General features: G+C 63.0%; 62 protein-coding genes (1 of these 62 only partly in view). 4 read left to right on the top strand and 58 right to left on the bottom strand.

The features are described from left to right. Positions 1-117: 117 nt before the first annotated feature. The 6 genes from SO180_RS02420 to SO180_RS02445 all read right to left on the bottom strand — a co-directional run bounded on the left by SO180_RS02420 (position 118) and on the right by SO180_RS02445 (position 5,224). Entirely contained in the window at positions 118-648 is a 531-nt protein-coding gene (locus SO180_RS02420) for a DUF3471 domain-containing protein (RefSeq protein WP_449377249.1), read from the bottom strand. Beyond that, complete coding sequence (locus SO180_RS02425; RefSeq protein ID WP_449377250.1) at positions 602-1,495, bottom strand: serine hydrolase domain-containing protein; 894 nt, start codon at positions 1,493-1,495, stop codon at positions 602-604. The genes SO180_RS02420 and SO180_RS02425 overlap by 47 nt, the downstream gene beginning before the upstream one ends. A 92-nt stretch (positions 1,496-1,587) precedes the next feature. Beyond that, positions 1,588-2,400 (bottom strand): class D beta-lactamase, encoded by an 813-nt coding sequence (gene blaOXA / locus SO180_RS02430; protein ID WP_449377251.1) that lies wholly within the window; start codon positions 2,398-2,400, stop codon positions 1,588-1,590. 79 nt (positions 2,401-2,479) lie between these two features. After that, positions 2,480-2,743 (bottom strand): EscU/YscU/HrcU family type III secretion system export apparatus switch protein, encoded by a 264-nt coding sequence (locus SO180_RS02435; protein WP_254113110.1) that lies wholly within the window; start codon positions 2,741-2,743, stop codon positions 2,480-2,482. Continuing rightward, positions 2,740-4,374, bottom strand: coding sequence for a flagellar hook-length control protein FliK (gene fliK / locus SO180_RS02440; protein WP_449377252.1), 1,635 nt, complete (start codon positions 4,372-4,374; stop codon positions 2,740-2,742). Before fliK ends, SO180_RS02435 begins: the two co-directional genes overlap by 4 nt. A gap of 55 nt (positions 4,375-4,429) precedes the next feature. Then, positions 4,430-5,224 (bottom strand): ATP12 family chaperone protein, encoded by a 795-nt coding sequence (locus SO180_RS02445; protein ID WP_449377253.1) that lies wholly within the window; start codon positions 5,222-5,224, stop codon positions 4,430-4,432. A 74-nt stretch (positions 5,225-5,298) separates the two neighbouring features. On the opposite strand from SO180_RS02445, the gene SO180_RS02450 reads away from it, so the two are divergent. Next, positions 5,299-5,745, top strand: coding sequence for a hypothetical protein (locus SO180_RS02450; RefSeq protein WP_449377254.1), 447 nt, complete (start codon positions 5,299-5,301; stop codon positions 5,743-5,745). Positions 5,746-5,912: 167 nt separating this feature from the next. Here SO180_RS02450 and SO180_RS02455 read toward each other — a convergent pair whose 3' ends face one another. Genes SO180_RS02455 through SO180_RS02470 form a run of 4 tightly spaced genes read right to left on the bottom strand, consistent with a single transcriptional unit; the run spans position 5,913 to position 10,251 of the window. After that, positions 5,913-6,227, bottom strand: a complete 315-nt coding sequence (locus tag SO180_RS02455; RefSeq protein WP_449377255.1) for a hypothetical protein — start codon at positions 6,225-6,227, stop codon at positions 5,913-5,915. 31 nt (positions 6,228-6,258) lie between these two features. Then, positions 6,259-7,458 carry an RluA family pseudouridine synthase gene (locus tag SO180_RS02460; RefSeq protein ID WP_449377256.1) on the bottom strand — a complete coding sequence of 400 codons (1,200 nt, stop codon included), beginning with the start codon at positions 7,456-7,458 and terminating at the stop codon, positions 6,259-6,261. Positions 7,459-7,510: 52 nt separating this feature from the next. Then, a complete protein-coding gene (locus SO180_RS02465) occupies positions 7,511-8,848 on the bottom strand; it encodes a replication-associated recombination protein A (RefSeq protein ID WP_449377257.1) in 1,338 nt (445 codons plus the stop codon). Continuing rightward, complete coding sequence (locus tag SO180_RS02470; protein WP_449377258.1) at positions 8,845-10,251, bottom strand: DegQ family serine endoprotease; 1,407 nt, start codon at positions 10,249-10,251, stop codon at positions 8,845-8,847. The genes SO180_RS02465 and SO180_RS02470 overlap by 4 nt, the downstream gene beginning before the upstream one ends. Before the next feature lie 317 nt (positions 10,252-10,568). Here SO180_RS02470 and SO180_RS02475 point away from each other — a divergent pair, with 317 nt between their 5' ends. After that, positions 10,569-12,158 (top strand): OprO/OprP family phosphate-selective porin, encoded by a 1,590-nt coding sequence (locus SO180_RS02475; RefSeq protein WP_449377259.1) that lies wholly within the window; start codon positions 10,569-10,571, stop codon positions 12,156-12,158. Positions 12,159-12,197: 39 nt separating this feature from the next. On the opposite strand, the gene SO180_RS02480 is transcribed toward SO180_RS02475, so the two are convergent. After that, the gene (locus SO180_RS02480) at positions 12,198-12,575 is read right to left on the bottom strand and encodes a winged helix-turn-helix transcriptional regulator (RefSeq protein WP_449377260.1); all 378 of its coding nucleotides are present in this window, start codon (positions 12,573-12,575) and stop codon (positions 12,198-12,200) included. 119 nt (positions 12,576-12,694) lie between these two features. On the opposite strand from SO180_RS02480, the gene SO180_RS02485 reads away from it, so the two are divergent. Then, positions 12,695-13,708: a zinc-binding alcohol dehydrogenase family protein gene (locus SO180_RS02485; RefSeq protein WP_449377261.1), complete on the top strand. Its 1,014-nt coding sequence runs from the start codon at positions 12,695-12,697 to the stop codon at positions 13,706-13,708. A 135-nt stretch (positions 13,709-13,843) separates the two neighbouring features. On the opposite strand, the gene SO180_RS02490 is transcribed toward SO180_RS02485, so the two are convergent. The 33 genes from SO180_RS02490 to rpsL all read right to left on the bottom strand — a co-directional run bounded on the left by SO180_RS02490 (position 13,844) and on the right by rpsL (position 34,316). After that, the gene (locus SO180_RS02490; protein ID WP_449377262.1) at positions 13,844-14,350 is read right to left on the bottom strand and encodes a hypothetical protein; all 507 of its coding nucleotides are present in this window, start codon (positions 14,348-14,350) and stop codon (positions 13,844-13,846) included. A gap of 62 nt (positions 14,351-14,412) precedes the next feature. Next, positions 14,413-14,709: a DUF1330 domain-containing protein gene (locus tag SO180_RS02495; RefSeq protein WP_449377263.1), complete on the bottom strand. Its 297-nt coding sequence runs from the start codon at positions 14,707-14,709 to the stop codon at positions 14,413-14,415. Positions 14,710-15,040: 331 nt separating this feature from the next. After that, positions 15,041-15,457 carry a 50S ribosomal protein L17 gene (gene rplQ, locus SO180_RS02500; protein ID WP_027520940.1) on the bottom strand — a complete coding sequence of 139 codons (417 nt, stop codon included), beginning with the start codon at positions 15,455-15,457 and terminating at the stop codon, positions 15,041-15,043. 121 nt (positions 15,458-15,578) lie between these two features. Further along, the gene (locus SO180_RS02505) at positions 15,579-16,610 is read right to left on the bottom strand and encodes a DNA-directed RNA polymerase subunit alpha (protein WP_449377264.1); all 1,032 of its coding nucleotides are present in this window, start codon (positions 16,608-16,610) and stop codon (positions 15,579-15,581) included. A 115-nt stretch (positions 16,611-16,725) separates the two neighbouring features. Next, on the bottom strand, positions 16,726-17,115 hold the full coding sequence (gene rpsK / locus SO180_RS02510) for a 30S ribosomal protein S11 (protein WP_007603045.1): 390 nt from the start codon (positions 17,113-17,115) through the stop codon (positions 16,726-16,728). A gap of 128 nt (positions 17,116-17,243) precedes the next feature. Next, a complete protein-coding gene (rpsM, locus tag SO180_RS02515; protein ID WP_283036034.1) occupies positions 17,244-17,612 on the bottom strand; it encodes a 30S ribosomal protein S13 in 369 nt (122 codons plus the stop codon). A gap of 187 nt (positions 17,613-17,799) precedes the next feature. Further along, a complete protein-coding gene (locus SO180_RS02520) occupies positions 17,800-18,693 on the bottom strand; it encodes an adenylate kinase (RefSeq protein ID WP_449377265.1) in 894 nt (297 codons plus the stop codon). 259 nt (positions 18,694-18,952) lie between these two features. After that, positions 18,953-20,287: a preprotein translocase subunit SecY gene (gene secY, locus SO180_RS02525; RefSeq protein ID WP_449377266.1), complete on the bottom strand. Its 1,335-nt coding sequence runs from the start codon at positions 20,285-20,287 to the stop codon at positions 18,953-18,955. Between the two features lie 149 nt (positions 20,288-20,436). After that, a complete protein-coding gene (gene rplO / locus SO180_RS02530; protein WP_283036038.1) occupies positions 20,437-20,922 on the bottom strand; it encodes a 50S ribosomal protein L15 in 486 nt (161 codons plus the stop codon). A gap of 76 nt (positions 20,923-20,998) precedes the next feature. Further along, positions 20,999-21,193: a 50S ribosomal protein L30 gene (rpmD, locus tag SO180_RS02535; RefSeq protein WP_027520947.1), complete on the bottom strand. Its 195-nt coding sequence runs from the start codon at positions 21,191-21,193 to the stop codon at positions 20,999-21,001. A gap of 25 nt (positions 21,194-21,218) precedes the next feature. Further along, the gene (gene rpsE, locus SO180_RS02540) at positions 21,219-21,794 is read right to left on the bottom strand and encodes a 30S ribosomal protein S5 (RefSeq protein WP_027520948.1); all 576 of its coding nucleotides are present in this window, start codon (positions 21,792-21,794) and stop codon (positions 21,219-21,221) included. A gap of 47 nt (positions 21,795-21,841) precedes the next feature. Continuing rightward, entirely contained in the window at positions 21,842-22,204 is a 363-nt protein-coding gene (rplR, locus tag SO180_RS02545) for a 50S ribosomal protein L18 (RefSeq protein ID WP_007603036.1), read from the bottom strand. Between the two features lie 11 nt (positions 22,205-22,215). After that, positions 22,216-22,749 (bottom strand): 50S ribosomal protein L6, encoded by a 534-nt coding sequence (gene rplF, locus SO180_RS02550; RefSeq protein WP_449377267.1) that lies wholly within the window; start codon positions 22,747-22,749, stop codon positions 22,216-22,218. Between the two features lie 16 nt (positions 22,750-22,765). Beyond that, positions 22,766-23,164 carry a 30S ribosomal protein S8 gene (rpsH, locus tag SO180_RS02555; RefSeq protein WP_027554158.1) on the bottom strand — a complete coding sequence of 133 codons (399 nt, stop codon included), beginning with the start codon at positions 23,162-23,164 and terminating at the stop codon, positions 22,766-22,768. Between the two features lie 14 nt (positions 23,165-23,178). After that, positions 23,179-23,484, bottom strand: coding sequence for a 30S ribosomal protein S14 (rpsN, locus tag SO180_RS02560; protein ID WP_027520952.1), 306 nt, complete (start codon positions 23,482-23,484; stop codon positions 23,179-23,181). A gap of 46 nt (positions 23,485-23,530) precedes the next feature. Further along, positions 23,531-24,088, bottom strand: coding sequence for a 50S ribosomal protein L5 (gene rplE, locus SO180_RS02565; RefSeq protein WP_449377268.1), 558 nt, complete (start codon positions 24,086-24,088; stop codon positions 23,531-23,533). Continuing rightward, entirely contained in the window at positions 24,081-24,395 is a 315-nt protein-coding gene (gene rplX / locus SO180_RS02570) for a 50S ribosomal protein L24 (RefSeq protein ID WP_449377269.1), read from the bottom strand. Before rplX ends, rplE begins: the two co-directional genes overlap by 8 nt. Continuing rightward, positions 24,395-24,763: a 50S ribosomal protein L14 gene (rplN, locus tag SO180_RS02575; protein WP_027520955.1), complete on the bottom strand. Its 369-nt coding sequence runs from the start codon at positions 24,761-24,763 to the stop codon at positions 24,395-24,397. Before rplN ends, rplX begins: the two co-directional genes overlap by 1 nt. 86 nt (positions 24,764-24,849) lie before the next feature. Then, the gene (gene rpsQ / locus SO180_RS02580) at positions 24,850-25,098 is read right to left on the bottom strand and encodes a 30S ribosomal protein S17 (RefSeq protein ID WP_027520956.1); all 249 of its coding nucleotides are present in this window, start codon (positions 25,096-25,098) and stop codon (positions 24,850-24,852) included. A gap of 13 nt (positions 25,099-25,111) precedes the next feature. Beyond that, complete coding sequence (gene rpmC / locus SO180_RS02585; protein ID WP_027520957.1) at positions 25,112-25,318, bottom strand: 50S ribosomal protein L29; 207 nt, start codon at positions 25,316-25,318, stop codon at positions 25,112-25,114. A gap of 5 nt (positions 25,319-25,323) precedes the next feature. Beyond that, complete coding sequence (rplP, locus tag SO180_RS02590) at positions 25,324-25,737, bottom strand: 50S ribosomal protein L16 (RefSeq protein ID WP_027520958.1); 414 nt, start codon at positions 25,735-25,737, stop codon at positions 25,324-25,326. 29 nt (positions 25,738-25,766) lie between these two features. Further along, positions 25,767-26,483 (bottom strand): 30S ribosomal protein S3, encoded by a 717-nt coding sequence (rpsC, locus tag SO180_RS02595; protein ID WP_027520959.1) that lies wholly within the window; start codon positions 26,481-26,483, stop codon positions 25,767-25,769. Between the two features lie 17 nt (positions 26,484-26,500). Next, a complete protein-coding gene (gene rplV, locus SO180_RS02600) occupies positions 26,501-26,887 on the bottom strand; it encodes a 50S ribosomal protein L22 (RefSeq protein WP_008549264.1) in 387 nt (128 codons plus the stop codon). Between the two features lie 10 nt (positions 26,888-26,897). Beyond that, positions 26,898-27,176, bottom strand: a complete 279-nt coding sequence (gene rpsS / locus SO180_RS02605; protein ID WP_008963465.1) for a 30S ribosomal protein S19 — start codon at positions 27,174-27,176, stop codon at positions 26,898-26,900. Positions 27,177-27,188: 12 nt separating this feature from the next. Then, complete coding sequence (rplB, locus tag SO180_RS02610) at positions 27,189-28,022, bottom strand: 50S ribosomal protein L2 (RefSeq protein WP_027520961.1); 834 nt, start codon at positions 28,020-28,022, stop codon at positions 27,189-27,191. Between the two features lie 12 nt (positions 28,023-28,034). Further along, on the bottom strand, positions 28,035-28,337 hold the full coding sequence (locus SO180_RS02615; protein ID WP_027520962.1) for a 50S ribosomal protein L23: 303 nt from the start codon (positions 28,335-28,337) through the stop codon (positions 28,035-28,037). After that, positions 28,334-28,954, bottom strand: a complete 621-nt coding sequence (gene rplD / locus SO180_RS02620; RefSeq protein WP_027520963.1) for a 50S ribosomal protein L4 — start codon at positions 28,952-28,954, stop codon at positions 28,334-28,336. Before rplD ends, SO180_RS02615 begins: the two co-directional genes overlap by 4 nt. 1 nt (position 28,955) lies before the next feature. Then, positions 28,956-29,672, bottom strand: a complete 717-nt coding sequence (gene rplC / locus SO180_RS02625; RefSeq protein WP_449377270.1) for a 50S ribosomal protein L3 — start codon at positions 29,670-29,672, stop codon at positions 28,956-28,958. 52 nt (positions 29,673-29,724) lie between these two features. Next, a complete protein-coding gene (gene rpsJ / locus SO180_RS02630; RefSeq protein ID WP_002712302.1) occupies positions 29,725-30,033 on the bottom strand; it encodes a 30S ribosomal protein S10 in 309 nt (102 codons plus the stop codon). An 87-nt stretch (positions 30,034-30,120) separates the two neighbouring features. Continuing rightward, positions 30,121-31,311, bottom strand: a complete 1,191-nt coding sequence (gene tuf / locus SO180_RS02635; RefSeq protein WP_449377271.1) for an elongation factor Tu — start codon at positions 31,309-31,311, stop codon at positions 30,121-30,123. Positions 31,312-31,351: 40 nt separating this feature from the next. Then, positions 31,352-33,424 (bottom strand): elongation factor G, encoded by a 2,073-nt coding sequence (fusA, locus tag SO180_RS02640; RefSeq protein ID WP_449377272.1) that lies wholly within the window; start codon positions 33,422-33,424, stop codon positions 31,352-31,354. 34 nt (positions 33,425-33,458) lie between these two features. Next, on the bottom strand, positions 33,459-33,929 hold the full coding sequence (rpsG, locus tag SO180_RS02645) for a 30S ribosomal protein S7 (RefSeq protein ID WP_063701818.1): 471 nt from the start codon (positions 33,927-33,929) through the stop codon (positions 33,459-33,461). A 15-nt stretch (positions 33,930-33,944) separates the two neighbouring features. Further along, entirely contained in the window at positions 33,945-34,316 is a 372-nt protein-coding gene (gene rpsL, locus SO180_RS02650; protein ID WP_007603006.1) for a 30S ribosomal protein S12, read from the bottom strand. Between the two features lie 641 nt (positions 34,317-34,957). Between rpsL and SO180_RS02655 the strand changes: the two genes are divergently transcribed. Next, positions 34,958-36,199, top strand: a complete 1,242-nt coding sequence (locus SO180_RS02655) for an FAD-dependent monooxygenase (protein WP_449377273.1) — start codon at positions 34,958-34,960, stop codon at positions 36,197-36,199. Here the strand turns inward: SO180_RS02655 and SO180_RS02660 are convergent. From SO180_RS02660 to rpoB, 14 genes are all read right to left on the bottom strand, one after another. After that, positions 36,124-38,148, bottom strand: a complete 2,025-nt coding sequence (locus SO180_RS02660; RefSeq protein WP_449377274.1) for an ABC transporter ATP-binding protein — start codon at positions 38,146-38,148, stop codon at positions 36,124-36,126. The two genes, SO180_RS02655 and SO180_RS02660, sit on opposite strands and share 76 nt — an antisense overlap. Positions 38,149-38,275: 127 nt before the next feature. Further along, the gene (locus tag SO180_RS02665; RefSeq protein ID WP_449377275.1) at positions 38,276-40,330 is read right to left on the bottom strand and encodes an FAD-dependent oxidoreductase; all 2,055 of its coding nucleotides are present in this window, start codon (positions 40,328-40,330) and stop codon (positions 38,276-38,278) included. Between the two features lie 266 nt (positions 40,331-40,596). Next, positions 40,597-41,727: a helix-turn-helix transcriptional regulator gene (locus SO180_RS02670; RefSeq protein WP_449377276.1), complete on the bottom strand. Its 1,131-nt coding sequence runs from the start codon at positions 41,725-41,727 to the stop codon at positions 40,597-40,599. 206 nt (positions 41,728-41,933) lie between these two features. Beyond that, complete coding sequence (locus SO180_RS02675) at positions 41,934-43,124, bottom strand: aminotransferase class I/II-fold pyridoxal phosphate-dependent enzyme (protein ID WP_449377277.1); 1,191 nt, start codon at positions 43,122-43,124, stop codon at positions 41,934-41,936. Between the two features lie 264 nt (positions 43,125-43,388). Continuing rightward, positions 43,389-43,988 carry a flavodoxin domain-containing protein gene (locus SO180_RS02680; protein ID WP_449377278.1) on the bottom strand — a complete coding sequence of 200 codons (600 nt, stop codon included), beginning with the start codon at positions 43,986-43,988 and terminating at the stop codon, positions 43,389-43,391. After that, positions 43,981-44,799: a hypothetical protein gene (locus SO180_RS02685; RefSeq protein ID WP_449377279.1), complete on the bottom strand. Its 819-nt coding sequence runs from the start codon at positions 44,797-44,799 to the stop codon at positions 43,981-43,983. Before SO180_RS02685 ends, SO180_RS02680 begins: the two co-directional genes overlap by 8 nt. Positions 44,800-44,849: 50 nt before the next feature. Beyond that, positions 44,850-45,578 carry an iron-containing redox enzyme family protein gene (locus SO180_RS02690; protein ID WP_449377280.1) on the bottom strand — a complete coding sequence of 243 codons (729 nt, stop codon included), beginning with the start codon at positions 45,576-45,578 and terminating at the stop codon, positions 44,850-44,852. After that, positions 45,575-46,249 carry an N-acyl amino acid synthase FeeM domain-containing protein gene (locus SO180_RS02695; protein WP_449377281.1) on the bottom strand — a complete coding sequence of 225 codons (675 nt, stop codon included), beginning with the start codon at positions 46,247-46,249 and terminating at the stop codon, positions 45,575-45,577. Before SO180_RS02695 ends, SO180_RS02690 begins: the two co-directional genes overlap by 4 nt. Positions 46,250-46,327: 78 nt before the next feature. Beyond that, positions 46,328-47,128, bottom strand: coding sequence for an iron-containing redox enzyme family protein (locus SO180_RS02700; RefSeq protein ID WP_449377282.1), 801 nt, complete (start codon positions 47,126-47,128; stop codon positions 46,328-46,330). Positions 47,129-47,237: 109 nt separating this feature from the next. Next, the gene (locus tag SO180_RS02705; RefSeq protein ID WP_449377283.1) at positions 47,238-47,906 is read right to left on the bottom strand and encodes a hypothetical protein; all 669 of its coding nucleotides are present in this window, start codon (positions 47,904-47,906) and stop codon (positions 47,238-47,240) included. After that, positions 47,907-48,641, bottom strand: coding sequence for an iron-containing redox enzyme family protein (locus SO180_RS02710; protein WP_449377284.1), 735 nt, complete (start codon positions 48,639-48,641; stop codon positions 47,907-47,909). Between the two features lie 170 nt (positions 48,642-48,811). Continuing rightward, the gene (locus SO180_RS02715) at positions 48,812-50,050 is read right to left on the bottom strand and encodes a helix-turn-helix transcriptional regulator (protein WP_449377285.1); all 1,239 of its coding nucleotides are present in this window, start codon (positions 50,048-50,050) and stop codon (positions 48,812-48,814) included. A gap of 28 nt (positions 50,051-50,078) precedes the next feature. After that, entirely contained in the window at positions 50,079-54,275 is a 4,197-nt protein-coding gene (rpoC, locus tag SO180_RS02720; RefSeq protein WP_449377286.1) for a DNA-directed RNA polymerase subunit beta', read from the bottom strand. A gap of 130 nt (positions 54,276-54,405) precedes the next feature. Beyond that, positions 54,406-55,974, bottom strand: partial view of a DNA-directed RNA polymerase subunit beta gene (gene rpoB / locus SO180_RS02725; RefSeq protein ID WP_449377287.1) — the 3' end only. 2,550 nt of this gene lie beyond the right edge of the window; only the last 1,569 of its 4,119 coding nucleotides appear in the window; its start codon lies beyond the right edge, outside the window; its stop codon occupies positions 54,406-54,408.

The following is a 55,974-nucleotide window of genomic DNA, read 5'->3' on the forward strand; positions in this document are numbered from 1 at the left end:
GCGCGAACCGTCGATGCGGTCTGCGCCGCAATCGGTCACGCACTCGATGCCTTCACCCCCGAGGAATGCGCCAACTACCTCAAAAATTCAGGCTATCGAACTTAATGCCATCACGCTTTAGGGCACCCGCCGCCCGCGCATGTCCTTGCCGTTCTGGTGCAGCGTCAGCATCGGCGCTGCGCCGTCCTCGGGCCTTGCGAAAGTGAGCTGAGCGTCGACGACGCGGTAGAAGAAATCCGTCTCGCTCTCGGCAAATACCTCATATTCGGCCTGCCCGGTCGCCTGCACGAACAGATGGCTGCCGTCGGCGCGCACCGTCAGCACGAAGGTCGCTGCGATCTGGTAGCGGCCCATATAGGCTGTGAGCAGCGCCGGATCGACGGGGACCTCGTGCCGGATCTTCGGTGGCGGATAGACCGGGTTGATCATGTTCAGTGCGAGCGAGGTGTTGGCGCCATAATCGTTCGCATTCGACAGCAGGATGGATGCCTTCCCGGTACTGGTCGAATAGCCGATGAAGGTCGCATAGCCGCCGGTGCCGCCGTCCTTCCAGATCACCTCGTCGTCGAAGCGCAAGCTGGTGAACCAGCCCATGGCAACGTCACGCTGCGGCTCTCGCGGACGCCGCAGCGACAGCGTCATCCTCATGGCGGCATCGAGCGGCGTGTCGCGCGTGCCCTGATAGGCCTCGACGAACTTGAAGAGGTCGTTCAAGGTCGAGGCGCAGCGCGCCGGCGCCTGCGAGCGCATCGAGGTCCCAATTCGCCACGGGTGCCAACGCTGTATTGTGGCCTGGCGCCAGGCGCTCGCGCAGCGCGGCGGAAAGCGTGATCCGCGTGTCGTCCATGCCGAGCGGCGCGCAGATGCGCGAAGTGACGAGCTCCTCGTAACTTTTGCCCGCGCGCAGTGCCAATACGTGCCCGAGCAGGCCGAAGCCGAGATTGGCGTATTCGTAGTGCTTGCCCGGCGTGTAGGCGAGCCTGTAGCTCGACAGGAAATCGTAGAGCCGATCGGCGGTGTAGTCGGCATACGGATTGGTGGGGTCCTTCGGCGCAAAATTGTTGGGCATGTTCGGCAGGCCGGAAGTGTAGGTCGCTAGATCCAGCAAGGTGATCGGGACGCCCTGATATTCCGGCATCCTGACCCGCTCGGGCAGGAACTTGGCCGCGGGATCATCCAGCGCCACCTCGCCTCGTCCGACCATCTCGGCCAGCAGCAAGGCGGTGAAGACCTTTGTGATCGAGCCGATCTCGAAGACGGTGTCGGCGTCGAGCGCGCGATTATTGGCGGCTCCCGAACGCCCATGGGTCGCGACGATGCGGCGACCGCCGTCGATGCGACCCGCCACGAGCCCCATGGTCTCGTGGCCGGTCTCGATGTGGTCCTCGAGCAAGGCCGCGAGCTCCTGCTCAGGCAGGGACTGAGCATGCAGCCGCGCGCCGCCAAGTAGAAGTGCGGAGCCTCCGAGGAGAACCGAGCGGCGATGCAGCATCATACAAGGTCTCGTATGCGGCGCTCGCGCCGAACGGCCGATTAGTAGCCGAGCAATGCTAGTCGAGCTGCGCGACAGACTCCAGAGCTGCTACGTTAAATTGCGCCGATATCGGCAAGGCAGGCTTGCGTCAGCGTCATGCGATCGGCGATGTGACGCGGCTCGCGGCAATCCATGTTGAGCGCGAACACGGTGCGCGCGTCGCCCTTCTCGGCCCAGCCGACCATCCAGCCGAGCGAGCCCTGCTCCTTACCCGTGAGGCCGGACTTGGCACGGATGATGGAGGTGCCGACTTTCGTCACCGGCAGGATATCGCAGACGAGATCCTGGCTGCGCCCGGAGATCGGCAGCGCGCGGCGCCGCAGCCGGTCGACGAAGTCGATCTGGTCCATGGGATCGATGCGCAGGTTTCCGGTCAGCCAGAACTGGTCGATGCCGCCGCCGATGTCGCGATTGCCATATTCGAAGAGGTCGACGTATTTTTGCATCCGCTCCTGGCCGATGCGGCGCGCGATCTCCTGATAGACCGGCACCGCGCTGACCGCGATGGCGCTGCGCAGCGTGTGATCCCTGTTCCAGGCCTCGATGTCGCGCTTCACGCCGTCCCAGGGGAAGACATCCTTGTCCACGTCCTGCACCACGCCGGTTTCCAGCCCGATCAGCGAGTTGGGAATCTTGAAGGTCGAGGCCGGCAGCCGCGGCTCGGCGGAGCGCTCCTTGTCGCTCAGGATAATCATGTAGTCGTCGACCTTGTAGCCGACGAAGGTGCCGGCCGTGCCGGCTTCCGTAAAACGCTTCGCGAGGCTGTCGCGAACTTCGCTAAGCGGCGGCGCAACATTGGCGAGCGCGCGCGATGGCAGGATGGCGCTGGCGGCGAGAAGGCCGAGAGTAGAGCGACGGGTCAGCAAGGGCGGTATCCGTTCAATGGTCGGTAGCGACAGTGCAGCCGGTTTCGTGGTGAAACGATGACAGCGTTTTGGCGCGGCTTTAGCGCACCCGGCCCGACAGCCGCAGCACGAACACCAAGACCTCGGCCACGGCCTTGTAGAGGTCCGGCGGGATTTCGTCGCCGAGCTCGACCTTGGACAACGCGCCCGCCAGCACCTCGTTCTCCTCGATCGGAATGTCGTGGGCCTTTGCCAGTTCCACGATCTTGGCGCCGATCGTGCCCTTGCCCTTGGCGACGACCCGCGGCGCACCGCTGCCCTTCTCGTAATGCAGGGCGATGGCGAGCTTGCTCTCCTCGCTCATGTCGCGCGATCCAGAAAGTGCCCGGCGCGCGCCGGTTGCGGCTGCGGCGGCGTGCCGTCGCGGATCACGATGTCGCCGGGCTTGAGATCGGCTTTGGCCAGCGCCTTGCTGAGCTCGCCGGCGCCGTCGCGCAATTGCTGCGCGGTGGCAGGACGTTCCGCCCACATCCGCACAAATGTCTTGTCGCCATTGAGCGTGATCAGGGCATGCACGGGGCCGGCCGGCTCGACGTTGAGCGAGAAGCGCGCGCGCCAGGCCTTTTTCGCCGGATCGGACTCGCTGCCACCACCGTCGCGCGTAATCTCGAACTGTGCCATCGCGGTGCCTTGGGGCGTGGCGAAGGGAATTTCGAACGCCCATTGCGGCACGGACGGATCGACGCGTTGGCCGCTGGCATCGACGCGATCCGGAAGTGATGCGACCTGCAACAAAGTCTGCCGCGCGATCGCGGCGTCGGTGTCGTCGAGCAGCCGGTGCACGGTCTGACTCAGCGGAGCATCTGATGCCAGCGAGGCCGCTGGGATCGCCTGCGGCGATGGCAGCGCACCGCGAAATGGCGGCGGCGCGGTCGCCGCACGCGGCATCGTGTCGAGGCTGTGCGCGTCCGGCGCCGCGGCTTTGGATGCCGCAAACGCGGCGCCCATGGCATGCGGCAGCTCTTGCACGGCTTCCTGGAGCAGGCTCAGCGCGACGCCGGGTGACACGGCGCGCGGCAGCGCGCCTTCGGTCATGGCCTCGGTGAGCGCGGCCGCGATATCGGCGCCGTGCGGCGCCTGCAGCGTCTGGCCTGGGCCAGCTTCAGGTGAGAGCGGCGGCGCCTGGAACGTTTCGCCAGCAATCTGCTCGAGCGAGGTCACGGCCCGCGCCACGGCCGCAGGCGCGGCGGGAAGCGCGTTTGCCGGTGCCGCCACTTGCGGCGCCAAAGTTTCAACCGCGCCCGACGTTGCAGCGAGCGTCTGGCGCAGCACGAGAAGCGCCGCCTTCAGATCAGGAACGGTGCCGCTTGCAGGCATCAGCCCTGACGCCAGCGAGGCCTCGAGGAAGATCCCGGATTTCTGGAACGCGGACTCGATGTCGCCACCGTCGAGCTGCGGACCGAGTGGTGTCTGCTGCGCCAGCACGTCCAGCACGGCCTGCTTCAGCCCGGCCGGCAGGTCACTGTTGGTGACGACCGAGGCGAGATTGGCAAACAGCGGCGCCTGGCTGCCCTGCTTGGTCACCGCCTCACTGGAGGCCACCGAAACGGCGATCTGCTCGAGCGGCGTCAGGAGATTGCGCCCAGCGGTCGCGGACGGCGCGAGCGTGGGCGCGTCGGTGAGCGCGACCGCACCTGGCGTCAGCGTGACCTGATCGGTCGCCGCCCCGTCCGTTCCGTTGACGATCGCAAGGCGTACGGTGCCATCGCTCTGCGACACCGCGAGCTGGAGGTTCTGCCCCGGCGACAGCGCCACCTCCGACATAACGTCAATCGAGAGGTTGGCGATCGCGATGCGTACGAGATTGTCGGCCATCACGCTGACGACCTTGGCGTCGACGACCGAGCCCGCCTGGAGCACGAGCTCCGGCGTTGCCGTATCGGCTACGGAGGTGGCGGCGCTGACTGATACAATCGAGCTTATCGGCGTCGGCATGTTTTCAGGACCCGCGGAACGCGAGCAACCCTAGCCATCCGTCGTAAACCTCCCGTTAAGGACCTTGCGTCGGGAGCCCGTTCACGGCCTCGAGGACCACCACCGCCGCGGCAAAATCCTTCAGCCGGGCGGCGCGGCGGCCGGCCGCCTCCTCATCCACGCCCCACTGATCGGCGTTCCAGTCCTCGTCGACATGGGCGGCGGCCCAGACCTGGTCGGCATCACGCGCCCGATGCGCCAGGGCGAGGGCCAGCAGCGCCGAGCCCGTCAGCGTCGTGATCACGTGCAAAGCTGCGACCGACCAGGGATCCCCGGGCAGGGCCGCCCGCGCGGCCGCGATCGCCTGCTCCGGCTGGGTGACATGCATGATGCCCTCGGACAGGATGAAATGCGCGCCAAGCGTCTCGGCCGCCCAGAACAGCACGGGGTCCCAATGCACGGCCTCGCGGGCCACCAGGCCCTCGGGATGGCCGGCGCGATAGAACAGCAGGTCGGACTGGAGGTATTTTGCGAGGTCATCGCTGACGAGATCGACGCGGCCGACCACGCCCTCGACCACGCTGTTGGCGAGCCGCGTCAGCGGCATGGTCATGGGGTCGATCGTCTCCGCCTGGCCCGCCCATTCCGCGGCGACCGCGTCGGCGAGCAGCTTCGCGGGGATGACAACCTGGCGGCCGGACGGCGTCTTGATCGGCTTGCCGTCGAGCGTGATGGCGAAGCCGCCCTCGGCCTCCGCAACGCCCGCCTGCGCATAGAAACGCTTGCGCAGGGGCGCCCGGGAGGCAGCCCGCGCGGCCTCCTGCGGATCGAGCCGGGACTGGCCCGCAACCTCGTCAAACAATTCACGCATTCGGTTTTCGACCCTAATCCCTGGATGCTAGGCTTCTAAAGTATGTCCGGCAGCCGATAAAGCGAGCGGCAGGCATGAAGGAAATCGCTGGCATTATGGCCCTGTTCGCCGGCTTCTGGTCGGTTGTCGCCGAGGCCGGTTTCCGCTCGCCGGAATCGCTGGTGCGCAACGTCTATGCCCATTACGGCCGGGGTGCACCGGAGTTCTCGAAAGGCCTGCCGCGAGATGCTCCGACCGCGCGCCAGTTCTTCGACCCCAGCCTGCGCAAGGTCTGGAGCAGCCAGCGGAGCGAGCCCTACGATTTCCTGGTGCAAAGCCAGACCTGGACACTCGGCCCGGTCGCGATCTCGGTGCTTCGCAAGCAATACGACAAGACCTATGTCGCGGCGCTGTTCGACAATAACGGCCGTCGGGTGACGCTGAACTTCATCCTGGTCGACGGGCCGGAAGGCTGGCTGATCACCGACGTCGAGAGCCCGCATGACAGCCTGCGGATGTTTCTGGAGCAGTTCAGGAACTAGCGGGCCCCTGTCACACTCGCCGCTGTCATGCCCCGCGCAGTGATCTGTCCGGTCTAAACAGCAGGCGGGGCATCCAGTACGCCGCGGCTTATCGATTCAATCACAGCCGTCTCGGAGTACTGGATCGCCCGGTCGAGCGATGACAACTGAGGATGTGGCGGGATGACCTACTGGTTCGCGCACATGCGTGAATACGTGCCGCGATCGGCTGGGCTAAGCCCCGCCCCGGCAGCGTCATCGAGGCATTTGCTGATGCGGTCGCTGAATGAGGATCGTGGCGCCGGTCTGTAATTGTTGCTCGGCCGCGCATCGAGCTGCGGGACTTTCGGTATCTCGATCTTTGGCGGTGGCGGCGGAGGAGGCGGTGGTGGCAGCAATAGCGGCGAGGTGCCCGGCACCAGCGTCTGCGCGAAACTGCCCTGCCCCGCCGCGAGCGCAGCTAGAACCACCAGGATGGAGAGCGTCGCCTTCATGGAGGACATGTCGTGCTCCTCCCGTGGTCGCGCAAGCGGATTACTCCTCCGGCGCGTTCTCGATCGGATCAAATCTTGTTGCGTCGAGGCCAAGCAGGTTCCACGACTGCTGCATGTGCGGCGGCAGCGGAGCGCTGGCGTCGATGACCCCACCGCGCGGATGCGGAATGACGATACGGCGCGCGAGCAGATGCAGCCGGTTTTGCAGGCCGCCCGGCAATTCCCAGTTCTCGATGTTGAAGTATTTGGGATCGCCGATGATGGGATGGCCGATATGGGCCATGTGGGCGCGAAGCTGGTGCGTGCGCCCGGTCACCGGCTTCAGCGACACCCAGGTGAGCTTGTTGCCGGCGGTCTCGACCACCGCATAGTAGGTCACCGCGTGGCTCGCGCCCTCGTCGCCATGTTGGGCGATGCGCATGATGGTGTCGTCCTCGCTCTCCTCTTTCGCGAGGAAGGTCGAGATGCGGCCCTGCTTCGGCTTCGGCAGACCCGGCACCAGCGCCCAATAGATCTTCCGTGCCGAACGCGAGCGGAAGGCACCGGTGAGATGGGTCGCGGCAAAGCGCGTCTTCGCGATCAACAGGCAGCCTGACGTGTCCTTGTCGATGCGATGCACCAGGCGTGGCTTCTGCCCCTTGGCGTCCCGCATCACTTCCAACATCTGGTCGATGTGCCGCGTGGTGCCGGAGCCCCCCTGCACCGCAAGCCCCGCCGGCTTGTTGAGCACGAGGACGTCGTCGTCCTCGTAGAGCGTCATCTCCTTGAGCGCTTGAAGCGTTTTTTGCGCGGCTTCGGAGAGCGCGCCGGGCAGCTTCGGCGTATCCAGCTTCAACGGCGGAATGCGGACGCTCTGCCCCTCCTCCAGCCGGTCCTTGCTGTCGACCCGCTTGCCGTCGACGCGCAGTTCGCCTTTGCGCACGACGCGCTGGATGTGGGAGAACGACAGCCCTGGGAAACGCGCCTCCAGAAACCGATCGACGCGCATGTTGTTCTCGTCGGCCGTCACGGTGACGGTCTGCACCTTGGTCGGCAGCAGCGCCTCGACGGGCTTTGCGCTCGCCGGCTCAGGCGCACGCCGCTCGGTGCGCTCGCTAGCGAAACGTGGCGGCTTCGAACCCGGCTTGCCGCCCGGCCGCGGCCCTGCCTTCTGCGCGCTACGCGCCTTGAACGGACGCGCTTCCTTGCGTTCATCACGCGAGCGGGGCTTTGGGTTGGTTCTCTTGATGCGGCGGCTCATGGTTGTCTGCCTAGCCTAAAAGCGGCTTCTCGTCACGACGAAATGGCCGATTTCAACGCGAGCCGCCCCGCTCCTTCCGCAGCTTCGCCCAGTAATCCAGCCGCTTCCTGATCTCCCGCTCAAACCCGCGCTCGGGCGGGTCGTAGAAGGTCTGGCGTCCAAGGGCCTCCGGGAAATAGTCCTGGCCGGAAAACGCGTCGGGCGCGTCGTGGTCGTATTCGTAGGCTGCGCCATAGCCCTCCGACTTCATCAGACCGGTGGGCGCGTTGAGGATGTGCTTCGGCGGCAGCAGGGAGCCGGCCTGCTTTGCGGTCTGCATCGCGGCGCCGAAGGCAGCGTAGACTGCGTTCGATTTCGGCGCGGTGGCGAGATAGACGACGGCCTGGGCGATCGCGAGCTCGCCTTCGGGATGACCCAGGAAGTCGAAGGCGTCCTTCGCCGCATTCGCGATGACGAGCGCCTGCGGATCGGCAAGGCCGATGTCCTCGACCGCCATGCGCACCACGCGCCGCGCCAGGAACAGCGGATCCTCGCCGGCGTCCAGCATGCGCGCAAGATAATAGAGCGCCGCGTCCGGATCTGAGCCGCGCACGGACTTATGCAGGGCCGAGATCAGGTTGTAGTGGCCGTCGGCGGACTTGTCGTAGATCGGCGCGCGGCGCTGCAAGATGTCCTGCAACTGCTCGGCCGTGAATATCTCGCCGGCGCGCGCGGAACGCCAGACTTCCTCGACCAGCGTCAGCGCAGCACGGCCGTCGCCGTCGGCCATGCGTGCGAGCGCGGCGCGCGCCTCCGCATCCAGCGGCAGCTTCTTGCCCTCGACGACTTCCGCATGCGCGAACAGTTTTTCGATTGCTGCGGCGTCGAGCGAATGGAACACCAGCACGCGGGCGCGCGAGAGCAACGCCGCGTTGAGCTCGAAGGACGGATTTTCGGTGGTGGCGCCGACCATCACCACCGTTCCGTCCTCCATCACCGGCAGAAAGGAATCCTGCTGCGCGCGGTTGAAGCGATGCACCTCGTCGACGAACAGCAGCGTGCCCTTGCCCATCTCGCGGCGGGCGCGCGCGGCGTCAAAGGCCTTTTTCAGGTCGGCGACGCCGGAGAATACCGCGGAGATCTGCTCGAAATGCAGGTCGGTGGCGTCAGCGAGCAGCCGCGCCACGGTGGTCTTGCCGGTGCCCGGCGGTCCCCAGAACACCAGCGAGCCGAGCGTACGCGTCGCCAGCATGCGTGTCAGCGCGCCGTCCGGGCCGAGGATGTGGTCCTGACCCACGACCTCCGACAGCGCGCGCGGGCGCAGGCGGTCCGGCAGCGGATGCGGGGCATCGTGATCGAGCCCAGCCGCGGCGAAGAGCGTTGGCGTCCCCTGTGGTCGCTTCGCGCTCATCCGCCGAGCGTGACGTTGATCTGCTGGCCGCCGCGCAGCAGCGCGATACGCCAGAGCCGCGCGGACACGCCCGCCGCCTTCTCCAGATCGCTGGTCTGGCCGATCTTCTGGTTGTTGACCGAAAGAATGATATCGCCCTTCTGGAAGCCGACGCCTGCGGCCGTGGTGTCGTCGCCGATTTCGGTGATCACGACGCCCTCGGTGTCGGCATCGAGATGCAATTCGTCGGCGACCGCCGGCGTGATGGCCGAGATCTTCGCACCCTGGAATGGCGAGCGCGCGGTGATGACGATCTCATTGCGACCGGTGTCAGGCGCGGTCTCGAGCTGCACGGTGAGCTTGATCGGTTTGCCGGCGCGCTGCACGTCGAGTTGCGCGGTACCGCCGAGCGGACGGGTGGCCAGGCGGTAGTCGAAGGCATTGAGATCGTCGACCGTCTGCCCGTCGATCGCGACGATCAGATCGGAGGCTTTCAAGCCGGCTTTCGCCGCAGGCCCGTTCGACACGACGCTCGCGACCAGCGCGCCCGTCGGCGAGCGCAGGCCCAGGCTCTCCGCGATGTCGGGCGTCACCCCCTGGAGCCGCGCGCCGAGCCACGGCCGCTTCACCGCCTTGCCGCCGCTCCTGGCGGAGGCAACGACGACGCGCACCATGTTGGCAGGAATCGCAAACCCGATGCCCTGCGAGCCGCCGGAGCGCGAATAGATCGCGGTGTTGATGCCGGCCAGCCTGCCGTTCATGTCGACCAGCGCACCGCCGGAATTGCCGGGATTGATCGCTGCATCGGTCTGGATGAAGAACTGATAGTCGGTGATGCCGACCTGCGTGCGCGCGAGTGCCGAGATGATGCCGTGGGTCACGGTCTGGCCGACGCCGAAGGGATTGCCGATCGCGAGCACGACGTCGCCGACCATCAACTCATCCGAGTTGGTGAAGTCGAGGGTGGGGAATTTCTCCTTGGCGTCCTTGAGGCGCAGCACCGCCAGATCGGTGCGGGAATCCTTCAGCAGAATCTCGGCCTCGAACTCCCGCTTGTCCGAGAGCGACACCTTGACCTGGTCGGCGCCCTCGATGACATGGACGTTGGTAACCACGAGACCCGAGGGATCGACGATGACGCCGGAGCCGAGCGAGCGCTGCATCTGCTCGGGCTGCTGGCCCGGCACGCCGAAGAAACGGCGGAAAATCGGGTCGTCCAGCAGCGGATTGCGGTTCTGCACCACCTTGGCGGCATAGACGTTGACCACCGCCGGCTGCACCCGCTGCACGATCGGCGCATAGGACAGCTTGAGCTCCGCCGGAGACGACGGGACCCGACGGTCCTGCGCGAGGGCGGGATCTAGACTGCCCAGAAGGGTCATGCAGCTTGCGGCAATAACAGTGGCGCGGATCAATCGAAACATTCCTACCTCTCGGAAAAGACGCCGGAATATAGGCATGTTCGACCGCCAATAGAAGGGCGGCTCCCGCCAATATTCGCCCCCTTTTCTCCCCGCTCCGGCATGCAAGTCCCGCACGAGGGGCTGCGATTTTGCCGGTCCCGCGGGATTGGCATGACGCCCATCATCCTCCAGAGTGGAAGTTAAGCACGATTCGGTTGATGCGAATTTGCATCAGCGGGAACCGGGCTCGTGCGTGATATTCGTCGCGGGGCGGTCATCTGCCGATCGTACGATTCTCCGTGATGATCGGGACGCTGATCAGTAAGGGAGTGGATGACGTGAATAGGAAAAGATTCACAACCGCGGCGCTCGGCCTCGCCGGCGCGCTCGCGGCTTCGCAAGGCCACGCACAGACGGCGAGCAACAGCGATCAGGAGATCGCATTGTTGAAGCAGCAATTGAAGCTGCTCGAGCAGAAGCTCGATAAACTGCAAAATCAGACCGCGGCGAACACGGCGGCCACGGCGAAGGCCAAGGCCGAAGCGAGAACCGAAGCGAAGGCCGCGGTTGCCAACGCGCAAGCCGCCATTCCGGTCAAGGGCCCGGTGGCTCCATCCGGTGTCGTCGTGACCATGCCGAACAACCGGCCGACCATCTGCACCGCGGACGAACAGAACTGCGTCGCGATCACGAGCCGCGTCCACTGGGACGTCGGCGGCTACGACTACCGTCCCAACACCGCGGCGACCGTGCCGCAGAAGCTCGACAGCGGCGAAAATCTCCGCCGCGCGCGGATCGGCGTCGTCGGCAAATTCTTCGGCGACTGGAACTACGCGCTGATCTATGACTTCGGCGGCTCGTCCGACGGCTTCGGCGGCACAGCTCCGGGCTCGCTGCCCGGCGGCGGCACGTCCGGCGTCGAAAACGCCTATCTGAGCTACACCGGCCTGAAACCGTTCGGCGGCAAGATGGCGGTCGAAGCCGGCATCATGGACCTGCCCTGGACGCTCGACGAATCGACCAGCTCCAACGACATCCTGTTCATGGAGCGTGCTTCGGTCGGCGTCATCGCACAAAATATCGCAGCCGGTGACTTCCGTTCGGCCGCCGGCACCCGCTGGTGGAACGACCAGCTCTGGGTCGGCGCCTATGTCACCGGACCAACCACGGGCCAGATCCACTCTGCGTCCAGCGTCTCTCCGCCCGGGACAAGCGAGCAATATGGCGCCGTCGCCCGCATTGCCGGCAATCCCATCAGCGGCAATGGCTACTCGTTTCATATCGGCGCCGATGCGGAGTGGCTGATCCAGCCGCCGCGCAATCTGGTGACGCAGGCGCAGACGCTCACGCTCAGTGACCGGCCTGAGCTGCGGATCGATCCAACGTCGCTGATATCGACCGGTGCGATCGCCAACGTTTCCGGGGCGCAGGTCTACGGCGTCGAAGTGGCGGGGACCTATGGCCCGCTCATCGCGCAGGGCGAATACTACTGGTTCAATGTCGACCGCACAGCGAATACTGGCCTGCCGCCCTTCAGCGCGCCGAGCCTGAAATTCGACGGCGGCTACGCGCAGGTCGGCTACGTGCTCACCGGCGAGACGCGTGCCTACAATCCGGCGACGGCCTCCTACGGCGGCATCAAGCCGGCGAATCCGTTCTCACTCACCGGTGGCGGGTGGGGTGCCTGGGAAATCGCCGCACGCGTGAGCACGATGAACCTGAACGATCAGCTCGCAACTGCGGCCGGCATCGCGGGTGGACGGCAAACCATCTACACTGCCGCGCTGAACTGGTACGTCAACGGCAACATCCGCTTCATGCTGGACTACCTGCATGGCGACATCTCCAAGCAGGTGAGCTCCACCTCTGCGGCGAATGCGGGCTCGAAGTTCGACGCGATTGCGATGCGGACCCAGGTCGCGTTCTGATACGACCCTTCCGGGAGCGGCACGTCCGCTCCCGGACACTTACGCTGCGCGCTTCGCCTTCCTCACGACCACCGGCGGCGGCGCGCAGGACAGCCGTTCCTGGTGGCTTTCACCCCAGGCTTTCAGGATATCGATCACCGGCCGCAGGCTCTCGCCGAGCTCGGAGAGACAGTATTCCACCCGCGGCGGCACTTCCGCATAGACCTTGCGGATGACGAGCTTGTCCTCCTCCAGCGCGCGAAGCTGTTTGGTCAGCATGCGCTGGGTGATGCCGGGCATCAGGCGACGCAATTCGCCGAAGCGCTGCGTGCCGCCCTGGAGGTGATAGAGGATCACGCCCTTCCATTTGCCGTCGATCAGGTCGAGCGTGGCCTCGACCGAGCACCCCGGCCGCCGGGCAAAATTGCGCCGTTTCATGCGTGTTTTCCCAATAGTATCCAAACAGGGACTATATCCCCATTTTTACAGTACTTGCAAAATCGGAGCTACCCGGACACTTAACCTGGCGATCTCACCTTCTGATGGAGACTTGAGACATGAAGGCCGTCGGCTACAAAAAATCGCTTCCGATCGAGGATCAGGATTCCCTGATCGATTTCGAAACCGCAAAGCCGGAGCCGAAGGGGCGCGACATCCGCGTCGCGGTAAAGGCGATCTCGGCCAATCCGGTCGACTTCAAGGTGCGCAAGCGCGCTGCCCCGCCCGAAGGCGAGGTCAAGATTTTGGGCTACGACGCGGCCGGCGTGATCGATGCGGTCGGGCCTGATGCCACGCTGTTCAAGCCGGGCGACGAGGTGTTTTACGCCGGCTCGATCCTGCGCCAGGGCACCAATGCCGAATTCCACCTGGTCGACGAGCGCATCGTCGGCCTCAAGCCGAAATCGCTCTCATTCGCGCAGGCTGCCGCGCTTCCCCTCACCTCCATCACCGCGTGGGAATTGCTGTTCGACCGCCTCGGCGCCGTGCCTGGCAAGAGCGTCGATCCGCGCACGCTCCTGATCACGGGCGGCGCAGGCGGCGTCGGCTCGATCCTGATCCAGCTTGCGCGCCGCCTCACCGGCCTCACGGTGCTCGCGACCGCGACGCGGCCGGAGTCGCAGAAATGGTGCCTCGATCTCGGCGCACATGCTGTGATCGATCACGGCAAACCGATGAAGGAGCAGATCGGGAAACTCAAGCTGCCGCCGGTCGCGGTGGTGGCAAGCCTCACCTTCACCGACCAGCACTACAAGGCGATCGCCGAATTCATGGCGCCGCAAGGCAGGTTCGGCCTGATCGACGATCCCCCGGAATTCACGATGGCCGTGTTCAAGGGCAAGGCAATTTCGGTGCACTGGGAATCGATGTTCACGCGCTCCTCGTTCCAGACGCCTGACATGGTCGCGCAGCATCACCTGCTGGGTGACGTCGCCGACCTCATCGACAAAGGCGTGCTTCGCACGACGATCGATCAGACCTTTGGCACGATCAACGCGACGAACCTCAAGCGCGCACATGCGCTGCTCGAAAGCGGCAAGTCGCGCGGCAAGATCGTGCTGGAGGGATGGTAGTTACATCGTTGGTGCGAAGGGTGGGCAAAGGCGCTCTTGCGCCGCACCCACCATCTCTCCACGTGCGTGATAGAAGTGTGGGCACGCTTCGCTTTGCCCACCCTACGATTGCTACAATTGCTACGTTCTACGCTCTCACTTCGCCTGAGCGGCCGTCTGGAGCGCCTTCCAGTCGAATTTCTCGGCGAGCGCCAGTCCCTCCTCCTCGGTAAGGCCGTCAAAGGAAAGATTGAACAGCGCGTCCTTGCCGAGCGCCACGATGAGCGTGCCTGATTTCTGCGGGTTGTTGTAGTTCTTGAGCACCTGCATTCCGCGCATGGTTGCGGACATGACATGACCGTCCGGAGTCTGGATGTTCATTCCGCTCTGGATCGGCGCCAGCGCTCCAGTGGCCGCCTGCCCGACCATGACCGCGGCCTGCAGATGCGCCGAGCCGCGCGTGTATTCGCGCGTCGCCGTGGTCATGCTCGTATCGGACATCTGCATCGACATACCATCCGGCTTCTTGCCTTCCCATCCGGCAAGGTCGACCAGGAGCGGCAGCAGCCGCTGAAACGGCTGGTCGGCGTGTGACGGCGAAAGCGGCCACAAGATCACCAGTGCAACGAAGAAACAGAAAACCTTGAATCGCGACTGAAGCATTCTCTTCTCCCGGTTGGGCTAACCGGGCGAGCATAGCAACCCTTCGTTGCACCAGAAAGACCTCACCCAGGCGGTACGCCGTCGACAAATATCAGCCGTCGCTCCAGCGCAGTCCTCCGCAACTTCAGCGCCTCGGCATATTCGACCGAGGCGTACCATTGGCGCGCACGCACTATCGATGGAAACTCGACGATGATGATGGTCCTGGCCGGCGGACCGCCCTCCACGACCTCTGCGGCGCCGCCGCGTACGAGGTAGCGGCCGTCATATTGTGCGATCGTCTTTGCGGCGAGCGTGCGATAGGCCTCCATCGCGCTCTTATCGTGGACCTCGACCTCGGAGATAACATAGGCGGGCATGCGGCACCCTCTTGTTGAGCATGATCTTCTCGGAAAACCGCTGCGCACTTTTCTGGATCATGCCCTACGCAATGATGTTGACGATGGAAATGTCGGGCGCCATCGGCGGCTCCGCAATTGGCACTCACTCATGCGTGAGGAAGGCATTCCCGTAGGATGGGCAAAGCTTTGTAGGGTGGGCAAAGGCGCTCTCGCGCCGTGCCCACCACTTCTGCTGCGGCACGCAAAGTGGTGGGCACGCTTCGCTTTGCCCACCCTACAATTCTCTACCCGCAAAACAAAAGCGGCGCCCGAGAGCGCCGCTTTCTCAAACTCTAAACTGCCGACAGGCTTACGCCGCTTCGGCTTCCTTCGCCTGGGACGGACCGGAGTCCTGGCCCTTGGCATCGACGTCGCGGTCGACGAACTCGATCACGGCCATCGCGGCGTTGTCGCCGTAACGGAAGCCGGCCTTGATGATGCGGGTGTAGCCGCCCTGGCGGTCCTTGTAGCGGGTCGCGAGCGTGTCGAAGAGTTTCTTGACCATGTCGACGTCGCGCAGCTCCGCGATCGCCTGACGACGGAGCGAGAGGCCGCCCTTCTTGCCGAGGGTGACGAGCTTCTCGACGATCGGACGCAGCTCCTTCGCCTTGGGCAGCGTGGTGACGATCTGCTCGTGCTTGATGAGCGAAGCCGCCATGTTGGCGAACATCGCCTTGCGGTGCTCGGCCGTGCGGTTGAGCTTCCGATGAACCTTGCCGTGACGCATGTAACTATTCCTTATTTTAGAACTGCCGCGACGGTTCGTCGGACCAGTTGCTCAGGTGGGCTTCCTGCGTTCGCCCATAAAAATGACGGCCGGGGACGCCGGCCGTCACGGTGAAGTCAGATCAGTAGTGATCTTCGAAGCGCTTGGCGAGCTCGTCGATGTTCTCCGGCGGCCAGCCCGGCACTTCCATGCCGAGGTGCAGACCCATCTGGGCCAGCACTTCCTTGATCTCGTTCAGCGACTTGCGGCCGAAGTTCGGGGTGCGGAGCATTTCCGCCTCGCTCTTCTGCACGAGGTCGCCGATGTAGACGATGTTGTCGTTCTTCAGGCAGTTGGCCGAACGCACCGACAGCTCGAGCTCGTCCACCTTCTTGAGGAAGGCCGGGTTGAAGGCGAGGTCCGGGATGATCTCCTGGGCGACTTCCTTGCGCGGCTCTTCGAAGTTGACGAACACGTTGAGCTGATCCTGGAGGATGCGCGCAGCGTAGGCCACCGAGTCATCCGGCGTGATCGCGCCGTTGGTCTCGATCGTCATGGTCAGCTTGTCATAGTCGAGGATCTGGCCCTCGCGGGTGTTCTCGACCTTGTAGGAGACCTTGCGAACCGGCGAGTAGAGGCTGTCGACCGGAATCAGGCCGATCGGCGCGTCCTCGGGACGGTTACGCTCGGCGGGCACGTAGCCCTTGCCGGTCGAGACCGTGAACTCCATGCGAATCTCGGCACCGTCGTCGAGGGTGCAGATCTGCAGGTCCGGGTTGAGCACGGTGACGTCGCCGACGGTCTGGATGTCGCCGGCGGTAACCACGCCCGGGCCCTGCTTCTTCACGACCATGCGCTTGGGGCCTTCGCCCTGCATCTTGATCGAGATGTCCTTGATGTTGAGGACGATGTCGGTAACGTCCTCACGGACGCCCGCGATCGAGGAGAACTCGTGCAGCACGCCGTCGATGTGCACCGACTGCACGGCGGCGCCCTGAAGCGACGACAACAGGATGCGGCGCAGCGCGTTGCCGAGTGTCTGGCCGAAGCCACGCTCGAGCGGCTCGGCGACGATGGTCGCAAAGCGGGCCGGATCGCTACCCGGGGATACCTGGAGCTTGTTCGGCCGAATCAGTTCTTGCCAATTTTTCTGGATCGTCACTGTTTCACCCATACAGGCCAGTCAGTCTGCCATTGCCGACACTGGCGTTGGAGAAAGGCCGCAAGTCACGCTTGCGGCTTCGCAAAGCAAAGTCATCGCGGACGACGACGGCGCCCGCGACCTCGTATCAAACACGCCTACGCTTGCGCGGGCGGCAACCATTGTGCGGGATCGTGGTCACGTCGCGGATCGAGGTGACGGTGAAGCCCGCAGCCTGCAACGCGCGCAGCGCCGACTCGCGGCCCGAACCGGGACCGGCGACCTCGACTTCCAGCGTGCGCATGCCGTGTTCCTGCGCCTTCTTGGAAACGTCCTCCGCAGCGACCTGCGCTGCATACGGGGTCGACTTACGCGATCCCTTGAAACCCATGGTGCCCGCCGACGACCAAGCGATCGTGTTGCCCTGCGCATCGGTAATGGTGATCGTCGTGTTGTTGAACGACGAGTTCACGTGCGCAACGCCGGAGGCGATGTTCTTGCGCTCACGACGGCGAACGCGGGTGGCTTCCTTGCCCATAGAGTACCTTTCCTGGAGATCTCAAACGCCGCCGTAATGCCAGCGGCTACACCTGTGAAAATGCGAGTGGCGAATGGCGAGTAGCGAATGCAATCATTCGCCACTTCCTATTCGCCATTCGCGTCGAATTACTTCTTCTTGCCGGCGATTGCCTTGGCCGGGCCCTTGCGCGTGCGCGCATTGGTGTGGGTGCGCTGACCGCGCACCGGCAGGCCGCGACGATGGCGCAGGCCGCGATAGCAGCCGAGGTCCATCAGACGCTTGATGTTGATGCCGACCTCGCGACGCAAATCGCCCTCGACGAGATAGTCGCGGTCGATGACTTCGCGGATCTGGAGCACTTCCTGGTCACTGAGCTGATTGACGCGACGATCCTCGGGGATCTTCACCTTCTCCATGATGTCACCGGCGATCTTGGGGCCGATGCCATGGATGTACTGCAGCGCGATCAGCACGCGCTTGTTGGTGGGAATGTTTACGCCGGCAATACGGGCCACGGCCTTCTCTCCTGTTGCCGATCCCTCGTCAGGAATCGGGCTTTAAGTGCTTGCTTTCTCGGGCAGGTGTTCACAAACGCGAACACGACGCCCACCCCCGGTCTTCCTGGGGCCCGGCATCGTCTGAAACTATCCGACTTGGATGCGGGGCTTATTAAGGGATTCCGGGGGGTTTCGTCAACCGCTGCTAGCGCTTAGCTCGCTTTTTCGTGACCTTTTTTTGACCCTTCTTCGGACCCTTTTTGGCGGTCTTTTTGACGGTCGTCTTGGCGGTCTTTTTTGCGGCTTTCTTGGTTCCTTTGGCGGCCTTCTTGGCGGACTTGGCCGCCTTCTTGGCTACTTTTGCGGGCTTTTTGACCGTTTTGGTAGCCTTTTGCGCACCCTTCCTGGCTGGAACCACCCGGGCCGCAGTATCGACCGCAGTCTTGGCATGGGCGGTCTTGGCGTGGGCAGTTTTGGCGTGGGCGGTTTTGGCGTGGGTCTTGGGCTCGACCGCCCCCAGCGCCAGCAGAAGGCGGTGGATGGCGCGGCTGACCTCCTCGATGGTCATCATGCCATCGACGGTCGAGAGCTTGCGCCGCTCGGAATAGTAGTGAATCAGCGGTTCCGTCTGGCTGCGGTAGCTGGCGAGTCGCTTGGTCAGGACCTCCGGGGTGTCGTCAACCCGGACCTCCTCGCCGCGTTCGCGCATCTGGGCGACGCGGGTCTCGACCCGATCGAGCAGTGCGCTTTCGTTGACCCTGAGCTCGATCACGCCGTCGAGCTTGAGGTGCCTGTGCTTCAACAACTCGTCCAGCGCCTCAGCCTGCGGCACGGTGCGCGGGAAGCCGTCGAGAATGAAACCCTTCTTGGCATCGGGCTGCTCGATCCGGTCGGCGATGATTCCGACCACGACGTCGTCGGGCACGAGGCCGCCGCCAGCCATGATCTCCTTTGCCTTCAGCCCGACCGGCGTTCCCGCCGCAACCGCAGCGCGAAGCATCTCGCCGGTCGAGAGCTGCACGATGCCATAGCGTTCGATCAGCCGTTGCGCCTGGGTCCCCTTGCCTGACCCCGGCGGTCCCAGAAGGATAATTCTCATCGGCGTTCGCCCCCCGGATCGGTGAGCGATAGGTCGCGCACCTGTGTTTGAAGATCGAGACCAGTGCAAACCACAATCAGCGCCGTACCACCACCCATAATGACACGGCGACGCCTTGCCGCAAGCGACGAAGGCTTTGGGAATCGGTCTGCACGGTCAGGTAGACGGCTCGAGCCGCCCCCGTCAACGCTACCAACGGAATAGTTCTGAACGGGGAGCAGCCACCGATCGCAACGGCGACCGGGACGCAAGTCCGAACTTACCTGTTGCGGCGGCCGCGTAGCTTCGACTTCCGGATCAACCCCTCATACTGGTGAGCCAGCAGGTAACCCTGAACCTGCGCCACCGTGTCCATGGTGACACTGACCACGATCAACAGCGACGTGCCACCAAAGTAGAAGGGCACCGAGGCGTAGGAAATCAGAATTTCCGGGATCAAACAGACAATCGCGAGGTAGATCGCGCCGATGACGGTGATGCGCGACAGCACGTAGTCGATGTATTCGGCGGTGCGCTCGCCGGGACGGATGCCCGGGATGAAGCCGCCGTGCTTCTTCAGGTTGTCAGCGGTCTCGGTCGGGTTGAACACGATCGCGGTGTAGAAGAACGCGAAGAACACGATCAGCGCCAGGTACATGATCAGGAACAGCGGCCGGCCGTGGCCGAGCTGCGTCGTGAGCCACTGGAACCATTCCGGTCCCTTGCCGGCGTTGAAGTTCGCAACCGTCGTCGGCAGCAGGAGCAGCGAGGACGCGAAGATCGGCGGGATGACGCCCGAGGTGTTGAGCTTGAGCGGCAGATGCGAGGACTGGCCCTCGAACATCTTGTTGCCGACCTGTCGCTTCGGATACTGGATCAGGAGCCGGCGCTGCGCGCGCTCCATGAACACGATGAAGGCGATCACGGCGACCGCCATGATGATGACGATCAGGATCAGGCCGGTCGACATCGCGCCCTGACGGCCGAGTTCGAGCATGTTGGCGAGCGCCGAGGGCAGCTCGGCGACGATGCCGGACAGAATGATCAGCGAGATACCGTTGCCGATGCCGCGCGAAGTCACCTGCTCGCCCAGCCACATCAGGAACATGGTGCCGCCGGTGAGCGTGATCGCGGTGGAGAGACGGAAGAACAGGCCGGGGTCGCTGACGACGTTGCCGGCGCCTTCCAGACCGACCGCAATGCCATAGGACTGGAACGCGGCCAGGATCACGGTGAGGTAGCGGGTGTACTGGTTCAGCGTCTTGCGGCCCGCCTCGCCTTCCTTCTTCAGCGCCTCGAGTTGCGGCGAGACGGTGGTGAGGAGCTGGATGATGATCGAGGCCGAGATGTACGGCATGATGTTCAGTGCGAAGATCGCCATGCGGTGGATACCGCCGCCGGCGAACATGTTGAACATGCCGAGGATGCCGCCCGCCTGCGAGCGGAACACCTGCTCCCAGATGTTGGGATCGATACCGGGCAGCGGGATGTAGGTGCCCAGCCGATAAACGAGCAGCGCACCCAGGGTGAACCAGATGCGCTTCTTCAGTTCGTCGGCCTTGGCGAGCGCGCCGAAATTGAGATTGGCTGCCAGTTGTTCCGCTGCTGAGACCATGTTGGGCTTTCTCCCGCCGCCTACTGCGCCGTCATACCCGCGGCCGGGCTACTTGGGCGGACGCCGGACATTATCTGGTGCACGGCTTCGATAAGTCCATCGTCCAGCATGCGTAAAGGCCCGCGAGCCGCGGGCCAATGACGCAGATGTTACGCCGCCTCACCTTCTTCGGTGGCAGGCGCGAGGATCTTCACCGAGCCGCCGGCCTTCTCGACCGCCGCGATCGCGGACTTCGAGGCGCCGTGCACTTCGATGTTGAGCTTGGCCTTGAGCTCGCCGCGGCCGAGCAGCCGGACGCCAGCCTTGGAGCGGCGCAGCACGCCGGCCTTCACCAGCGCTTCGGCATTCACGACGCTGCCAGTGTCGAGCTTCTTGGCATCGACGGCATCCTGGAGCCGATCGAGATTGATCTCGGCGAACTCGACGCGGAAGATGTTGTTGAAGCCACGCTTGGGCAGACGGCGATGCATCGGCATCTGGCCGCCTTCGAAACCCTTGATGCGCACGCCCGAACGCGCGGTCTGGCCTTTGCCGCCGCGGCCGGACTGCTTGCCCTTGCCCGAACCGATGCCGCGGCCGACGCGCATGCGCTTCTTGCGCGAGCCGGGATTGTCGGCGATATCGCTGAGCTTCATCGCCCTTCTCCTTGTTTCTTGCGCATGATCCTACCCGAAAACCGGTATCCAGTTTTCGAGATCATGCGCCGCTTGCTTACTTCCCGTCGACGATGCGGACGAGATGGTGAACTTTCTCGATCATGCCACGAACCGCCGGGGTGTCCGGCAGTTCGGCGACACGGCCGATCTTGTTGAGCTTGAGCCCGATCAGCGTCGAGCGCTGCGAGTGATGGCGGCGGATCGCGCTGCCGATCTGCTCGATCTTGATCGTCTTGGCGGCCTTGGCCATTTTTTAAAACTCCGAAAAGCTTCCGTTAGTCGGCAGCCGCCTCGGCATCGCCGCCGATACGACGGGACTGCAGGGTGGACACCTTGATGTTGCGGCGGGCCGCGACCGAGCGCGGCGAATCCTGGTGCTTCAACGCATCGAAGGTCGCGCGCACCATGTTGTAGGGGTTCGACGAGCCGATCGACTTCGCCACTACGTCCTGGACGCCCAGCGTCTCGAACACGGCGCGCATCGGACCGCCGGCGATGATGCCGGTACCGGCCGGGGCGGCACGCAGGTAGACACGGCCCGCGCCGTGACGGCCGGCGATGTCGTGATGGAGCGTGCGGCCCTCGCGCAGCGACACGCGGGTCAGGTTGCGCTTGGCGGATTCGGTCGCTTTCCGGATCGCCTCAGGCACTTCGCGCGCCTTGCCGTGACCGAAGCCGGCACGGCCCTTCTGGTCGCCAATCACGACCAGCGCTGCGAAGCCGAAGCGCTTGCCGCCCTTGACCACCTTGGCGACGCGGTTGATGTGGACGAGCTTGTCGACGAACTCGCTGTCGCGCTCCTCGCGCTCCTTGCGTTCACGTCCGCCGCGGTGTTCGCGTTCACCTGCCATGGTTTTTCCAATCCTTCAGAGGCTTACGCCTCAATCCTCAAATTCTGTTAGAAGCTCAGGCCGCTCTCACGCGCAGCATCGGCAAGAGCCTTGACGCGCCCGTGATAGAGATAGCTGCCGCGATCGAACACGACTTCCTTGACGCCCTTCTCCGCGGCGCGCTCGGCGAGCAACTTACCGACCGCCTTCGCCGCATCGATGTCGGCGCCGGTCTTGCCGCCATCGCGCATCGACTTCTCGAGCGATGAGGCAGAGGCCAGCGTCTCGCCCTTCAGGTCGTCGATGACCTGGGCGTAGATGTGCTTGGACGAGCGGAACACCGACAGGCGCGGACGGCCGCCACCGGAGCGGCGCAGCTTCAGTCGCACACTCCGCTTGCGCCGGGCATTCGTAACCTTGGCTTTGGACATGACCGGCTCCGTTACTTCTTCTTGCCTTCCTTGCGGAAGATGAATTCGCCAACATACTTCACGCCCTTGCCCTTGTAGGGCTCCGGCGGGCGATAGCCGCGGATCTCGGCCGCGACCTGGCCGACGCGCTGGATATCACTACCCGACACCGTGATCTCGGTCGGCTTCGGCACGGCGATCGTGATCCCTTCCGGGATCGCATAGATCACGTCGTGGCTGTAGCCGAGCGCGAGCTGCAGGTTCTTGCCCTGCATCGCGGCGCGGTAACCGACACCGGTGATTTCGAGCTTCTTCTCGAAGCCCTTCGTGACGCCCTCGACGAGGTTCGCAACCTGAGCGCGAGCGGTGCCGTACAGCGCCCGCGCGCGATTGGTGTCGAGCCGCGGCTTGACCTTGACCTGGCCGTTCTCGAGCTTCACCTCGACGTCGTCATGGACGACGAACTGAAGCTGGCCCTTTGGCCCCTTCATCTTGACGGTCTGCCCATCGACGGTCGCGGTAACGCCCGACGGCACCGTCACAGGCTTTTTGCCAACACGTGACATGGATCGAAAATCCTTCTCAGAACACCGTGAAGAGGACTTCGCCGCCCACATTCGCGTCGCGCGCGCTGTGGTCGGCCATGATCCCCTTTGGCGTCGACAACACCGAAATGCCGAGCCCGTTGTTGACCCGCGGCAGGTTCTTCACCGAGGCGTAAACGCGACGCCCGGGCTTGGAGACACGTTCGATTTCGCGGATGACGGGCTCGCCGTCGAAATACTTCAGCTCGATCTCGATCTCGCTGCGGCCCGAGGAATGCTCAAGCGTGGCATAGCCGCGGATGTAGCCCTCGGTCTTCAGCACCTCGAGCACATTCTCGCGCATCTTCGAGCCAGGCGTGGAAACCTTGGTCTTGGAGCGCATCTGCGCATTGCGGATGCGGGTGATCAGATCGCTGATTGGATCGTGCGTAGACATCTAAACGACCCTCCTTACCAGCTCGACTTCACGAGGCCCGGGACCATGCCCTTGGAGCCAAGTTCACGCAGCGCGATACGGGACAGCTTGTTCTTGCGATAGTTCGAGCGCGGGCGGCCCGACAGCTCGCAACGCAGACGGATGCGGGTCGCCGACGAGTTGCGCGGCATTTCCGCCAGCTTCAACGTCGCAGCGAAGCGCTCCTCCATCGGGAGCTTCTTGTCGGCGATGATCGCCTTCAACCGCTCGCGCTTGGCGGCGGCGTTCTTCACCATCCGCTTGCGCCGGTTGTTCTTCTCGATTGAACTCTTCTTTGCCATGCTTGGCTCCTGGGTATCCGCGTTTGAGAGGCTTTTGGTCAGCGTCTCACTGCCGGAACGGGAAATTGAAAGCGGTCAACAAGGCCCTCGCCTCTTCGTCGGTCTTGGCCGTGGTGCAGACGGTGATGTCCATACCGCGGGCTTCCGTGACCTTGTCGAAGTCGATCTCGGGGAAAATGATGTGCTCCTTGATGCCGAGCGAGTAGTTGCCGCGGCCGTCGAAGCTCTTCGGGTTCAGGCCGCGGAAGTCGCGGACGCGCGGCAGCGCGACCGTCACCAGGCGATCGATGAACTCGTACATGCGGGCCTTGCGCAGCGTGACCTTGCAGCCGATCGGCTGGTTCTCACGCAGCTTGAAGGTCGCGATCGCGATGCGCGAATAGGTCACGATCGCCTTCTGGCCGGCGATCTGGGTCAATTCGGCAGCGGCGTTCTCGGCCTTCTTGCGGTCGTTGACGGAATCGCCGACGCCCATGTTCAGCACGACCTTGTCCAGCCGCGGAACCTGCATGACGTTCTCGTAGCCGAACTTCTCGGTCAGGGCGACGCGGATCTTCGCGTCATATTCCGCGCGCAGGCGCGGCACGTAAGCTGTCTCAGCCATCGATCTCAGCTCCCGAGCTCTTGGCGATGCGGACCTTCTTGCCGTCCGCCTGAATCTTGAATCCGATGCGCGTCGGCTTTCCGTCCTTGCCGAGATACGCGATATTGGACAGTTGGATCGGCGACTCTTTCGAGATGATGCCGCCCTCCTGGTTCTGGGTCTGCTTCTGGTGGCGCTTGACCATGTTGATGCCACGCACCAGCGCCGTGCCGGCGTCCGGACGCACCTCGAACACCTCCCCGGTGCGACCCTTGTCGCGGCCGGTCAGCACGACGACCTTGTCGCCCTTGCGGATCTTCGCAGCCATCACAGCACCTCCGGCGCGAGCGAAATGATCTTCATGTGGTTCTTGGCGCGCAACTCGCGCGGCACCGGCCCGAAGATACGGGTACCGACCGGCTCGGCCTGGTTGTTGATCAGGACGGCGGCGTTGCGGTCGAAGCGGATGACCGAACCGTCGGGGCGGCGGATGTCCTTGCGGACACGCACCACGACGGCCTTCATCACGTCGCCCTTCTTCACCTTGCCACGCGGAATCGCTTCCTTGATCGATACGACGATGATGTCGCCGATGGTGGCGTAGCGGCGCTTGGAGCCTCCGAGCACCTTGATACACATGACACGGCGTGCGCCAGAATTGTCGGCCACGTCGAGGTTGGTCTGCATCTGAATCATTGATGCACCTCGTCCTCTTTCTCTTTTGCGCCAGCCTGGCCAGCGCTCAACATTTCCCTGAAGTCAGTCGGCTAAGTGCCGGCAGCTCAGGCGCTTTTCTTGTGTTCGCCCCGGATCACGACCCAGCGCTTCAACTTCGAAATCGGCTTCGATTCCTCGATCCACACCACGTCGCCCGGCTTGAACTGGTTGTTCTCGTCGTGCGCGTGATAGTTCTTCGAACGGCGGATCGTCTTCTTGTAGATCGGGTGCGTGAAGCGGCGATCGACGCGCACCACGATGGTCTTGGCTTGCTTGTCGCTGACGACCACGCCCTGCAAAGTACGTTTCGGCATCTTCGTAAGCCTCTTACTTCTTCTTCGCGCGCTGCTGCGCGGCGACGGTCTTGATCCGGGCGATGTCACGGCGAGCCTCGCGCAGGCGCGAGGTGTTCTCGAGCTGCCCGGTGGCACGCTGGAAGCGCAGGTTGAAGCGCTCCTTCTTCAGGTTCAGGACGGCGTCATCCTGCTGGTCGGGGCTCATCGCGCGGATGTCTTCGATCTTCATCTGGGCCATGGCCATTACTCCGCAATGCGCTCGACGAAGCGCGTCTTGATCGGCAGCTTGGCGGCAGCCAAAGTCAGCGCCTCGCGCGCGGTCTGGTTGTTGACGCCGTCGATCTCGAACAGCACCCGGCCGGGCTTGACGCGCACGACCCACAATTCCGGCGAGCCCTTGCCGGAGCCCATGCGGACTTCGGCCGGCTTCTTCGACACGGGAACGTCGGGGAATACGCGGATCCAGACGCGGCCGGCGCGCTTCATGTGGCGGGTCAGCGCGCGGCGGGCGGCCTCGATCTGGCGCGCGGTGACGCGCTCAGGCTCGGTTGCCTTCAGCCCGAACTGGCCGAACGCCAACGTCGCGCCCGAAGACGCAACGCCGTGGATGCGGCCCTTATGCGCCTTCCGGAACTTCGTTTTCTTAGGTTGCATCATGGCTTTAAGCCCTCAAATTCTGTGCTGGCTCAGGCCGCAGCGTCGCGACGCTGCCGGCCGCCACCGCTGCCACCACCCTCGCCTTCGGCCATTCTCTTGTCCTGGGCCATCGGATCGTGCTCGAGGATCTCGCCCTTGAAGATCCAGACCTTGACGCCGCAGGTGCCGAAGGTCGTGAACGCGGTCGCGACGCCGTAGTCGATGTCAGCGCGCAGCGTGTGCAGCGGCACGCGACCTTCGCGGTACCACTCCATGCGCGCGATTTCCGCACCGCCCAGACGACCCGAGCAGTTGATGCGGATGCCCTCCGCGCCGAGACGCATCGCCGACTGCACGGCGCGCTTCATGGCGCGACGGAACGCAACGCGGCGCTCGAGCTGCTGCGCGATCGATTCGGCGACCAGCGTCGCATCGAGCTCCGGCTTGCGGATCTCGACGATGTTGATCACGACGTCCGACGAGGTGATGTCGGCCACCTTCTTGCGCAGCTTGTCGATGTCGGCGCCCTTCTTGCCGATCACCACGCCCGGACGAGCCGAGTGGATGGTGACGCGGCACTTCTTGTGCGGACGCTCGATCACGATGCGGGCGACGGCCGCCTGCTTGAGCTCCTTGTGCAGGATCTCGCGGATCTTGACGTCCTCGTGCAGCAGCTTGCCGTATTCCTGCTTGCCGGCGAACCAGCGGGAATCCCAGGTCCGGTTGATGCCGAGACGCAGACCGATCGGATTGATCTTTTGACCCATCGTTTTCTCCTGCGTCCTTAAGCGGCCGCTTCGGCTTCGACCTGACGAACGATGATCGTCAGCTGCGAAAATGGTTTGTAGACACGGCCCGAGCGACCACGGCCGCGGGCGGCAAAGCGCTTCATCACCAGCCCGTTGCCGACGAAGGCCTGCGCCACGACGAGATCGTCGACGTCGAGATCGTGATTGTTCTCGGCGTTGGCGATAGCCGATTCCAGGCACTTCTTCACGTCGACAGCGATCCGCTTGCGCGAAAACTGCAAATCGGCGAGCGCAGCAGACGCCTTGCGGCCGCGAATGAGCTGGGCCACCAGGTTGAGCTTCTGCGGGCTCACCCGCAGCATCCGGGCGACCGCCTTGGCCTCGTTGTCGGCGAGGCTCCGTTCGCGCTTAGGTTTGCTCATGACTTAATCCTCAAGCCTTCTTGGCTTTCTTGTCGCCGGAGTGGCCATGGAAGGTCCGCGTCGGCGAGAACTCGCCGAACTTGTGACCGACCATTTCCTCGTTGACCGCCACCGGCACGTGCTTCTGACCGTTGTAGACGCCGAAGGTCAGGCCGACGAACTGCGGCAGGATGGTCGAGCGACGGCTCCAGATCTTGATGACGTCGTGACGGCCGGACGCACGCGCCGCATCTGCCTTCTTGAGCAGCGACGCCTCGACGAACGGGCCTTTCCAGACTGAACGAACCATGTCCGGCGTTCCTTACTTCTTCCGCTTGTGGCGGCTTAGGAGAATGAATTTGTTGGTCGACTTGTTGGTGCGGGTCTTCTTGCCCTTGGTCGGCTTGCCCCACGGGGTGACCGGGTGGCGACCGCCCGAGGTACGACCTTCACCACCGCCGTGCGGATGGTCGATCGGGTTCATGGCAACACCGCGGTTGTGCGGGCGACGGCCCATCCAGCGCTTGCGGCCGGCCTTGCCGATCGAGGTGTTCATGTGATCCGGGTTCGACACCGCGCCGATCGTGCCGCGGCAACGACCGTGCACCAGGCGCTGCTCGCCCGAGTTCAGGCGGATGATCACGTAGTCCTGGTCGCGACCGACGAGCTGGGCGTAGGTGCCGGCCGAACGCGCGAGCTGGCCACCCTTGCCTATCTTGGTCTCGATGTTGTGGATGATCGTGCCGACCGGCATGTTGCCGAGCGGCATGACGTTGCCCGGCTTCACGTCGACATAGTTGCCCGCGATGATGGTATCACCCACGGCCAAGCGCTGCGGCGCCAGGATGTAGGCCTGCTCACCGTCCTGATACTTGATCAGCGCGATGAAGCCGGTGCGGTTCGGGTCGTACTCGAGCCGTTCGACGGTCGCGGGAACGTCGATCTTTTCGCGCTTGAAGTCGACGGTGCGCAGCGTCTGCTTGTGGCCGCCGCCGCGGAAGCGCACGGTGATGCGACCGGTGTTGTTGCGGCCGCCCGAGGACTTCTTGCCTTCGGTAAGCGCCTTGACCGGCTTGCCCTTGTAGAGGGCCGAACGATCGACCATCACCAGCTGGCGCTGGCCCGGCGTCGTGGGATTGAATGTCTTCAGTGCCATCGTCGTAGGACCTTACAGACCGGTGGTCACGTCGATCCGGTGACCCTCTTCGAGGGTCACGATCGCGCGCTTGGTGTTCGACTGCGAGCCGAGATTGCCGCGGAAGGCCTTGACCTTGCCCTTGCGGACAAGCGTGTTGACGCTCTTGACCTTGACGTCGAACAGCTTCTCGATCGCTTCCTTGATCTGCGGCTTGGTCGCCTTGGCGGCCACCTTGAACAGAACCTTGTTGTGCTCCGAGGCAATCGTCGCCTTTTCGGTCACGACCGGCGACAGGATCACGTCGTAGTGGCGAGCCTCGATGTTCTTCGTCATTTGAAGCGCGCCTCCAGCGCATCGATGGCGGCCTTGGTCAGAACGAGCTTCTGACGGCGCAGGATGTCGTAGACGTTGATGCCCTGGATCGGCAGCACGTCCATGTTCGGGATGTTGCGGGCCGCCGCGGCGAAGCCCTGGTTGAGCTCGGCGCCGTCGATGATCAGCGCGTTGGTCAGGCCCAGGCCCGAGAAGTGGCCGAGCAGCGCCTTGGTCTTGGCGGCCTCGAGCGCTGCCTTCTCGATAACGACGAGATCACCGTCCTTGGCCTTGGCCGACAGCGCATGCTTCAGCGCCAGCGCGCGGACCTTCTTCGGCAGATCGGAGGCGTGCGAGCGCACCACCGGACCGAATGCACGGCCACCGCCACGAAACTGCGGCACGCGGGCCGAACCGTGACGAGCACCGCCGGTGCCCTTCTGCTTGTACATCTTCTTGCCGGTGCGCCAGATCTCGGCGCGGCCCTTGGCCTTGTGGGTGCCGGCCTGACGCTTGTCGAGCTGCCACTTCACGCAGCGCGCGATGATGTCCTCGCGCGGCTCGAGGCCGAAAATGGCGTCGGAGAGCTGGACCGAACCGGCTTCCTTGCCCTCAAGGGTGGTGACTTTCAATTCCATCTCACGCACCCTCCTGCTGGGCCGCAGCCTCGGCTTCGCCGCCGGCAACCTTGAACTTGCCCGGCTTCGGAGCTTCCTTCGGCAGCGGCTTCTTGACGGCGTCGCGCACGCGGATCCAGCCGCCCTTGGAGCCGGGAACGGCGCCTTCGACGAGGATCAGGCCGCGCTCGACATCGGTCTGGACGACGCGAAGGTTGAGCGTGGTGATGCGATCGACACCCATGTGGCCGGGCATCTTCTTGTTCTTCCAGGTCTTGCCGGGATCCTGACGGCCACCGGTCGAACCGATCGAGCGGTGCGAGATCGACACACCGTGCGTGGCGCGCAGACCGCCGAAGTTCCAGCGCTTCATACCGCCGGCAAAGCCCTTACCGACCGAGGTGCCGGTGACGTCGACGAACTGGCCGACGACGAAGTGATCGGCCTGGATCTCGGCGCCAACCGGGATCATGGCATCCGCGGTGACGCGGAATTCCTCGACCTGCCGCTTCGGCTCGACCTTGGCGACCGCGAACTGACCGCGCTCAGCCTTGGGCATGTACACGGTCTTGCGGCTGCCAGCGCCAAGCTGGAGCGCGACGTAACCGTTCTTCTCTTCGGTGCGGTGGCCTACGACCTGGCAATTGCCGAGCTTCAGCACGGTCACGGGGATATGTTCGCCGGCCTCCGTGAAGACCCGCGTCATCCCGACCTTTTGTGCGATCACTCCGGAGCGCATCGGCTTGCTTCCTGTTCTTTCTGTCCGCTTTCGCGAACGGGATCCAAAAATCTTAGAGCTTGATCTCGACGTCGACACCGGCGGCCAGGTCGAGCTTCATCAGAGCATCGACGGTCTGCGGGGTCGGATCGACGATGTCGAGCAGACGCTTGTGGGTGCGCATCTCGAACTGTTCGCGGCTCTTCTTGTCGACGTGCGGCGAACGGTTGACGGTGAACTTCTCGATGCGGGTCGGCAGCGGAATGGGTCCGCGAACCTGCGCGCCGGTGCGCTTCGCCGTATTCACGATCTCACGGGTCGACGTATCGAGAATACGATGGTCGAACGCCTTGAGACGAATGCGAATATTTTGGCCGTTCATTGCCGTGGTCTTTCTTCTCAGGTGAGTGGCGAGTAGCGAGTAGCGAGTAGAGATCTACTCGCCATTCGCCATTCCCTATTCGCGTAATTATTCGATGATCGAGGCGACGACGCCGGCGCCGACGGTACGGCCGCCTTCGCGGATCGCGAAGCGGAGCTTCTCTTCCATCGCGATCGGCACGATCAGGTGCACTTCCATCGCGATGTTGTCGCCCGGCATCACCATCTCGGTGCCTTCCGGCAGGTGCACGACACCGGTCACGTCGGTGGTGCGGAAGTAGAACTGCGGACGGTAGTTGGTGAAGAACGGGGTGTGGCGACCGCCCTCGTCCTTGGTGAGGATGTAGGCCTCAGCCTTGAACTTGGTGTGCGGCTTGACCGAACCGGGCTTGCAGAGCACCTGGCCGCGCTCGACTTCCTCGCGCTTGGTGCCGCGGAGCAGCGCGCCGATGTTGTCGCCGGCCTGGCCCTGGTCGAGCAGCTTGCGGAACATTTCGACGCCGGTGACGGTGGTCTTGGTGGTCGCACGCAGACCGACGATCTCGATTTCGTCGCCGACCTTGACGATGCCGCGCTCGACACGGCCGGTCACCACGGTGCCGCGACCCGAGATCGAGAACACGTCTTCCACCGGCATCAGGAACGGCTGGTCGATCGGACGCTCCGGCTGCGGGATGTACTCGTCGACGTTGCGCATCAGCTCGAGGATGGCCTCGTGGCCGAGCTTCTTGTCGGAGTCTTCGAGAGCGGCCAGCGCCGAGCCCTTGACGATCGGGATCTTGTCGCCGGGGAATTCATACTTCGAGAGCAGCTCGCGGACTTCGAGCTCGACGAGCTCGAGCAGCTCCGGATCGTCGACCATATCGCACTTGTTGAGGAACACGACGAGCGCGGGCACGCCGACCTGGCGGGCGAGCAGGATGTGCTCGCGGGTCTGCGGCATCGGGCCGTCAGCGGCCGACACGACCAGGATCGCGCCGTCCATCTGGGCAGCGCCGGTGATCATGTTCTTCACGTAGTCGGCGTGGCCGGGGCAGTCGACGTGCGCGTAGTGGCGGTTCTTGGTCTCGTACTCGACGTGCGCGGTCGAGATGGTGATGCCGCGCGCCTTCTCTTCCGGCGCCTTGTCGATCTGGTCGTACGCCGTGAACGTCGCACCACCGGTTTCAGCGAGGATCTTGGTGATCGCCGCGGTCAGCGACGTCTTGCCATGGTCGACGTGACCGATGGTGCCGATGTTGCAGTGGGGCTTGTTACGTTCAAACTTTGCTTTGGCCATTTGACTCTCCGTTCAATCGTCAGCTCGAGACCGACGACAATCAGGCAAACTTCTTCTGGACTTCTGCCGACACGTTGGCCGGCGCTTCTGCGTAGTGGTCGAACTGCATGGTGAAGGTCGCGCGACCCTGGCTCATCGAGCGCAGGTTATTCACGTAACCGAACATGTTCATGAGCGGCACCATCGCGTTGATGACGTTGGCGTTGCCGCGCATGTCTTGACCCTGGATCTGACCGCGCCGGGAGTTCAGGTCGCCGATGACCGAGCCGGTATAGTCTTCCGGGGTCACCACCTCGACCTTCATGATCGGCTCGAGCAGGACGGACTTGCCCATCTGCAGCGCTTCACGGAAGCAGGCGCGCGAAGCGATTTCGAAGGCGAGCGCCGACGAGTCGACGTCGTGGTACTTACCGTCGACGAGCTGCACCTTGACGTCGACCACGGGGAAGCCCGCGACCACGCCGGAGGAGAGCACGCTCTCGAGGCCCTTCTCGACGCCGGGGATGTATTCCTTCGGCACCGCGCCGCCGACGATCTTCGATTCGAACTCGAAGCCCTTGCCGGCTTCGTTAGGCTCGACGATGAACGACACGGCCGCGAACTGGCCGGTACCGCCGGTCTGCTTCTTGTGAGTGTAGCTGTGCTCCACCTTCCTGGTGATGCGCTCACGGAATGCCACCTGCGGCGCGCCGATGTTGGCATCGACCTTGTAGGTGCGCTTGAGGATGTCGACCTTGATGTCGAGATGGAGCTCGCCCATGCCCTTGAGGATGGTCTGGCCGGACTCGTGGTCGGTCGACACGCGGAAGGACGGATCCTCCGCGGCGAGCTTGGCCAGCGCCACGCCCAGCTTCTCCTGGTCGGCCTTGGACTTCGGCTCGATCGCGATCTCGATGACCGGCTCGGGGAATTCCATCTTTTCCAGAATCACCTGCTTGTCGGGATCGCACAGTGTGTCACCGGTGCGCGCTTCCTTCAGGCCGGCCAGCGCGACGATGTCGCCGGCATAGGCTTCCTTGATGTCCTCGCGGTTGTTCGCATGCATCAGCAGCATGCGCCCGATGCGCTCCTTCTTCTCGCGGGTCGAGTTCACGACGCCGGTGCCCGACGACAGAATGCCCGAATAGATGCGGCAGAAGGTGATGGTGCCGACGAACGGGTCGTCCATGATCTTGAACGCGAGCAGCGCGAGCGGCTCCTTGTCGTCCGCCTTGCGCACGACTTCGTTGCCCTTGTCGTCGGTGCCCTTGATCGCGGGCACGTCGAGCGGCGACGGCAAATAGTCGACGACGGCGTCGAGCAGCGGCTGCACGCCCTTGTTCTTGAACGCCGAGCCGCACAGCACGGGATAGAAAGCGCCGGTGAGCACGGCCTTGCGGATCAGCCGCTTCAGCGTCGCTTCGTCCGGCTCCTTGCCATCGAGATAGGCGGCCATGGCATCGTCGTCGAGCTCGACGGCGGCTTCCACCATCTTCTCGCGGTATTCCTTGGCCTGGTCGACGAGGTCTTCCGGAATGTCGACATAGTCGAACTTCGCGCCGAGCGCTTCATCGTTCCAGACGACGCCCTTCATCTTCACGAGGTCGACGAGACCCTTGAAGTTGTTCTCGGCACCGATCGGAAGCTGGATCGCAACGGGCTTGGCGCCGAGGCGGTCGACGATGTCGGACAGACACTTGAAGAAGTCCGCGCCGATCTTGTCCATCTTGTTGGCGAAGACGATGCGCGGAACCTTGTACTTGTCGCCCTGGCGCCAGACCGTCTCGGTCTGGGGCTCGACGCCCTGGTTCGAGTCGAGCACGCAGACGGCGCCGTCGAGCACGCGAAGCGAACGCTCGACCTCGATGGTAAAGTCGACGTGGCCGGGCGTGTCGATGATGTTCAGACGCTTGCCGGCCCAGAACGCCGTGGTCGCAGCCGAGGTGATCGTGATGCCACGCTCCTGCTCCTGCTCCATCCAGTCCATCGTCGCGGCACCTTCGTGCACTTCGCCGATCTTGTGGCTCTTGCCGGTGTAATAGAGGATGCGCTCGGTCGTCGTGGTCTTGCCGGCGTCGATATGCGCCATGATACCGAAGTTACGGTAGTCCTCGATGGCATGTTGGCGGGGCATGGGTCGTTCCTTGCGAGTCCGTTAGGTGTCGCCGTTACCAGCGATAATGCGAGAAGGCACGGTTGGCTTCGGCCATCCGGTGCACGTCTTCACGCTTCTTGACGGCGTTCCCCCGGTTATTCGATGCGTCCAAGAGCTCCGCCGAGAGCCGCTCGGTCATCGTCTTCTCGTTGCGCTCGCGGGCCGCGGCGATCAGCCAGCGGATGCCCAGCGCCTGCCGGCGGGTCGAGCGGACCTCAACCGGAACCTGATAGGTCGCACCGCCGACGCGGCGGGAGCGCACTTCGATCGTGGGCATCACGTTCTCAAGCGCCTGCTCGAACACGCCGAGCGGGTTCTGCTTGGTCTTGGTTTCGATGATGCCGAGCGCACCGTAGACGATGCCTTCGGCGACCGACTTCTTGCCGGCGTACATCACCGAGTTCATGAACTTCGTGATCACGATGTTCCCGAACTTGGGATCCGGCAGAACTTCGCGCTTTTCCGCTGAGTGGCGACGAGACATGGAAGAGGTTCCCGCTTACTTCGGACGCTTCGCGCCGTATTTCGAACGACGCTGCTTACGGTTCTTGACGCCCTGGGTATCCAGCACGCCGCGGAGGATGTGGTAGCGCACGCCGGGCAAGTCCTTGACGCGGCCGCCGCGGATCATGACCACCGAGTGCTCCTGGAGGTTATGGCCCTCACCAGGGATGTAGCCGATCACCTCGAAACCATTGGTCAGACGCACCTTGGCGACCTTACGAAGCGCCGAGTTCGGCTTCTTCGGCGTCGTGGTGTAGACGCGCGTGCACACGCCGCGCTTCTGCGGCGACTGCTGCAGCGCCGGCACCTTCTTGCGCGACTTCTGCACTTCACGCGGTTGTGCGATCAGCTGGTTGATCGTCGGCATCCTGGCCTTCACCCTTTTTCTGCCGCGGTCCCTTTCAGGCCCGCAAATTCTTCTTCCGGACTACCCGCCCGATGGGGCCGCTTAGCACGGAACGATCCGCACAAAGCGAAATCGCGCCAACCGCTCCATCAACGAGCGGAAAGCGCTTCGACGCCACAGAGGACCGCAGTCTTTGAACCGATCAGCATAAAGCCGACGGCCGCGTACCGAGGTCATGCATCCGAGTTTGATCTCAAGAGAACGAGCTCTAGAGAACTAAAATCGCACTGGCATTGCCTAGCTATGATCGACAGCGTTTGAGCGGCATTCGTCGAGGTTGGTGCCCACTTTACGATCCCAATGGGATCACGCGGGTGGCCCGTTCCGACGTTGGCGATGCTCACCGCCTGTCGTTAAGTGACGCGCTTTCTATAAGTGGGAATCACCTGAGTCAAGGTGAAACACAGCAAGCGAAGAGCTTCTCGCGCTTAAAGAATTGGCTCGTTCGGCGCCCTCGCCGCCTCCGTGATGTAGGTTCCCGCGCCGCGATCCGCTAGCCCCAGACCCTATTTGTACCCGGATACAATATACTTTTATGGCGCGCGCTAAGGTTTTCTTTCCTGTTCCTGCGGCAGGGTGCCGCGCCGGGCGGAGAAATACCCATGCTGTATACCGATATTGCGATCATCGGCGGGGGTATGGCCGGCTCCGCCGCCGCCGCAATGCTGGGTCGCGCCGGCGTCCAGACCATCTTCATCGACCCCCACACCGAGTATCCGCCGGACTTCCGGGTCGAGAAAATCAGCGGTGACGTCCAACTCGAGCGCTTCCGGCGGACCGGAATCGCAGAATCAGTGCTGCGCCGTACGACATTTTGCGGCGAGAACTGGATCGCGCGATTCGGCCACCTGCTCGACAAGGCGCCGAGCCAGCAGTTCGGCTTCCGCTACGAGGCCTTCGTCAACGCGATCCGCGCGGAAATCCCCGACACGGTCGAGCGGGTCTGCGCCAAGGCGCTATCGATCGCGACGAGCCCTGACCGGCAGAAGATCACGCTTTCCAATAACGAAGTCGTCTCCGCCCGCCTCGTCGTGCTCGCCAATGGATTGAACGTCGGCCTGCGCCACCAGCTCGGCATCGAACGCGAGATCATCAGCGCCTGCCATTCAATCTCGGTCGGATTCGACGTCGTGCCGCTCGGGCGAACCGCATTTGATTTTCCCGCGATGACGTATTTCTCCGAGCGGCCCGGCGACCGCATCCCCTACATCACGCTGTTTCCGATCGGCACGCGGATGCGGGCAAACCTGTTCGTCTACCGCGCCTTCGACGATCCTTGGCTGCGCGATCTGCGGCGGGCACCGGTCGCGACCCTGAACGCCGCCCTGCCGCGCCTCTCGCGCATCACCGGCGCCTTCGATATCGCGAGCGAGATCAAGATTCGTCCCGTCGATCTTTATGTGCATCGGGCCTGCCGCCAGGCCGGCATCGTGTTGATCGGCGACGCCTTCGCGACCTCCTGCCCTGTCGCCGGCACCGGCAGCGACAAGGTGTTCACCGACGTTGAACGGCTCTGCGGAGTGCACATCCCGGCCTGGCTTGCGACCGAGGGCATGGACGAGGACAAGATCGCTGCCTTCTACGACGACCCGATCAAGCGGGCCTGCGATGCCTGGTCGGCCGCCAAGGCATTCGACTTCCGTGAAGTGTCGCTCGCAACGAGCCCCTACTGGAGAGCGCAGCGCTGGGCGCGCTTCGTGGCCTGGTTTGCCCAAGGTGCGGTCCGCCGGGCGGCGCGACTGGTCCACCTCGAGCCGAACATCCTCGGTCACTCCTCGTCGTCATCCTCCTCGTCGTCCTCGTCTTCATCATCATCGTCGTCGCTGTCGTCGTCATCGACCTGAGCCGCGCCGCCATGCGGCTGGTGGATCTGGTCGTCCCACAGCTTGCGATAGGTACCGTTCTTGGCGAGCAGCTCGGCATGCGAGCCGCGCTCGATGGCGCGGCCGCCTGAAATCACGATGATCTCGTCCATCTCGACGACAGAGGTCAGACGGTGGGTCGACCAGATCATGGTGCGGCCCTTGGCGACCTTGAGCAGCGTGCGGTTGATCGCAGCCTCAGTCGTCTGGTCGAGCGCCGAGGTCGCCTCGTCGAGCAGCAGCACCGATGGATTGCGTATGATGGCGCGTGCGATCGCGAGGCGCTGGCGCTGGCCGCCCGACAGCGTATCGCCGCGTTCGCCGACCGGCGTGTCGTATTTCTGCGGCAGGCTCATGATATAGCGGTGGATCTCGGCCTTCTTGGCGGCCTCCGCCACCTCCTCGTCGGTGGCGCCCTCCTTGCCGAGCCGGATGTTCTCGCGGATCGACATGTTGAACAGCATGTTCTCCTGGAACACCACGGCCATGCTCCGGCGCAGCGAATCCAGCGTCACTTTCCGCACATCGACGCCGTCGATGGTGACGCGACCTTCGTCGGGAACGTAGAGGCGCAGGACCAGATTGAGCAGCGTGCTCTTGCCGGAGCCGCTGGGCCCGACGATCGCGATGCTCTTGCCGACCTTGAGCTTGAGGCTGAGATTGTCCAGCACCGGCGTCTGGCTGCCTTCGTACTGGAAGGTGACATGGTCGAAAGTGATATCGTTGGTGATGCGCGGCAGATCCGGCGCGCCGGGACGATCGGCGCCGCGCGTCGGTTCGTCCAGCAGCTCCTGGATATGGCGCACGGCAGCGGCCGAGGAGATCGACACCGGGATGAAGTGCATCACATGGGCGATGTTGTAGGAGACCTCCCAGAACGCGCTCTCGAAGGTGACGAAGGTGCCGATGGTGATCTGCCCCTTGGTCGCAAGATACGCACCGATCGCGAGCACCACGAGGTGCAGGAGCAGGACCGAGATCGTGACCGTCCGCTCCACCATGGTCGACAGGAATGCGGCTGACGCGATCCTGTTGCGGGTCTCGTCGTTGCGGAAGGCGAAGAAGCCGAACATCTTGCGCTGCAGGCTGAACGCCTTGATCACGGCCTGCGCCGCCACGTTCTCCTGCACCATGCCGAGCAGCCCGCTTTCGTTGAGCTTCTGCTCGTAATTTGCCTGCACCGCCTTCGGCGTGAGGATGCGCGGTCCGATCAGCGTGATCGGAAACACCAGCAGCGCGACCACGGCGAGCTGCCAGTTCAGGAACAGCAACAGGATGATGCCGGCTATCAGCTCCATGAACGGCAGTGCAGCGCTGTTGACAAATGTCTTGACCGAGCCTTCGAAGGCCGAGAGATCGACGGAGAAGCGTGACAGGATCTCGCCGCGCTTGGTGCGACCGAAATAGGCCGCCGGCAGGCTCTGCACGTGCTCGAACAGCCGCTTGCGCACGTCGGAGATGATGCAGGCTGCCAGCCGCGCGTCCCAGCGCTCGTACCAGACTGCGACGATCGAGGTGAAGATGCCGGCGACCGCGAGCACGCCGAGGATCTTGTAGAGAGCCTGAAAGTCCTCCTCGCCGAGCGCGTCGTCGATCAGGAACTTCAGGCTGAGCGGCATGATGACGTTGAAGAGCGTCTCGATCAGCACGCCGAACGATACGAAGGCCAGGATCCGCTTGTAGTTGGAGAGGTAGGGCTTGACGAAGCCCAGGATGGTTGCGAGCGCGCCGGCGGCTTCGCGCGCCGTGAAGACAACGAGGTCCTCGTCCTCATCGTCGTCATCGAGCTCCGGAAGCTCGTCGTCCTCCTCCTCGTCATCCTCATCGTCTTCCAGGTCCGGCTTGACGGCGGATGCGAGCTTGTCCTCAAGCTCGGTCGCTTCTTCCGCGGCGAGCTTCTGTTTGTCGGGCGAGAGAGGCCTGGATGCCATGAAACCAACCGATGCTGACGGCCGGCATGACCGCAGAAAATCAGGAAAACAGCGGAGAACCGCTATTGCACCGATTCTATGCGATCAGGATCAATTCGGCAAAGCAATTGGCGAATTCGCGAGGCAGCTATTCGTCGTCCTCGACCTTGTCGAAGAAGGAATAGCGCAAGCTGTCGGCGTCGGCGTACCACTGCCCCGGCCCCTTGTTGGCGGCGAGCGTCGCCGCCCACAGCGCATCGGTGCAGTCGTTGCGGTGCATCGACAGGTCGAACCCGTTGCCGAAGAACAATTCCGACCATTCCCACCAGGTGCCGAGCTTCTTGACCCCGCGCAGGAGGTCGTAGCGATCAATCAGGCCAGGCGCCATGTCGGAGGTGATCGAGCCGAACACCAGGCCCGTCTTGACCACGCGGTTCAATTCGCGGATCGCGCGGACGACCTGCTTCTCGGAGAGGTGGCAAAGGCTGGTCTCGAATACGAAATCGAACGCGCCGTCCTTGAACGGCATGTCAGCGATCGAACCGAGCTTGTTGTATTTCTTGAGCGCCTTCGGCGTCCTGGCATGGATGGTGCGGTTGTTCTCGATGCCGAAGGCGTCGATCCCGCGCTCGCGCAGCGCGCCGACGAGCTCGCCGCTGGCAGAGCCCGCCACCAACAGCTTGGCACCCTTCGCCTTGCCCCAGACGATGCCGATGAGTTTCATCAGATAGTCGGGGTCGGTGAACTGGCGCCACGCTTCGCCATAGGGACCCTGACCGCGATAGTTGTCGAAATAGTCGCGGTCGATCTTGTCGGACAGCGGTGTCTCGCTCTGGCTGCGCGCGCGACGCAGGCGCATCATCTCGGTCAGGATGATGTCGGTCGCAGCGTCCGAGGAGTCGAGCAGACCGTTCAGCGTCGAATCGAACAGATAGTCGCCGACCACGACGATGCCGGGATGCTCCTTCGGCTCGGGCCGGTGATTGGTCATGACATCGCGCACGGGCAAGCCGCCCGGCAACGCGTTCACCGAAGACAGCCAGCGGTGGATCTTGCCCTCCATGAAATGCGCACGCGCATCGCCGAGCGAGGCGGGCAGCGATTTCAGCGCGGCATCGATCAGCTCCTGGTCGGAGAGATTGGCGAAGGCCAGCGCATCAGAGCCCGGAATGAGCCAGTTCAACACGCCGTGCTTGCCGACGTCGTGGCGGGCGCCCTCGTTGTAGACGCAGCAACCGCCGAAGGCTTCCGACATGAACCAGGCGCCGGGGATCTTGTCGCCCCAGAACGGGGCGTCGAACAGGATCGAGACGCGCAGGTAATGCGCGGGACGGTCGAAATAGGAGACGTGCTTGACCATCGACTTGCGGAGCTGCTCGCCTTCCCAGCCAAGCGTGGCGAGCCAGGAATGCGGCAGGCAGACCAGCACGAGGTCGAAGTCGCGCGTCTCCGGCCCCTTGCCGTTCATCATCTTGAGCTGGTAGCGCCCCGTCGGCGCCTTGCCGACGGCGAGCACGCGATGATTGAGCTGGATGTCGGCGTTGACCTCCGACTGGAGACACTCGACGAGCTGCTCGTTGCCGTTCTGGATCGAGTAGAGGCCGATATAGCCATCGACATCCATCAGGTAGTTCTTGAGCGCATTGAGCCCGTTGGTGTTGTGGCTCTCCGTCGCGATGTCGGAGCGCGCCATCACCTTGAAGAATCGCTTGGCGGTCGCGTCATCGACCTCCTCGTCGAGCACCTGCTCGGCCGTCTTGTAGGCCCAGGGATGCTCGTTGTCGTGCGCGCCGACGCCTTCGTAATATTCGATCGGCGACATCATGTCGGAGCAGCGCTTGCGGAACGCTTCGATGGCAGCCGCGGTCTTGGCGCCGTATTTGCGGCGCACGCCGGGTACGTCGTTCAGGAGCTCGCCGCCGAACTGGACCTGCTCGGCGTCCATGGGAATGGTCTGAAGCCCGAAATGCTGGATCAGTTCCCGCAATGGATCCGGTCCGGTCATCGAGTAATCGTAGATCTCGGCAACGCCCGCCTCGTACATCGCAGGCGCCGAATCGAACTTCCGCGTGACGATCTTGCCGCCGAGCCGGTCGGACGCCTCATAGATGGTGATGCGGCAGAGATCGCCGAGTTTGCGCTTCAAATACCAGGCGCTCATCAGCCCGCCGGGGCCGCCGCCTACGATTGCGAGGTCAAGCATGTCAGGTCCGTGGTCTCCGGCCGCCCCCCGTGTCGGGACCACCGGTCTAAGCTCTCTTAACAGAAGCGCTTTTTTGGCTGAAGGAAAGATGAACAAACGACGTCCCTGCACCGCAGCAAGGAAACAAAGCAGCAAAAAGGCCGGCAAAAGCCGGCCTTTTCATTGTCCTCGGGAATCGTACGGATGAACCATGTTTCGGCCCGGGCCGGGCTCCCCGGCGGCCCGGCTAGCCCGTGGGTGGGACGGGCCAATCGAGCCGCCTCCGGCTATTTCAGGATGAACCTCGTCAGCAGCACGGCCAGTTCGCTTTGCCTGGAAACCCCGACCTTGGAAAACACCCGCTTCAGGATCGTCCGCGCCGTTTCCTCAGCAATACCTAGCCGTTCAGCCGCTTCACGGGGCGAAAGGCCCGCACCGACCAGCGAGGCCACCCGGGCCTCCCCCATGGTCAGGCCCAAAACATCCCTGATCAAGGCAGGCTCGGTCGGACGATCATTGTCGGGATCAATCAGAAGCACGATGGCCCGGGCCTGGGTCAGAAAGTTCGTGACCGCACATTGTCCGGCCGGGATCGGGAGAACATAGAGCGTCAGCGGGCGAATTGAACACTTGCGATGGACTAGTATCGGCCGGTGCTTCGCCAACCAATCGTCTCTCCAATAATCCGCGAGGCTAGCCAATCTCCCCGGCCCCTGCAGGCTGATCGGCGAAGCCCCCACGACCAGCTTGTCGCCGGCGAGATTGAGACCATCGCCCAACCTCGCCTGGGCAGCGGGATTCGAGAACAACACGCGCGCCAGCGAATCGAGGATAAAAACCCCGATGCCTACGCGTTCAAGGGCCGTACCAAGCTCCACCCTGCCAAGCTCTGCATCCATAAGGCGGATGCTCAGGCGAAGCGAGCGCTCGATATGGGGACCGAATCTGGTCAGCAACGCCAGCTCTTCGTCGGTGAATTCCGGCTTGCCGGCTTCACGCTGCACAACGACGCCCACCTCCACGCGGGGATCGGGCGATACCATTGCTGCGGCGAAATATTTCAGACCGTACTTTGCGAGCAAGCCAACGTAGAGTGGATCTGTCTCGACCTCTGCCGGCGACACGAGGTGCCGATCGGTGACCGCGTCGCCGCTGAAAAAGTAGCCTCGCTCTCGTGAGCGAATAGCGCGGATATCACGGAGTCCCCAGTTCTGCCGATATTCCTCGCAGAGCGCCTGCATGGAATCGGAGCCCAGGGCACTGAAGCTGCCATCGTCCTTGCTGTAGACCATCGTGGCGCCGCGATCGCCAAAGCAATCGGCAAGGGCCTGCAACGCCTGCGGCCAGTGTACAGGCTCCGATGCGGATTGATAGATCGCCTCGATTGCATGCTCAAAACACTCAGAAGTAAGGTTCAAGCAGCCCCGCCCAATCGACAAAGTATCAAAATCGTCCGGACGCTGCCAAATCGCGCCAAACCAACCAATCGAAATCGTATGTTTGGCACGGGGGCCGTGGCAAGTGCTTTGTCGACGGCCGCTAGCCGGAGCAGACGCACCCTCGTCCACCGGGAGCCGGGCAAACAGGCCTTCGGGCCGCGCTGCGCAAGCACGGAGCCTGCCGGTCACGATTGACGGCGAGACTGGTCCTCCGACCAGCTGGCCATAGCGAAGTCCGATCTTTGCTTCTCAGACGGCGCCGGCCCAGCCGCGAACGCTCGTCTCGCCTGAATAAGAGCTTCTGCAAGAACCGACTGGGCAAATCTGCAATGTTCGGCGGTGTGGTCCGCCATCACCTGCAGGCGGAAGCGCGCCGCGCCCCTGGCAACCGCGGGATACTCCACGAGATTGGCCGCAAGTCCGCGCTCGCCCAGATGCCGCGCGGTCAGACGCGCCTGGGCTTCGTCCCCGACGACGACCGGTACGATCGGCGACGGTGCTCCCAAACACTTCAAATCAGCGGCCGATAGGATCGAGCGCAATAGGACAATCCGGTCGAGAAGGGCCCGGCGGCGCTTTTGTCCTTCCGGAGATCGAATAATCTCCAGCGCCTCGTGGACCACGGCACATTGAACCGGGGAAAGGGCATTCGAGAAGATGTGAGGTCCGGCGAAGACCTTGAGATATTCGAACGTGCTTTCACTGTTTGTTGCAACGAAGCCGCCATTTGACGCAAACGTCTTGGAGAAGCTGCCCATCACGATGTCTATCTCGCCCATGAGCCGCTGCGCCGCCAGATGTCCTCCTCCGCCGGGTCCCAGACAACCGAGATCGTGCGCACAGTCGACCATCAGCGTGGCGCGGAATTCGCGACACAATCGCTGAACAGCGCCGATGTCCGGCGTGTCGGAATTCATCGAAAACAGACTTTCAGTAACGACCAAGATTCCACCATTGGCATCCCTGCTCCTGATCTTGTGCAGAATTCGCTTGAGGCTCTCCGTTTTGAGATGGCCAAAAACATGAACATTCGGAGTCGAGCAATGCGCCCCCTCCTGAAGACACGCGTGCGACAATCCATCGAGAACGACATGATCACTCGGCCTCACGAGCGCACGGAGCACCCCGAAACCCGCTGCCCAGCCGGTCGGAAATAGCAGGACTCGATCATATTCGAGAAACTCGCAAAGCGCCTTTTCGAGCCGCACCGCGGCCTCAGTACGCCCCATCAACGCCGCCGATCCGGCGCTGTGCACACCATACTCGTTGATCGCAGCATGAGCGGCTGCTCGGATGCCCGGATGATTGGAGAGCGCGAGATAGTCCTGGGACGCAAAGTTGACGGTCTCTCGCCGATTAATCCCGTTGGTCCCCATGATCTCGCACTCGGGTCCGGGCTGCGCACGAGTCGCTCTGAAGTAGGGCCAAAGCTGCTTCTTGGCGCGCCCACTGACCCAGGCAAGGTACGCTCCGGTTCGCCGAAGCAGGTCGTGGCCTTCGAGCTCCCGAAACTCGGCAATACTTCCGGTCAAGCTCGATGCCATCGCCGACGAGTCTGGATGAGATTCCATGAGAGGCCTCCCCTCAATAGGCCGACGACCGACATGAAAGCGGCCGGCCTCGGCCCATCGGGCATCGATTCAGGTGTGAAAGTCATTCCGGCTGCACCGGGCGTTCCGCTCGACGACCGCGGTGCATTTCCCGGCTTCATCCGCCACATTCGTCATCCAGATTCGAACCAAAGACTCCGCATGCCGATGCTCCCGCTTGAAGTCGATGACGAATCCCGGGAAGTGGCCAGCCGCGAGCGCTGGTGAACTTTCAAACGTGAAGCGTTCCGGCGTCGTCTTTCCGCAGATGGGAAAACCAGATTGGCGGAAGAACCGGTTGAGCGGGCTCAAGCCACCCGCGAAGCTGCGCTTGTGGCCCCTGGCGTCGCCGAGCGCGAAGAGTGCGATCTGTCGGCTTCGGCTGATAGCGGTTGCCACCTCATGGGAATGCTTGTCCCAAAGGTAGTGCCAATTGCCCTGGCCGTAGGTGGGCGTTCCCAGAAACGCCAGGCTGTATCGCTTGCCGTAGATGCGAGGCGCCCAGTCATCCCATTCCGCGAGGTCGACCAGATCGACTTCGATCGCGGAACACCCTGCGATGAGATGCGCCACGGACCGCGTAGAACCTGAAGTCGATGCATAGATGACGCAAGCGCGCCTCGCTGAAGAACCTGCGTGAAACTCAGGCATCCAGCGCTTCCGCTGTATTGCCGGTGTCGGCGAATGGCTTAGTCCCGGTCACCGACGCGATAGCTCCACGCTCGAGAGCCGCCGCCAAACGGGCACCGCCGAACTCGTTGTCGCCATAGAACTGGCGGGCAATGGGCTCCAGCGGACTGCCAACCGCCTTGAACCGGGAAATCTGGTCGGCCGGGCAGCACAACGGTCGAACCGAGCCGTATTCCCGGTGAAAAACCCAGCCGCGATAATCGAGGTAACCGAACCGACAGAAGAACTGGATCAAAGGCTTGTTGCAGTCGAGGAAATCGATCTTGCATCCATTGCCGTAGTGAAAGTGTCTTGCGTAATGCAGGATGAGCTTGATGGGATGAATCGACTTCTGAAGCTCCGGCTCGAACATCAATTTCGTCGTCAGCGACATTTCGCTAGCGGCATAGTCGAAGCGATCGTCGACCCCATATAGAGTTCGATAGTAATCCGTGTGGGGATCGGAAAAACGGTTTCCTCTGATCGTTCCGATGATCCTTCCGTCCAGATGGGTCGCATAAATGGTCCCGCTCGCGTCGAGCGGCTCTATGACCGTTTTGCGCACGTGGTCCGCGTATTTCTGCCGGCGCTGCATTTGCTCGACATAGACGCGATATCTGAAGCGATAGACCTCCAGCCGTGCATCATCGTCCGATGCCTCGCGAATCTCGAAGCGTCCGGCCCTCGGCGCACCCGTCATGGAGATCACTCCGCCGCGACTGCCATCCAACAACTGCGAGCTGCTGGGCTTCTCCGGGTCGACACCGAGGTCTTCGACAAATTCTCTCTGCACGACAACACGATCCTTGAAATTCTTCTCTACTGGACAGGAGGCATCGGGACTCACTTTTCGACGGTTGCCCGGCGATACGCCTCGTCCCAAACGGGAAGCGGATAGACGGCATTGAAATAGTCAAAACATCGAAACATTGCCGCGGAGCTCTCCGGATACCGCGTCGCGACGTCGAGGATCAGATGCCTCAAGAACGTCGCATGCCTGGCGTCTTCAGTCGCGTGCTCAATGAGGAAACGCAGCCCTTCGCGAGGGAGCTTTCGCGCCTCAATGACTGGAAGAGCTGCCTGCGTGACCAACGCCGTAAGTTGCTCGAACAAGTACTCCGCACCGAGGTAGCCGAATGGGCTTTCGACCCGAGCCATTCGCCACCAAACTGCGGCAACCGCAAACGTTGCTGGTGACGCTGCGGCAACGACTGCATCCTCCTGATGACCGCCGAGCTTGCCATGATCTTCAAGGGCCCAAAGGCCGTGCTCCGCTTCTTCCGCCTTGTGCGCCGAGAGCATCTGCATCAATTTGACTTCGTTCTTGGGGAGCCGCCCAAACATGTGAAAGCCGGCTTCCGTAGTATGCGACTGATACCAACACACTGACCTGAATATCTCACGAACCAGCGCGAGTATGTGCTCGGCAGGCGTCGAGGGATCGGAAATCATGCGCCAGCCACGCCAGGCTTTTACATTGGCGAAGACTTCATTCACCCGACGGTCCAACTCCTCGAACGTCGCCTGCGCATCGAGGGAATACCCATTGATGGGTTGAGCTGAGATCGTCATGCTGTCACCAACTTGGTGTGAGTGCGGGATTGGCAAACGAGCTTCTCTGCGTAGGTGAGCAGTGGCGAAGCGACTTTTTTGAGATGCGCTAGATCATACGGATTGAGATTGAGGTTATGAATCCGGCCGGCAATCGGATCGCGAATATGGAATCCCGTCTCCCTAAAGCCGAACCGCTCGAAGATTCCAACGAGGTCGCTCCGCGTCCCGATGACACAACAGGTTGCTCCGGCGAGCATTCCAGTTCTGTAGACTTCACAGAAGAGCGGTACGATCACTGCACGCGCGCGAAGCTCGGGCCGCACCACAAAGCGGGAATTTACCACCGCCGTCGAAAGACACGCGATTCGTGCCCCCTCGACCAGAGGCCTCAAATGGAGATCTAGCAGCGCATCTGGTGCCCATGTGACCCGCACTGCCGCCAACAGGCGATCATCCTGCTTGACTTGAAAATTCAAGCTGACGTCATCGACAGGCTCAAGAAGGCATCGACGCACGTGGTCCGCATGGGCATACGCCTTCTGATCGCGCTCGACGTAAAGATCATAACGAAGCCGACCGATAGCCTCGAGTTCGGCGGCGCTTTTCGCCACGCTCACTTGCCCTGCTCGAGGCAGTGCCTGCTTTGGCCAGCGCCTCGCTAATTCTTCCCTTTCATCGGCCCCCTTCAAGATTTGCTCCCCACAGACTTCGATGTAAAAAAGACATCGTCCCCGAGGCATCCGGCAGCAGACACCGCGCGCCCGAGATCACTCCGCCGCGACCGCCATCGACCGTTGAGCAATGGCGCGCCGATAGGCCATGTTCCAGGCGGGCATCGGATAGACGTGATGGAAATACTCGAAGCCGTAGCAAATCGACGCGCGCGATTCCGGATACCGCTCGGCGACATCGCGAATGAGCTGGCCGATCTGTTGCGCATGCTCGATGTCAGCCGTGGCGTGATGATCGATGAACTCAAGCCCCTTCGGGGACAATCCCCTGCGATGAAGGATATGCCTCACTTCCTCTGTCACCAACGGAGTCAAGGCGTCAAAAAGATAAACGGCGCCCAAATAGACGAACGGGTCACGCTTCAGCGCAATGTAATTCCACACGCCGGCGATCGCGAACGAAGACGGGCTCATGCGACGCGATCTGGCAAACTCCTCATTCCCGCCGAAGCCCTTGTAGTCACGAAGGGCCATTTCGTTATGGTCGAACTCCTCGGACTGATGATGCAACATCTCCTCGACCCAAGGAATCGGCATAGATCTCGGCATCTGTCCGATCGCCCAGAGCGCAGCCGCGAGCGAGTCGGGCTGATACATGACTATCTCGAGATAGATCTCCTTCAGTATCGCGATGATCGTTGCGACCGGCGTGGAATCGTCCGCAACGAGACGCCACGGAGCCGATTCCTTGATTTCCGCGAAGGTGTCATCGACCCGGTTCGCAAGATGGGCCAGAACCTGCGAACTGCTCAACGTTTCCGGATCGACACCCAAATCCTCAATATACTCGGCTCGCATGAAATCCCCCTCTGCCTCAGCGATAAGGACGACGATCACAATCGCCCAATGCGCACTTACGTTTGCCGGGTTTACCCGCCGGCTTCAGCCCCCATCTGGGGTATGACGAGCAATACATGTGGCGTGTCCCGAGTGATGGTTCACCGCGTCAAGGTGCCGTCACAAGCGGAGCGCGCTTCAACCGACGTCTCGACGCGACCAGTGGCGACCCGACCGACCTCATGTGGGCGATATCGGCCAGGTCCAGGATCAGAACATCCTGCGGGCCCGCGACCGGGTCATCCAGCTTAGTACCGGACCTGCAATATCCAATGCGCTCAAACAGCGGCACACGGTGCGGGAGGGTCGACAGCACCGAATGCGTGCAACCCGACAGGACGCCGATCTCGTAGGCGCGTCGCAAGATCACGACCAGATTGGCCAGATCCGCCCGTTCGCTCGACGCAACGATGAGTCGGCTGCAGATGATGGTTTTGCCGCAAGCGATATCTGCGGGGAGACTGCCGCGCAGAAGCGAGAGATAGTCGCTCGCAACGACGTCGACAGACCACGACATCCGCAAGGCCACCGATATCGTCGCGCCATTGCCGATAAAGAGATTGAGCGACACCGGATCAATGGGATCAAGCAGCGTTCGGTCGGCTCCCGCCACCGCATAGGGTTGGGCTTGTTCGACCACGAAGCGCTGGTAGCGCAGTCTCCCGATGCATCCGAGTTCTTCGTCAGTGCTGGCGACTCGAACGCTGGAGTGACCGGCCAGAATTGACAGGCCCGGCCAGCGGGCCGAACGTTCGAGGTTGCACGGGACAAGAGACATCTAGCCGCCGGCTGCGACGGCTCTTTCGAGCGCCTCCTCCCAAACTGGCAGCGGCCAGACGCAACGGAAATAGTCGAAACAGCGCGTCATCGCTGTTTCACTGCCCGGATACCGGGTGACGGTATCGAGAATGAGGTGCTTCAGAAACGTCGCGTGTTTGGCGTCCTCGGTCGCGTGCTCGATCACGAACCTGAGCTCGTCGCGCGGCAAGTTTCGGCTCTCGATGATCGGCAATGCGGCCTTGGTCGCGAGCGCGGTCAGTTGCTCATAGAGATATTCCGCGCCGAGATAGCCAAGCGGCTCCTCGTGCTCGGCCATTCGCCACCATACTGCCGCGACGGCAAAGGTCGTCGGGGAAGTCGCGGTCAGATCCTTGGCGCCCAGCTTGGCCATGTCCTCGCGCGCCCATAATCCGTGCTCGGCTTCTTCGGCCTTGTGGCATGCCAGCGACTGCATCAGTCGAACCTCTCCCTTCGGAAAGCGCCCGATCATATGGAACGCTGCTTCGGTAGTATGCGGTTGATACCAGCAAACCGAGCGATAAAGCTCCCTGACGAAGGCAAGGATGGTAGATGGCGGTGTCCGCGGATCACGGATGACCTGCCACCCCTTCCACGCCTCGACGGCAGCAAACACCTCCGAAACGCGATGATCGAGTGCTCGGAAGCTCTGCCACGCCTCTTCCGGATAGCTGGCTTTGCTTGCGACGCTGGATGCACTTTCATAAACGTTCATCACGGCACTCCCAGAAGGCAACGGGGTCTGGCAACGGCTGGCATTGCCCGTGATGCTCGCAGGTAAAGCGCGTCCGCTTCAGCCCCCATCTGGGGTACGGAATGAATCGTTCACGGGGATTTTCGCCGAAAGCATTGCGGGCGCGGCGACGGACCGCATGGTCCGCCGGACTATCTCAGCACCAGCTTTGCCAGCAGGGCCGCAAGCTCGCTTTGCCTGCTGACTCCGACCTTGGCGAATACACGCTTCAACGTCGTGCGTGCGGTCTCTTCAGAAATGCCCAGTTTTTCGGCAGCCTCGCGCGGCGACTGACCGGCACCAACCAGCGCGGCAACGCGCGCTTCACCCAACGTCAAACCGAGAATGTCACGAATGAGCGAAGGATCTGGCGGGCTGTCCACGTCGGGATCGATGGCGAGCACGATAACCCTGGCCTGGGTCAGAAACAGGTTCATAGCGGTTTCAGCCATCGGTATCGGCAGAAAGTAGAGAGTCAGCGGGCGATTGGACGAACGGCGATGGACCAAAATCGGACGTTGCGCGGCAATCACGTCTTCAGATCGGTAATTGACGATGCGCTTCATCGCTTCGGATGCTTGCGAATTCAGCGCCAGCGACTGCACGCTCAATTTGTCGCCGATGATGTCAAGGCCGTCGCCCAGCATCGTTTGCGATGCAGGATTGGAAAAAATCACGCGCCCGAGCGAATCGAGAATGAAAATGCCCATCCCCAGACGGGACAGCGCCGCGCCCAGCCCCATCTTGCTGAGTTCGGCGTCCATGAGGCGTATACCGAGACGCAGGGCTCGTTCGACATGGGGGCCCAGCCGGGCCAACGTATCGAGCTCGGCGTCGGTAAATTCCGTTTTTTTTGGGCTCCGCTGAATGCTGAGAGCGACCTCGACCCAAGGATCAGGCGACACCATAGCTGCTGCGAAATACTTCAAGCCGTGCCGCGTCAGCAAGTCAGTGTAGAACGGATCGCTCAACATCTCCTGGCGTGAGACGACGTCACGGTCGGTAATGACGTCGCGTTTGAAGAAGTAGCCGCGTTCGCGCGACCGAACAGCCCGGATGTCGCGATCACTCCAGAGCCGACCGTATTCGAGACTGACCGAAGTCAACGACGCGGATTCGATGACACCGAAACTGCCGTCATCCTTCCCATAGAGCAGGATCGCGCCGACGTCGCCGAAACAGTCGGCGATCACTTGCAACGCCTGGGTCCAATAGGAGGGTTCGGCGGCGGATCGATAAATGGCCTCGACCGCGCGGACAAATGGCTCTGACATAAAATCGAACAAGAAAATTGACGCGTGCTGGAAAGTTGACCCGAGCGTCCCAACCTTGTCAACGCACCACCCCTCCCTACGCTCAGCAAAAAGGCCGGCTTTCGCCGGCCTTTTCATGATCCTCGGTATTCCTACGGATGAACCATCATTCCGCAGGCGGCAACGCCACCGGCTCCGCTTCCGGCGCCGGCGAGACGACCGAGGTCTGCTTCTCGCGCTCGTCGAGGATCAGCTTGTCGCGCTTCATGGCAACTTCGCGGATCTTGGCCATGGAGGCGCCGGTGCCCGCCGGGATCAGCCGGCCGACGATGACGTTCTCCTTGAGGCCCTCGAGCGGGTCGACCTTGCCGTTGACCGCCGCCTCCGTGAGGACGCGGGTGGTCTCCTGGAACGAGGCCGCCGAGAAGAACGAGCGTGTCTGGAGGCTCGCCTTGGTGATGCCGAGCAGAACCGGCGTTCCCGTGGCGGGCTTCTTACCCTCTTCCTTCGCCTTCTCGTTGAGCGCGTCGAACTCGATCTTGTCGACCTGCTCGCCGGAGATCATGTCGGTCTCGCCCTGGTCGGTGATTTCCACCTTCTGGAGCATCTGACGGACGATCACCTCGATGTGCTTGTCGTTGATGAGCACGCCCTGGAGCCGGTAGACCTCCTGGATCTCGTTGACCAGATAGGCCGCGAGCTCCTCGATGCCCTTGACCGCCAGGATGTCGTGCGGCGCCGGGTTGCCTTCCACGATGAAGTCGCCCTTTTCGACGACGTCGCCGTCCTGAAGGTGAATGTGCTTGCCCTTCGGGATCAGGTACTCGCGCGGCTCGTCGGTCTTGTCCACCGGCTCGATCGAGATGCGACGCTTGTTCTTGTAGTCACGTCCGAACCGGATGGTGCCCGCGATTTCGGCGATGATCGCCGCATCCTTCGGACGCCGTGCCTCGAACAGTTCCGCCACCCGCGGCAGACCGCCGGTGATGTCACGCGTCTTGGCGCTTTCGGTCGAGACACGGGCGAGGATATCACCCGGCGCGACCTTGGCTCCGATATCGACCGAGAGAATGGCGTCGACCGACAGCATGTAGCGGGCATCGCCGCCGCGGGCGAGCTTGAGCACCTTGCCATCCTTGCCCTTGATCACGATGGCCGGACGCAGGTCCGAACCGCCACGCGTCGATCGCCAGTCGATGACCACACGCTTGGCGATACCGGTGGCTTCGTCCAGCGTTTCCGAGATCGACTGCCCTTCGACCAGATCCTCGAAGCCGATGGTGCCTTCCACCTCGGTGAGGAGCGGACGGGTGTAGGGATCCCACTCGACGATGCGCTGGCCACGCTTGACGTTGTCGCCCTCATCGACGTGCAGGCGCGAGCCGTACTGAATACGGTGCGTCGCACGCTCGGTGCCGTCGCCATCGACGATCGCCACCACCATGTTGCGGACCATTGCGATCAGGTGACCTTCGCTGTTGCGGGCGATGGCCTTGTTCCTGATCACGATCTTGCCGTCGAAGTTGGATTCGACGAACGACTGCTCGTTGAGCTGCGCCGCACCACCGATGTGGAAGGTGCGCATGGTGAGCTGGGTGCCCGGCTCGCCGATCGACTGCGCCGCGATGACGCCGACCGCTTCGCCGTGGTTGACCGGCGTGCCGCGGGCGAGGTCGCGGCCGTAGCACTTGCCGCAGATGCCGTTGACGAGTTCGCAGGTCAATGCCGAGCGGATCTTCACCTCCTGCACACCACCCTGCTGGATGGCATCCAGATGGCTCTCTTCCATCAGCGTACCGCGCTTGATGATCACCTTGCCCGAGCCGTCACGCACGTCTTCGCAGGCCACGCGGCCCAGGATGCGCGAGCCGAGCGAAGCGACCACGGTGCCGGCATCGACGATGGCGCGCATCTTGATGCCGAGCTTGGTGCCGCAGTCGTCCTGCGTGATGATGCAGTCCTGCGCGACGTCGACCAGACGGCGGGTCAGGTAGCCGGAGTTCGCGGTCTTCAACGCGGTGTCCGCGAGGCCCTTGCGGGCGCCGTGCGTCGAGTTGAAGTACTCGAGCACCGAGAGGCCTTCCTTGAAGTTCGAGATGATCGGCGTCTCGATGATCTCGCCCGACGGCTTGGCCATCAGGCCGCGCATGCCGGCGAGCTGGCGCATCTGGGCCGGCGAGCCACGCGCACCGGAGTGGGCCATCATGTAGATCGAGTTGATGTCGGCGTCTGCTCCGCTGGCCGTCTTCTTGGTCGCAGAGATCTCCTTCATCATCGCCTTGGCGATTTCTTCGGTCGCCTTCGACCAGGCGTCGACGACCTTGTTGTACTTCTCGCCATGGGTGATCAGACCGTCATTGTACTGCTGCTCGAAATCCTTCGCCAGCGTACGGGTGGTGTCGACGATCTTCCACTTGCCGTGCGGCACGACCATGTCGTCCTTGCCGAACGAGATGCCGGCCTTGAACGCGTTGTAGAAGCCGAGCGCCATGATGCGGTCGCAGAAGATCACCGTCTCCTTCTGGCCGCAGTGGCGGTAGACCTGGTCGATGACGCCGGAGATCTCGCGCTTGGTCATCAGCTTGTTGATGATGTCGTACGAGATCTTCGAGCTCTTCGGCAGCACGTTGCCGAGCATGATGCGGCCGGGCGTGGTCTCGATCCAGCGGCGGGCCGGCTTGCCGTCCTCGCCGACGCCTTCCCACCGGTACTTGATCTTGGTGTGGAGGTGGATGACCTTCGAATGCAGCGCGTGCTCGAGCTCGGCCATCTCGCCGAACACCTTGCCCTCGCCGGGCATGCCTTCGCGCAGGATCGAGAGATAGTAGAGTCCGAGCACGATGTCCTGCGACGGCACGATGATCGGCTGGCCGTTCGCCGGATGCAGGATGTTGTTGGTCGACATCATCAGGACGCGCGCTTCGAGCTGCGCTTCCAGCGACAGCGGAACGTGCACGGCCATCTGGTCGCCGTCGAAGTCGGCGTTGAACGCGGCGCAGACCAGCGGGTGGAGCTGGATCGCCTTGCCCTCGATCAGCACGGGCTCGAACGCCTGAATGCCGAGGCGGTGCAGCGTCGGCGCGCGGTTGAGCAGCACCGGATGCTCGCGGATCACCTCGTCCAGGATGTCCCAGACCTCGGGCCGCTCCTTCTCGACCAGCTTCTTCGCCTGCTTGACGGTGGTGGACAGGCCCTTGGCGTCAAGCCGCGAATAGATGAACGGCTTGAACAGCTCGAGCGCCATCTTCTTCGGCAGACCGCACTGATGCAGGCGCAGCTCGGGACCGACCACGATCACCGAACGGCCCGAATAGTCGACGCGCTTGCCGAGCAGGTTCTGGCGGAAGCGGCCCTGCTTGCCCTTGAGCATGTCGGCGAGCGACTTCAGCGGACGCTTGTTGGCGCCGGTGATGACGCGGCCGCGGCGGCCGTTGTCGAACAGCGCGTCGACGGCCTCCTGAAGCATGCGCTTCTCGTTGCGGATGATGATATCAGGCGCGCGCAGCTCCATCAGCCGCTTCAAACGGTTGTTGCGGTTGATGACGCGGCGGTAGAGGTCGTTGAGGTCCGAGGTCGCGAAGCGGCCGCCGTCGAGCGGCACCAGCGGACGCAGATCCGGAGGGATCACCGGAACGACGGTGAGGATCATCCATTCCGGCTTGTTGCCGGAGTGACGGAACGCCTCCACGATCTTCAGGCGCTTGGCGAGCTTCTTGTGCTTGATGTCGGAGTCGGTCTCCTGCATCTCGGCACGCAAGCTGACCTCGAGCTTCTCGAGCTCCATGCCCTTGAGCAGTTCGCGGATCGCCTCGGCGCCGATCATGGCGGTGAAGGAATCCTGGCCGTACTCGTCCTGCGCCTTCAGATACTCGTCTTCCGACAGCAGCTGACGGTCCTTCAGCGCGGTGAGGCCCGGCTCCAGCACGACGTAGTATTCGAAGTAGAGGATCCGCTCGAGATCCTTCAGCGTCATGTCCAGCAGGAGGCCGATGCGCGAGGGCAGCGACTTCAGGAACCAGATGTGGGCGACGGGCGCTGCGAGCTCGATGTGACCCATGCGCTCGCGCCGGACGCGCGACAGCGTGACCTCGACCGAGCACTTCTCGCAGATGATGCCCTTGTACTTCATGCGCTTGTACTTGCCGCACAAGCACTCGTAATCCTTGATCGGCCCGAAAATGCGCGCGCAGAACAGGCCGTCGCGCTCGGGCTTGAAGGTCCGGTAGTTGATGGTCTCCGGCTTCTTGATCTCGCCGTAGGACCAGGACAGAATCTTCTCTGGAGACGCGATCGAGATCCGGATCTGGTCGAAGACCTGAGCCGGCGTCGTCGGGTTAAAAAGATTCATAATCTCTTGGTTCATCGTCTTCTCCTCGCGTGCCGGTCGAGGCCGGCAGCAAATTCGAAAATCTTAACTCGCGGAGCGCCCTGCCCTCACCGCGCGGGACAAGGCGCCGATGCCCGGCCTCTTCGGCCGGGCATGAAGAGTCGCGTTACTCGGCCGCCTCGGAGGTCGGCGCCGGTCCCATCTTGGAATTGTGCAGGTCGACGTTGAGGCCGAGCGAGCGCATTTCCTTGACCAGGACGTTGAAGGACTCCGGAATACCGGCCTCGAACGTGTCGTCGCCGCGCACGATCGCCTCGTACACCTTGGTACGGCCGGCGACGTCGTCCGACTTCACGGTCAGCATTTCCTGGAGCGTGTAGGCCGCGCCGTAAGCTTCGAGCGCCCACACCTCCATTTCGCCGAAGCGCTGACCGCCAAACTGCGCCTTGCCGCCCAGCGGCTGCTGGGTAACGAGCGAGTACGGACCGATCGAACGCGCGTGGATCTTGTCGTCGACGAGGTGGTGCAGCTTGAGCATGTAGATGTAGCCGACCGTCACCTTGCGATCGAAGGGATCGCCGGTACGGCCATCATAGACGGTCGACTGGCCCGAAGCGTCGAGACCGGCGAGCTTAAGCATCTCCTCGATGTCGGCTTCCTTGGCGCCGTCGAACACCGGCGTCGCGATCGGCACGCCGTGGCTCAGGTTGCGGCCGAGTTCGATCAGCTCATTGTCGTTGAGCGTCTTGATCGTCTCGTCCTCGCCGTAGATCTTCTTCAGCGTCTCCTTCAGCGGCTTCATGTCCTGCTTCGACAGATAGGCATCGACCGTCTGGCCGATGCGCTTGCCGAGGCCGGCGCAAGCCCAGCCGAGATGCGTCTCGAGGATCTGCCCGACGTTCATGCGCGAGGGCACGCCGAGCGGATTGAGCACGATGTCGGCATGGGTACCGTCCTCGAGGAACGGCATGTCCTCGATCGGCACGATCTTCGACACCACGCCCTTGTTGCCGTGGCGGCCGGCCATCTTGTCGCCGGGCTGGATCTTGCGCTTCACCGCGACGAAGACCTTGACCATCTTCATCACGCCGGGCGGCAATTCGTCACCGCGCTGCAGCTTCTCGACCTTGTCGAGGAAGCGCTGTTCAAGCCCCTTCTTCGACTCGTCGTACTGCTTCCGCATGGCCTCGATCTCGGCCATCAGCTTGTCGTTCGGCGAAGCGAACAGCCACCACTGCGACTTCGGGTACTCCTCGAGCACCGCACGGGTGATCTTGGTGTCCTTCTTGAAGCCCTTCGGACCGGCAATGCCCTGCCGCCCCTCGAGGAGCTCGGCAAGACGGTTGTAGACGTTGCGGTCGAGGATCGCCTGCTCGTCGTCGCGGTCCTTGGCGAGACGCTCGATCTCTTCCCGCTCGATCGCCAGTGCACGCTCGTCCTTGTCGACGCCATGGCGGTTGAACACGCGCACTTCAACGATCGTGCCCTGCACACCCGGGGGCACGCGGAGCGAGGTATCGCGGACGTCCGACGCCTTCTCGCCGAAGATGGCGCGCAGGAGCTTTTCTTCCGGCGTCATCGGGCTCTCGCCCTTCGGCGTGATCTTGCCGACCAGGATGTCGCCGGCGCGCACTTCCGCACCGATGTAGACGATACCGGCTTCGTCGAGGTTCTTCAGCGCTTCTTCCGAGACGTTCGGAATGTCGCGGGTGATTTCCTCGGGACCGAGCTTGGT

The organism is Bradyrhizobium sp. UFLA05-112 (assembly GCF_053572325.1).

Coding starts and splice junctions, on each gene's coding strand:
- rplX (WP_449377269.1), bottom strand. CDS start 24,395: ATGGCTGCGAAGATCCGCAAGGGCGACAAGGTCGTCGTGCTGACCGGC.
- rpsL (WP_007603006.1), bottom strand. CDS start 34,316: ATGCCGACGATCAACCAGCTGATCGCACAACCGCGTGAAGTGCAGAAG.
- rpsS (WP_008963465.1), bottom strand. CDS start 27,176: ATGGTTCGTTCAGTCTGGAAAGGCCCGTTCGTCGAGGCGTCGCTGCTC.
- fliK (WP_449377252.1), bottom strand. CDS start 4,374: ATGCCGACGCCGATAAGCTCGATTGTATCAGTCAGCGCCGCCACCTCC.
- SO180_RS02675 (WP_449377277.1), bottom strand. CDS start 43,124: ATGGGGACCAACGGGATTAATCGGCGAGAGACCGTCAACTTTGCGTCC.
- rpsQ (WP_027520956.1), bottom strand. CDS start 25,098: ATGCCGAAACGTACTTTGCAGGGCGTGGTCGTCAGCGACAAGCAAGCC.
- SO180_RS02655 (WP_449377273.1), top strand. CDS start 34,958: ATGCTGTATACCGATATTGCGATCATCGGCGGGGGTATGGCCGGCTCC.
- SO180_RS02470 (WP_449377258.1), bottom strand. CDS start 10,251: ATGTTTCGATTGATCCGCGCCACTGTTATTGCCGCAAGCTGCATGACC.
- SO180_RS02445 (WP_449377253.1), bottom strand. CDS start 5,224: ATGCGTGAATTGTTTGACGAGGTTGCGGGCCAGTCCCGGCTCGATCCG.
- SO180_RS02455 (WP_449377255.1), bottom strand. CDS start 6,227: ATGTCCTCCATGAAGGCGACGCTCTCCATCCTGGTGGTTCTAGCTGCG.
- rplP (WP_027520958.1), bottom strand. CDS start 25,737: ATGATGCAACCTAAGAAAACGAAGTTCCGGAAGGCGCATAAGGGCCGC.
- rplV (WP_008549264.1), bottom strand. CDS start 26,887: ATGAGCAAACCTAAGCGCGAACGGAGCCTCGCCGACAACGAGGCCAAG.
- rplB (WP_027520961.1), bottom strand. CDS start 28,022: ATGGCACTGAAGACATTCAATCCCACGACGCCGGGCCAGCGCCAGCTG.
- SO180_RS02665 (WP_449377275.1), bottom strand. CDS start 40,330: ATGCTTGACCTCGCAATCGTAGGCGGCGGCCCCGGCGGGCTGATGAGC.
- rpsG (WP_063701818.1), bottom strand. CDS start 33,929: ATGTCTCGTCGCCACTCAGCGGAAAAGCGCGAAGTTCTGCCGGATCCC.
- SO180_RS02485 (WP_449377261.1), top strand. CDS start 12,695: ATGAAGGCCGTCGGCTACAAAAAATCGCTTCCGATCGAGGATCAGGAT.
- SO180_RS02460 (WP_449377256.1), bottom strand. CDS start 7,458: ATGAGCCGCCGCATCAAGAGAACCAACCCAAAGCCCCGCTCGCGTGAT.
- rplD (WP_027520963.1), bottom strand. CDS start 28,954: ATGGAATTGAAAGTCACCACCCTTGAGGGCAAGGAAGCCGGTTCGGTC.
- tuf (WP_449377271.1), bottom strand. CDS start 31,311: ATGGCCAAAGCAAAGTTTGAACGTAACAAGCCCCACTGCAACATCGGC.
- SO180_RS02615 (WP_027520962.1), bottom strand. CDS start 28,337: ATGACGAAGAACATCGAGGCTCGCCACTACGACGTGATCCTGTCGCCG.
- SO180_RS02425 (WP_449377250.1), bottom strand. CDS start 1,495: ATGATGCTGCATCGCCGCTCGGTTCTCCTCGGAGGCTCCGCACTTCTA.
- SO180_RS02495 (WP_449377263.1), bottom strand. CDS start 14,709: ATGCCCGCCTATGTTATCTCCGAGGTCGAGGTCCACGATAAGAGCGCG.
- rplN (WP_027520955.1), bottom strand. CDS start 24,763: ATGATTCAGATGCAGACCAACCTCGACGTGGCCGACAATTCTGGCGCA.
- SO180_RS02490 (WP_449377262.1), bottom strand. CDS start 14,350: ATGCTTCAGTCGCGATTCAAGGTTTTCTGTTTCTTCGTTGCACTGGTG.
- rplE (WP_449377268.1), bottom strand. CDS start 24,088: ATGGCTGAGACAGCTTACGTGCCGCGCCTGCGCGCGGAATATGACGCG.
- rpoC (WP_449377286.1), bottom strand. CDS start 54,275: ATGAACCAAGAGATTATGAATCTTTTTAACCCGACGACGCCGGCTCAG.
- SO180_RS02660 (WP_449377274.1), bottom strand. CDS start 38,148: ATGGCATCCAGGCCTCTCTCGCCCGACAAACAGAAGCTCGCCGCGGAA.
- rplR (WP_007603036.1), bottom strand. CDS start 22,204: ATGTCCAAAGCCAAGGTTACGAATGCCCGGCGCAAGCGGAGTGTGCGA.
- rpsK (WP_007603045.1), bottom strand. CDS start 17,115: ATGGGCAAGGAAGCCACCCGCGTTCGCCGTCGTGAGCGCAAGAACATC.
- fusA (WP_449377272.1), bottom strand. CDS start 33,424: ATGCCCCGCCAACATGCCATCGAGGACTACCGTAACTTCGGTATCATG.
- SO180_RS02480 (WP_449377260.1), bottom strand. CDS start 12,575: ATGAAACGGCGCAATTTTGCCCGGCGGCCGGGGTGCTCGGTCGAGGCC.
- rpsN (WP_027520952.1), bottom strand. CDS start 23,484: ATGGCAAAGAAGAGTTCAATCGAGAAGAACAACCGGCGCAAGCGGATG.
- SO180_RS02435 (WP_254113110.1), bottom strand. CDS start 2,743: ATGAGCGAGGAGAGCAAGCTCGCCATCGCCCTGCATTACGAGAAGGGC.
- rplF (WP_449377267.1), bottom strand. CDS start 22,749: ATGTCACGTGTTGGCAAAAAGCCTGTGACGGTGCCGTCGGGCGTTACC.
- rpsC (WP_027520959.1), bottom strand. CDS start 26,483: ATGGGTCAAAAGATCAATCCGATCGGTCTGCGTCTCGGCATCAACCGG.
- SO180_RS02710 (WP_449377284.1), bottom strand. CDS start 48,641: ATGAACGTTTATGAAAGTGCATCCAGCGTCGCAAGCAAAGCCAGCTAT.
- rpmC (WP_027520957.1), bottom strand. CDS start 25,318: ATGGCCCAGATGAAGATCGAAGACATCCGCGCGATGAGCCCCGACCAG.
- rpsE (WP_027520948.1), bottom strand. CDS start 21,794: ATGGCAGGTGAACGCGAACACCGCGGCGGACGTGAACGCAAGGAGCGC.
- SO180_RS02450 (WP_449377254.1), top strand. CDS start 5,299: ATGAAGGAAATCGCTGGCATTATGGCCCTGTTCGCCGGCTTCTGGTCG.
- SO180_RS02505 (WP_449377264.1), bottom strand. CDS start 16,610: ATGGGTGAAACAGTGACGATCCAGAAAAATTGGCAAGAACTGATTCGG.
- SO180_RS02465 (WP_449377257.1), bottom strand. CDS start 8,848: ATGAGCGCGAAGCGACCACAGGGGACGCCAACGCTCTTCGCCGCGGCT.
- rpsJ (WP_002712302.1), bottom strand. CDS start 30,033: ATGAACGGCCAAAATATTCGCATTCGTCTCAAGGCGTTCGACCATCGT.
- rpsH (WP_027554158.1), bottom strand. CDS start 23,164: ATGTCTACGCACGATCCAATCAGCGATCTGATCACCCGCATCCGCAAT.
- SO180_RS02520 (WP_449377265.1), bottom strand. CDS start 18,693: ATGAGAATTATCCTTCTGGGACCGCCGGGGTCAGGCAAGGGGACCCAG.
- rplQ (WP_027520940.1), bottom strand. CDS start 15,457: ATGCGTCACGGCAAGGTTCATCGGAAGCTCAACCGCACGGCCGAGCAC.
- SO180_RS02420 (WP_449377249.1), bottom strand. CDS start 648: ATGAGGATGACGCTGTCGCTGCGGCGTCCGCGAGAGCCGCAGCGTGAC.
- SO180_RS02715 (WP_449377285.1), bottom strand. CDS start 50,050: ATGAAAAGGCCGGCGAAAGCCGGCCTTTTTGCTGAGCGTAGGGAGGGG.
- rplO (WP_283036038.1), bottom strand. CDS start 20,922: ATGAAGCTCAGCGATATCGCCGACAATCCCGGCTCGCGCAAGAAGCGC.
- rpmD (WP_027520947.1), bottom strand. CDS start 21,193: ATGGCCAAGGCCGCCAAGACGATCAAGATCGAGCAGATCGGCAGCGCG.
- SO180_RS02705 (WP_449377283.1), bottom strand. CDS start 47,906: ATGTCTCTTGTCCCGTGCAACCTCGAACGTTCGGCCCGCTGGCCGGGC.
- rplC (WP_449377270.1), bottom strand. CDS start 29,672: ATGCGCTCCGGAGTGATCGCACAAAAGGTCGGGATGACGCGGGTCTTC.
- secY (WP_449377266.1), bottom strand. CDS start 20,287: ATGGTCTCAGCAGCGGAACAACTGGCAGCCAATCTCAATTTCGGCGCG.
- SO180_RS02680 (WP_449377278.1), bottom strand. CDS start 43,988: ATGCCTGAGTTTCACGCAGGTTCTTCAGCGAGGCGCGCTTGCGTCATC.
- SO180_RS02690 (WP_449377280.1), bottom strand. CDS start 45,578: ATGACGATCTCAGCTCAACCCATCAATGGGTATTCCCTCGATGCGCAG.